This window comes from Vibrio crassostreae (genome assembly GCF_041439375.1).
Lineage (GTDB): Bacteria > Pseudomonadota > Gammaproteobacteria > Enterobacterales > Vibrionaceae > Vibrio > Vibrio crassostreae_D.
On the sequence record NZ_JBGONY010000005.1, the window covers coordinates 1 to 57,671 of the forward strand.

General features: G+C 43.8%; 44 protein-coding genes and 1 tRNA gene (1 of these 45 running past the window's edge). 10 read left to right on the top strand and 35 right to left on the bottom strand.

The window, feature by feature from the left end; genetic code table 11:
- The coding region (locus ACED45_RS03715) for a glycoside hydrolase family 3 protein (RefSeq protein WP_371713331.1) at positions 1 to 1,025 on the bottom strand (1,025 nt) is incomplete at its 3' end.
- Between the two features lie 142 nt (positions 1,026 to 1,167).
- Between ACED45_RS03715 and ACED45_RS03720 the strand changes: the two genes are divergently transcribed.
- Positions 1,168 to 2,046 (top strand): helix-turn-helix domain-containing protein, encoded by an 879-nt coding sequence (locus ACED45_RS03720; RefSeq protein ID WP_048664698.1) that lies wholly within the window; start codon positions 1,168 to 1,170, stop codon positions 2,044 to 2,046.
- Between the two features lie 287 nt (positions 2,047 to 2,333).
- On the opposite strand, the gene ACED45_RS03725 is transcribed toward ACED45_RS03720, so the two are convergent.
- The gene (locus ACED45_RS03725) at positions 2,334 to 3,665 is read right to left on the bottom strand and encodes a carbohydrate porin (RefSeq protein ID WP_371713332.1); all 1,332 of its coding nucleotides are present in this window, start codon (positions 3,663 to 3,665) and stop codon (positions 2,334 to 2,336) included.
- Positions 3,666 to 4,121: 456 nt separating this feature from the next.
- The gene (locus ACED45_RS03730) at positions 4,122 to 5,720 is read right to left on the bottom strand and encodes a glycoside hydrolase family 16 protein (protein WP_371713333.1); all 1,599 of its coding nucleotides are present in this window, start codon (positions 5,718 to 5,720) and stop codon (positions 4,122 to 4,124) included.
- Positions 5,721 to 6,267: 547 nt separating this feature from the next.
- Here ACED45_RS03730 and ACED45_RS03735 point away from each other — a divergent pair.
- Positions 6,268 to 7,263: a LacI family DNA-binding transcriptional regulator gene (locus ACED45_RS03735; RefSeq protein ID WP_019821076.1), complete on the top strand. Its 996-nt coding sequence runs from the start codon at positions 6,268 to 6,270 to the stop codon at positions 7,261 to 7,263.
- A 90-nt stretch (positions 7,264 to 7,353) separates the two neighbouring features.
- On the opposite strand, the gene ACED45_RS03740 is transcribed toward ACED45_RS03735, so the two are convergent.
- From ACED45_RS03740 to ACED45_RS03765, 6 genes are all read right to left on the bottom strand, one after another.
- Positions 7,354 to 10,797 carry a hypothetical protein gene (locus tag ACED45_RS03740; RefSeq protein WP_146492162.1) on the bottom strand — a complete coding sequence of 1,148 codons (3,444 nt, stop codon included), beginning with the start codon at positions 10,795 to 10,797 and terminating at the stop codon, positions 7,354 to 7,356.
- Positions 10,798 to 10,870: 73 nt separating this feature from the next.
- Positions 10,871 to 11,860, bottom strand: a complete 990-nt coding sequence (locus ACED45_RS03745; protein WP_017071889.1) for an ABC transporter ATP-binding protein — start codon at positions 11,858 to 11,860, stop codon at positions 10,871 to 10,873.
- A gap of 10 nt (positions 11,861 to 11,870) precedes the next feature.
- Positions 11,871 to 12,824, bottom strand: coding sequence for an ABC transporter ATP-binding protein (locus ACED45_RS03750; RefSeq protein ID WP_019821072.1), 954 nt, complete (start codon positions 12,822 to 12,824; stop codon positions 11,871 to 11,873).
- Entirely contained in the window at positions 12,824 to 13,801 is a 978-nt protein-coding gene (locus tag ACED45_RS03755) for an ABC transporter permease (RefSeq protein WP_019821070.1), read from the bottom strand. The genes ACED45_RS03750 and ACED45_RS03755 overlap by 1 nt, the downstream gene beginning before the upstream one ends.
- 20 nt (positions 13,802 to 13,821) lie before the next feature.
- A complete protein-coding gene (locus ACED45_RS03760; protein WP_017071753.1) occupies positions 13,822 to 14,796 on the bottom strand; it encodes an ABC transporter permease in 975 nt (324 codons plus the stop codon).
- Positions 14,797 to 14,851: 55 nt separating this feature from the next.
- Positions 14,852 to 16,486 (bottom strand): ABC transporter substrate-binding protein, encoded by a 1,635-nt coding sequence (locus ACED45_RS03765; RefSeq protein ID WP_371713334.1) that lies wholly within the window; start codon positions 16,484 to 16,486, stop codon positions 14,852 to 14,854.
- A 499-nt stretch (positions 16,487 to 16,985) separates the two neighbouring features.
- Here ACED45_RS03765 and ACED45_RS03770 point away from each other — a divergent pair, with 499 nt between their 5' ends.
- Positions 16,986 to 17,765 (top strand): amino acid ABC transporter substrate-binding protein, encoded by a 780-nt coding sequence (locus ACED45_RS03770; RefSeq protein ID WP_146492163.1) that lies wholly within the window; start codon positions 16,986 to 16,988, stop codon positions 17,763 to 17,765.
- A gap of 117 nt (positions 17,766 to 17,882) precedes the next feature.
- On the opposite strand, the gene ACED45_RS03775 is transcribed toward ACED45_RS03770, so the two are convergent.
- From ACED45_RS03775 to ACED45_RS03800, 6 genes are all read right to left on the bottom strand, one after another.
- Positions 17,883 to 19,136 (bottom strand): D-amino acid dehydrogenase, encoded by a 1,254-nt coding sequence (locus ACED45_RS03775; RefSeq protein ID WP_371713335.1) that lies wholly within the window; start codon positions 19,134 to 19,136, stop codon positions 17,883 to 17,885.
- A gap of 225 nt (positions 19,137 to 19,361) precedes the next feature.
- On the bottom strand, positions 19,362 to 20,288 hold the full coding sequence (locus ACED45_RS03780; RefSeq protein ID WP_371713336.1) for a LysR family transcriptional regulator: 927 nt from the start codon (positions 20,286 to 20,288) through the stop codon (positions 19,362 to 19,364).
- Between the two features lie 252 nt (positions 20,289 to 20,540).
- Positions 20,541 to 21,755, bottom strand: coding sequence for a sodium/glutamate symporter (gene gltS, locus ACED45_RS03785; protein ID WP_146492166.1), 1,215 nt, complete (start codon positions 21,753 to 21,755; stop codon positions 20,541 to 20,543).
- 254 nt (positions 21,756 to 22,009) lie between these two features.
- A tRNA-Ser gene (locus ACED45_RS03790) sits at positions 22,010 to 22,100 on the bottom strand.
- Positions 22,101 to 22,280: 180 nt separating this feature from the next.
- On the bottom strand, positions 22,281 to 22,730 hold the full coding sequence (locus tag ACED45_RS03795; protein ID WP_048616306.1) for an L-alanine exporter AlaE: 450 nt from the start codon (positions 22,728 to 22,730) through the stop codon (positions 22,281 to 22,283).
- Between the two features lie 248 nt (positions 22,731 to 22,978).
- Positions 22,979 to 25,465, bottom strand: a complete 2,487-nt coding sequence (locus ACED45_RS03800) for an ATP-binding protein (RefSeq protein ID WP_442806831.1) — start codon at positions 25,463 to 25,465, stop codon at positions 22,979 to 22,981.
- Between the two features lie 137 nt (positions 25,466 to 25,602).
- Here ACED45_RS03800 and ACED45_RS03805 point away from each other — a divergent pair, with 137 nt between their 5' ends.
- Complete coding sequence (locus ACED45_RS03805) at positions 25,603 to 26,172, top strand: UPF0149 family protein (RefSeq protein WP_017062064.1); 570 nt, start codon at positions 25,603 to 25,605, stop codon at positions 26,170 to 26,172.
- A 76-nt stretch (positions 26,173 to 26,248) separates the two neighbouring features.
- Here the strand turns inward: ACED45_RS03805 and ACED45_RS03810 are convergent, their stop codons facing one another.
- The 18 genes from ACED45_RS03810 to aspS all read right to left on the bottom strand — a co-directional run bounded on the left by ACED45_RS03810 (position 26,249) and on the right by aspS (position 44,043).
- Positions 26,249 to 27,280 (bottom strand): potassium channel protein, encoded by a 1,032-nt coding sequence (locus tag ACED45_RS03810; RefSeq protein WP_371713338.1) that lies wholly within the window; start codon positions 27,278 to 27,280, stop codon positions 26,249 to 26,251.
- Positions 27,281 to 27,455: 175 nt separating this feature from the next.
- Positions 27,456 to 28,517: a quinolinate synthase NadA gene (gene nadA / locus ACED45_RS03815; RefSeq protein ID WP_017062067.1), complete on the bottom strand. Its 1,062-nt coding sequence runs from the start codon at positions 28,515 to 28,517 to the stop codon at positions 27,456 to 27,458.
- A gap of 210 nt (positions 28,518 to 28,727) precedes the next feature.
- Positions 28,728 to 29,510, bottom strand: coding sequence for a tol-pal system protein YbgF (ybgF, locus tag ACED45_RS03820; RefSeq protein ID WP_146492168.1), 783 nt, complete (start codon positions 29,508 to 29,510; stop codon positions 28,728 to 28,730).
- Positions 29,511 to 29,543: 33 nt separating this feature from the next.
- Positions 29,544 to 30,086 (bottom strand): peptidoglycan-associated lipoprotein Pal, encoded by a 543-nt coding sequence (gene pal, locus ACED45_RS03825; RefSeq protein WP_017062069.1) that lies wholly within the window; start codon positions 30,084 to 30,086, stop codon positions 29,544 to 29,546.
- Between the two features lie 111 nt (positions 30,087 to 30,197).
- Positions 30,198 to 31,550 carry a Tol-Pal system beta propeller repeat protein TolB gene (gene tolB / locus ACED45_RS03830; RefSeq protein ID WP_060982374.1) on the bottom strand — a complete coding sequence of 451 codons (1,353 nt, stop codon included), beginning with the start codon at positions 31,548 to 31,550 and terminating at the stop codon, positions 30,198 to 30,200.
- Positions 31,551 to 31,562: 12 nt separating this feature from the next.
- Positions 31,563 to 32,630, bottom strand: coding sequence for a cell envelope integrity protein TolA (tolA, locus tag ACED45_RS03835; protein WP_146492170.1), 1,068 nt, complete (start codon positions 32,628 to 32,630; stop codon positions 31,563 to 31,565).
- Positions 32,631 to 32,643: 13 nt separating this feature from the next.
- The gene (gene tolR, locus ACED45_RS03840; RefSeq protein WP_017062072.1) at positions 32,644 to 33,087 is read right to left on the bottom strand and encodes a protein TolR; all 444 of its coding nucleotides are present in this window, start codon (positions 33,085 to 33,087) and stop codon (positions 32,644 to 32,646) included.
- A gap of 3 nt (positions 33,088 to 33,090) precedes the next feature.
- Positions 33,091 to 33,774, bottom strand: a complete 684-nt coding sequence (gene tolQ, locus ACED45_RS03845) for a protein TolQ (RefSeq protein WP_010437896.1) — start codon at positions 33,772 to 33,774, stop codon at positions 33,091 to 33,093.
- Positions 33,764 to 34,201 carry a tol-pal system-associated acyl-CoA thioesterase gene (gene ybgC / locus ACED45_RS03850; RefSeq protein WP_017067533.1) on the bottom strand — a complete coding sequence of 146 codons (438 nt, stop codon included), beginning with the start codon at positions 34,199 to 34,201 and terminating at the stop codon, positions 33,764 to 33,766. The genes tolQ and ybgC overlap by 11 nt, the downstream gene beginning before the upstream one ends.
- Positions 34,202 to 34,373: 172 nt before the next feature.
- Positions 34,374 to 34,676, bottom strand: coding sequence for a cyd operon protein YbgE (gene ybgE, locus ACED45_RS03855; RefSeq protein ID WP_371713339.1), 303 nt, complete (start codon positions 34,674 to 34,676; stop codon positions 34,374 to 34,376).
- Positions 34,669 to 34,776, bottom strand: coding sequence for a cytochrome bd-I oxidase subunit CydX (cydX, locus tag ACED45_RS03860; protein WP_000270284.1), 108 nt, complete (start codon positions 34,774 to 34,776; stop codon positions 34,669 to 34,671). Before cydX ends, ybgE begins: the two co-directional genes overlap by 8 nt.
- 31 nt (positions 34,777 to 34,807) lie before the next feature.
- Positions 34,808 to 35,944 carry a cytochrome d ubiquinol oxidase subunit II gene (gene cydB, locus ACED45_RS03865; RefSeq protein WP_171732038.1) on the bottom strand — a complete coding sequence of 379 codons (1,137 nt, stop codon included), beginning with the start codon at positions 35,942 to 35,944 and terminating at the stop codon, positions 34,808 to 34,810.
- 14 nt (positions 35,945 to 35,958) lie between these two features.
- Positions 35,959 to 37,545 carry a cytochrome ubiquinol oxidase subunit I gene (gene cydA, locus ACED45_RS03870; RefSeq protein WP_017630634.1) on the bottom strand — a complete coding sequence of 529 codons (1,587 nt, stop codon included), beginning with the start codon at positions 37,543 to 37,545 and terminating at the stop codon, positions 35,959 to 35,961.
- Positions 37,546 to 38,096: 551 nt separating this feature from the next.
- Positions 38,097 to 39,113, bottom strand: a complete 1,017-nt coding sequence (gene ruvB / locus ACED45_RS03875; RefSeq protein ID WP_017062078.1) for a Holliday junction branch migration DNA helicase RuvB — start codon at positions 39,111 to 39,113, stop codon at positions 38,097 to 38,099.
- A 103-nt stretch (positions 39,114 to 39,216) separates the two neighbouring features.
- The gene (ruvA, locus tag ACED45_RS03880) at positions 39,217 to 39,828 is read right to left on the bottom strand and encodes a Holliday junction branch migration protein RuvA (protein ID WP_371713340.1); all 612 of its coding nucleotides are present in this window, start codon (positions 39,826 to 39,828) and stop codon (positions 39,217 to 39,219) included.
- A gap of 92 nt (positions 39,829 to 39,920) precedes the next feature.
- A complete protein-coding gene (locus ACED45_RS03885) occupies positions 39,921 to 41,381 on the bottom strand; it encodes a methyl-accepting chemotaxis protein (protein ID WP_371713341.1) in 1,461 nt (486 codons plus the stop codon).
- A 191-nt stretch (positions 41,382 to 41,572) separates the two neighbouring features.
- Positions 41,573 to 42,094, bottom strand: coding sequence for a crossover junction endodeoxyribonuclease RuvC (gene ruvC / locus ACED45_RS03890; protein WP_146492173.1), 522 nt, complete (start codon positions 42,092 to 42,094; stop codon positions 41,573 to 41,575).
- Positions 42,095 to 42,264: 170 nt separating this feature from the next.
- Positions 42,265 to 44,043: an aspartate--tRNA ligase gene (gene aspS / locus ACED45_RS03895; RefSeq protein WP_017062081.1), complete on the bottom strand. Its 1,779-nt coding sequence runs from the start codon at positions 44,041 to 44,043 to the stop codon at positions 42,265 to 42,267.
- A 314-nt stretch (positions 44,044 to 44,357) separates the two neighbouring features.
- On the opposite strand from aspS, the gene ACED45_RS03900 reads away from it, so the two are divergent.
- From ACED45_RS03900 to ACED45_RS03925, 6 genes are all read left to right on the top strand, one after another.
- On the top strand, positions 44,358 to 45,263 hold the full coding sequence (locus tag ACED45_RS03900; RefSeq protein WP_371713342.1) for a DUF72 domain-containing protein: 906 nt from the start codon (positions 44,358 to 44,360) through the stop codon (positions 45,261 to 45,263).
- A 139-nt stretch (positions 45,264 to 45,402) separates the two neighbouring features.
- Entirely contained in the window at positions 45,403 to 46,131 is a 729-nt protein-coding gene (gene cmoA / locus ACED45_RS03905) for a carboxy-S-adenosyl-L-methionine synthase CmoA (RefSeq protein ID WP_017062083.1), read from the top strand.
- A gap of 186 nt (positions 46,132 to 46,317) precedes the next feature.
- The gene (cmoB, locus tag ACED45_RS03910; RefSeq protein WP_371713343.1) at positions 46,318 to 47,289 is read left to right on the top strand and encodes a tRNA 5-methoxyuridine(34)/uridine 5-oxyacetic acid(34) synthase CmoB; all 972 of its coding nucleotides are present in this window, start codon (positions 46,318 to 46,320) and stop codon (positions 47,287 to 47,289) included.
- A 315-nt stretch (positions 47,290 to 47,604) separates the two neighbouring features.
- Entirely contained in the window at positions 47,605 to 48,345 is a 741-nt protein-coding gene (locus ACED45_RS03915) for an ATP-dependent zinc protease family protein (RefSeq protein ID WP_146492177.1), read from the top strand.
- A 17-nt stretch (positions 48,346 to 48,362) separates the two neighbouring features.
- A complete protein-coding gene (locus ACED45_RS03920; RefSeq protein ID WP_146492178.1) occupies positions 48,363 to 49,868 on the top strand; it encodes an inactive transglutaminase family protein in 1,506 nt (501 codons plus the stop codon).
- A 3-nt stretch (positions 49,869 to 49,871) separates the two neighbouring features.
- The gene (locus ACED45_RS03925; RefSeq protein ID WP_371713344.1) at positions 49,872 to 50,852 is read left to right on the top strand and encodes an alpha-L-glutamate ligase-like protein; all 981 of its coding nucleotides are present in this window, start codon (positions 49,872 to 49,874) and stop codon (positions 50,850 to 50,852) included.
- Between the two features lie 110 nt (positions 50,853 to 50,962).
- On the opposite strand, the gene fdhF is transcribed toward ACED45_RS03925, so the two are convergent.
- Positions 50,963 to 55,192, bottom strand: coding sequence for a formate dehydrogenase subunit alpha (gene fdhF, locus ACED45_RS03930; RefSeq protein WP_371713345.1), 4,230 nt, complete (start codon positions 55,190 to 55,192; stop codon positions 50,963 to 50,965).
- Between the two features lie 319 nt (positions 55,193 to 55,511).
- Positions 55,512 to 57,671, bottom strand: the end of a protein-coding gene (gene mukB / locus ACED45_RS03935) for a chromosome partition protein MukB (RefSeq protein WP_371713346.1). It continues 2,301 nt past the right edge of the window; the window shows 2,160 of its 4,461 coding nt (coding positions 2,302-4,461); its start codon lies beyond the right edge, outside the window — the gene reads right to left on this strand; its stop codon occupies positions 55,512 to 55,514.

Genomic DNA, 57,671 nt, shown 5'->3' on the forward strand with positions numbered 1-57,671 from the left:
TAATAATCACCCATACTGGCCGTTTCTATCTGAGATCCAATTAGGAAACAAAGCCCATCCTTGCCACTGTATTTCTCACCTATGTTTTTAACTTCAATGTCAAATACCAACTCTTGTTCAGAGCCAGAACCAAGAATCGTTAGCGCATTTAATTGATTGGAAAAGCGGGTGTAGGACAGCCCAAAACCAAACTCAAATTGGACAGCTTTAGGATTGAAAGTTTCAAAATACCGATACCCGACATAGATATCTTCTTGGTACAGATTACGCTCTTTATTTCCGAAGCTAGCGCTGGAAGGATAATCAGATAAAGAGTGCGCAATAGTGTCGGTCAAACGTCCACTCGGGCTAACATCACCTGATAAAACATCAGCTAAAGCATGCCCACCTTCCATACCTGCGGCCCAACTATACAGAACAGCCTTAATCGCAGCAGAACCTTTAAGTGAACTTGTCCATGACATATCGATTATGTTGGTCACGTTCAGTATCACAATGACATCATCAAAATATTCTGTCACTTTCTCCAACATTTGTATTTCTAGCGCGGTTAAATTGTAACTGCCTTGCTGCTGTGCATTATCTTGATCTTCACCCGCCGTTCGACCGATAAAAATAACGGCTTTGTTAGATTTGGCGGCGGCATCCATCGCAACAGAAGTTGAAAGAGGCATTTCATCTTGAAACCAAGGTTCAGTTGCCCAACCACCACCGCCGTCATTGAACGGGTTGTCCTTGATCCAACGTTGGTATACCTCCACCAAACTGAGATTAAGATTGATGTTTGGATTCTCATACAAGCCCTGTAATGCATTAACGGAATAAGGGACATTCACAGCTCCACCAGATCCAGTGCCACTTCGGTAGGTATCAATCTGACAGCGACCAAAAAGAGACACCGTATCACTAGCCTGCAATGGCAATATTGAATCACTATTTTTTAGTAGCACAATGCCCTCAGTAGCCGCTTGTCGACTTATGGGTGCAAGCTGCTTCTGTGCTTCGAGAATTTCCACAGTATTCATTTAAAGTCCTACTATTTTTTTACTTAGAGCAAAAATTTGACCTCTCGCTCTAAAAGTTAATATTGTCTTTGTTCAAAAAATAGTAATCTTAACCACGGCGTGTAACTACCAAATAAGCGACAGAAATAGGTAAAATAGCGACATGAAAACCAAGTTTAGACTCCAAAGTCATCAGAGATATCCTCAGATAAAATTTGCCTATGTCGATGGTCATCACGATTTCGACTTTGACGTACATAGCCATGACTTTTCTGAACTTTTCTTAGTTGTGAGTGGTAGTGGAAAGCATACGGTAGCTAGCCACACTTACCCTTTAAGTACAGGAGATGTATTTGTTATTAATGGGGATATTGAACATGGATTTTGTGAAGTAAATAAACTGAAGATTGTAAACTTGATGTTTGATACGGCATTGCCTTTTTTTGAGGTCCCTTCAATGCGTCAAATGCCAGGTTATCAAGCGCTTTTCAAGGTAGAACCAATTGCTCGACAAGCATCTGAATATCAAGCAAAGCTTACGTTATCACTTTCTCAGTTGAAACGAATCAATGGACTTCTACAACAAATCAAATCGGAATACGACAACGCAGAACAGGGGTTTGAAATCATATTGACGAGCACAATGCAGCAACTTGCGATAGAACTTGCTCGGCGATATCAAGAACAGACCCATAGCTTACCAAAAACAACCCTGGCATTGAGCCGTGCTCTCGCACATATTGACCGTCATTACAAAGAAGTAGGATTAGATACAGAAACCATTGCGCAAGCGGCCTATATCAGCAAGCGGCAACTAGAAAGGTTATTCAGGCAGTTTTTAAATACATCCCCAAACCAATACGTCAAAGACCTTCAAATTCGACACTCGGCATCCTTATTATTAAACGACAACAAAAGCATCCAACACATTGCTGAGTCTTGCGGCTTTTCTGACAGCAACTATTTCTCCAAATGTTTTAAGGCCCAAAATGGATGCAGCCCTCGCGAATTTAGAAAGCAACATTCTTCCCATAACTCATAACCCTTTCCCCCTTTCCCCCTTAAGCCTTAAAAGATTAGATATGTCACACATAAAAAAACCGCTCCTTTCGAAGCGGTCGATGAGTATCTTTGGCAAGAACACATTTGAAACGAAACTCAAATATGGAAGACTCATAGCAATAAAAATGAAACTCTTTGTGCTGCTAGGAAAGAGCTCAACTATTGCAATAAATAGGATATCGAGAACCTTGCCCGCCCTAAAGGCAAGGCCGTCATACCACTCCCCCGGTATGCTCGATATCACTTAAGACCCGAAGGTAAAAAATTCTACCACCACATGTCAGCTTGAATACCTACAACAAAGTCGCCCTCTTTACCCGTACCATCTTGCATTTCACCATCAAGGTAAGATGCCATGAAGCGAATTTCTGGAGATGGACCGAAGCCAGAGTGCACAACTAGAGTCGGTGCTACTGTTAGCTTGTAATCATAAGAATTCTTTGACTCACCATTACGGTCTTCGTAGTTGTACATGTAACCAGCTTCGGTAGCGATAAAGAAGTTTTCTGAAATTGGGAACGTTGGTCGCACCATTGCTGATACCCAGCCGTCTGTGTCACCATTGTCAAAATCGTTGTACTGGGTTTGAAGAGAGTGGAAAATATTCACACCATTTTCAAAAAAGTACCCACCCCATGCTAAAGCACGTAGCGATACATCGTTTTCATCAACAGCCTTCAAACAAGACGTACCACAGCCCGTGCCTGTCGTTAACCAACTTTGATAGTCGCTACCAGGCTTGTACGTGTTGTAAGTCGTAAGAGTACCGCCTAAAAGGTTACCTGAACCTAAGCCTTTACCAGCCTGCGCGATGTATTTTGTAAAACCTTTATCTGACAACCCAAAGACAGACTCAGTGTGAACAATTGCCGTCATTTCATAGCCATTCTCAGCGAATGCTTCTGGGCCATTACCAAAACCTAAATCGACCATATTGTCTGGCATATACTTAGCCATAGCGTGAAGCTCAACACTGCCAAAGTTCACGCCAGCATGAAGTGCATGCATGATGTTGTTGCTGTCACCCCAGAAACTTGTATCGCCAGAGTCATCGCTTGCAATATAAGCAAAGTCCCACTTATTACCACCTAGCTCAACACCTTCAATACCAACACCAGTACCTGACATATCCGTGTAGAAAAAGTCGGTCATAAAGATGTAATTATCTTTACCATAAAAGCGCTTACCACCCCATACAACACCGGTTTCAGATACACCTTCAAACTCGACAAAAGTTTCTGCCATACCAATTTCGCTGTTGGTTGCATCGGCATTGGCACCAAGTTGGTTGGTTGCATATTCCGCATTGTTGGCTGCTGCTCGTGTTTTGATTCGAATTTTCTGACCACCGTCATTCTCAAAATTTTTCTGCAGTGCAACTTCAAAGTGGCTATCCGACTCAACACCCAATCGACCTAAACGCTCTTTAGATGCTGGGAACTTTGCTCGTTTAAAATCATCATTTTCACTGAATAGAACACCAGCACGGAAATAACCGTGAAATTCAAATCCATCCGATTTTTCGGCATGTACAGCAGGTGCAGTAGACAAGCCAGCTGTAGCGACTAAACAAGCAAAGGTAAGCTTAGAAAGTTTCATAATAACTCCATGTTCCAAATTATACTTTCACAAAGAAAGCGCTTTCTTTATTTTTCTTAAAAAAACCAATCGAACAGATTTAAAGAAGATCAAATCTAAGCCCACATTCACTATGCACTCTTAACCTTATTGGCTTTAACCGCTCAGTTGGTATGGAAAGAGTATAAATCGATCTCGTGAATATAAACCGTGATCAACCCCACCAAAGAAAGCGCTTTCTTATGCGTAAGTCACAAAAATAGAGATGTTAAGTATTTTGTTTGAACAATCATGGAACCAAGTAAAATATCACTGTTCACATATTAAGGACGAATTGCTCCGTTCAAACACTCAGAACCTGTTTCGAATGACACCGTCGGTTGTCTTCCTCAAATAATCGTCGAAATAAAAAAGGGAACATACATTGTATGTTCCCTTTATATTCAGAATTTTATTCAAACCCTTTTGTTAAAACGCTTACTTTTCAAATCGAATATTGTCTAGTTTAAAACGCATTTCTCCTTGAGGCTCAAACACTAAAAGGTTAGTGATCATTTTTGGATCAGCTTGATTCCCACCAGCAAAACGGTTGTCTCTCTTTAAAATGTCAGCGATTGGAATACGTACCGTCTTCCATTCATTCATTGCTGATAACGGCACGGTATAGTCACTTGTTTTCGGCCAGCCGCTGTCCATCTTAACCAATAGTTCAACCCCATCAGCCATACTCTCAACTTTCAAATCAAAGACCAGTTCACCCGTTTCTTGCCAATGTGTCACATCTGTTACAGGAGAACGAAAATAGATATTTCCTGATCCTTCTTTCTTATTCACTTGTAGCACTGTTCCACGATCTGGTTCGGTCACTTCTTGATAGTCAACAATATCCAATGGATCATAGCTTGCATAAGCCAAGCTTGCGTTAAGAGTTTCGGTAAAAATCTCCAACGTTGGTCCATCAGCATAACTATCATCGGTTGCTAAGATCTCTGGAGCTTCGTGCCCTATCACTTGTATTGCATGTTCAGAGCGACTTGCACACCCTTTTCCTTTCCAACGATCAACCTTACAACGGTATACCTTGACCGAATCAACTAGCATTGTTTTCGGAAACAAACCTTCGTCGATGCCTTTATCATTTGCGTTCGCTGACCACGCCCCACCGACAGCCAAGTTCAATAACAAATGAAACTTTTCATCAAACGGAGCTGCTCCACTCGCATTAATGAGTTTCCCTTCTTCCGCTTCATATTGGCTGTACCAGCCCTCTTGAGTTTGAGTCGCGTAATGAATATTGTCTACATACCAACGAATTTCACCTTCTTCCCACTCAATCGCGTATGTATGGAAGCCCTCAGTAGGGTTCACACCATTTGGCAATGTCGCGGCTTGCCCTTTATAAACATTGTCTGGCCAATTTCGTCCGTAATGTAACGTCCCGTAGATGCGGCTCTCTAGATCATCATTTTTCGCTCCCGCCGCATCTGAAAGTGTGTTTAGGTTAACCGCTTCCATAATATCGATTTCGCCAGAAGCAGCCCATGTACCATATTTATTGTCGGTTGGCAGCATCCAAATTGCGGGCCATGAACCTTGTCCACCAGGTAACTTTGCTTTGATTTCATAACGGCCATATTTGGTGTCACGCTTGTCTTTTGTGCTCAGTCTCGCAGAAGTATAAGGGAGTGTTTTAGTTGCTCCGCCAATCGTACCTTCGGCATTGTCAGGCCCAGTATGACTTTGCTTCAGCGCGACAATGTGTAAAAAGCCATCTTTAACAAATGCGTTATTAGAATCATCCGTGTAGCACTGTTGTTCATTGTTCCCTCCTCCCCAACAGTTCACTTCTAATGACCAATTACGTTTATTTAATTGCTCGCCTTCAAACTGGTCTTCCCACACCAATTGCCAGTCTGGACTTAAAGTAACTGGAGCATGGGATAGCACGATCGGTTTTTCAGTTTGAGCTAAGTCAGCACTTTCGGATACCGGCAGCTCTATCACCGTGCAGCCAGACATCAAAGCGGCAGAAATAAAAGACGTTAATATCTTTACCTGATTGGTTAGATCTTGCATTACAACTCCTTGTATCACGACTTTCTAAGCAGGCGACACGTAATATCGGAGCCCATAACAGAAAGTCGATAAATGAATAACTCCGCGAGCATGGACCCAATATGCCATGCACGACTGTTTCAAAATGAGTATATAAAAGTGCATAGTTCAAAAAAGAGACAATGCTCACTTTAAGAAAGCGCTTTCTTGTTTAATTTCACATTTTGCTAAAATTCGTTGTGGTTTGTGTAGATTCCCAAGAGTTTTTATGACCTGATTATCAGCATAACACCCTAGAACCCCTTTGTTCTCAGGCTTCTATTTTTTATAGCTTACAACGAAGTTCAGAAAAACAGATTCACTTTCACCACAACACAAAGAAAGCGCTTGCTTGATATTTAGTCGAGTATATGGAAATATTCGTGACCTTACTTTGCATGCTTAACCTTCAAATTTAGCGTTAAGCAGTTCAGAGTTTTTAAATATTAATCATTGGATTACTAGGCTCTTATTGATCACGAAGGTAATATAGCTTAGTTCACTCCTTGTAGAGATAAGGCCACTACCATTGATCACCATTAAAGAAGTATCTGAACTTGCTCAAGTTTCTCAATCCACCGTCTCACGAGCATTAAATGGTCACCCTACGGTAAAGGAAGCCAATCGCGAAAAAGTATTTAAAGCTATTGAGCAACTGGGCTACAAGCCTAATGCGTTTGCACAAGCTCTAGCCTCCAGTCGTTCAAATAGCATTGGCATGCTAGTTGGTTCGCTTGATGGGCCTTTCTATGGACCATTAATGCATACAGCTGAAGATACCGTTCGCCAAAATAATATTCACTTAATCGTTACAAGTGGCCAGGAATCACGAACCAAAGAGCTCGATTCTATCCAGTTTTTGCAATCTAAACTTGTGGATGGCCTCATTGTTCACTCAGACAAGCTCAGTGATGACGAACTGATCAAAATAGCGAAAGACAGTGAAACAATGATTGTTCTCAACCGTTTTATTCCTGAGATTTCTGATCGCTGTATTTACATTGATAATGAGCTTGGTGGCTACCTTGCAACGAAGCACTTACTTGAGAACGGCCATAAAAAAGTCGCTTGTATCACAGGCCAGTTGAGTAAAGTTGATAGTAGAGATCGCTTTCAAGGGTATCGAAATGCCTTGCTAGAGTTCGGTATCGAATACGACGCAGGGCTGTTTGTAGAGGGGCGCTTTGATCATCAAGGTAACCATGAAGCTGCGCGACGCTTGTTAGACCGAGACCCTGAGATCACCGCGATTTTCTGTCAAAATGACAACATAGCGCTTGCTGTATATGACGTAGCAGCAGAGAGAAACCTCATTATTGGGCGAGACCTTTCGGTCGTAGGCTTCGATAACGATACTCACAGCCAGCATATTCGTCCTCGCTTATCGACGGTCGATTTTCCTGTCCATGAAATGGGAGAAGAAGCTGCAAAAGGTGTTTTATCGTTAATTAATAAACGCGACTACCCATTGAAACACAAACTAACACCGACATTGATTGTGAGAGAGTCCGTGGCTAAGCTTTGATTTTTGTATATCAAACACCCTATTTTTTACACTTAAAAGAAAGGCTCTAAGTATTCACTTAGAGCCTTTTTATTTCACTTCAAATTAGAATTAGAGTAACTGGTGCTTTGAGAACACGACAACGACTTTCTCAATGAGACCACTACGAGAAAAGAGCTGTGAAGCCATTTCATGATTTAGCGTTAACGATGCAAATGCCTCACTTGTTCCGTCTTTAAACTGAACTTCAATACCCTGTGTTGGCTCATCATTGAGTTGGTAAATAAATGGTACCTGACAGTAAGTAAAAGCCAGTTGCCCAGCCTGAACAATAAAGCTCTGCATTTGTCCTTCAATATTTTGGCAGTCAAAAGTCGCCGCTTTTTGTAAGAACTCTTTAGGACTAAGAAGTGAAGGGTTAATTACAATTGTTCCATCAACGACCTCTAGACCTAGCTCGCCAAAACGGGTAATCACTTCTTCCTTAACTTGTCCTGTCATCCCTGGCTGCTGTGCTCCAGAGTGCTTTGGCGTATGAGAATACGGATCCGTCGGAAACGCACCGTAGTTTTCCGGCGTTTTGTTGAAACCAATACCAGCTCTCACTTTGTAATAGTAATCCGCTAATTTAAGAGTTTCCTGGCTATTAGAATCCATACTCCAAGCATGCTGATAGTTTTCTTGCACAGCTAGCAGCAACTTAGAAACCATATGCCAATAGATACAACCTAAACCTTCATAACCAAACATGGTTCCCGAACGCCCAGTAAAGGCTTTATGGTTGAATACACGCTCATACAAACTAGATACATGACAAAATTCATCATCACTAATTGACGGGTAATCGGCTTTAATTTCATCAATCGCAGCCTGAAGGAAACCTTTGTTTTCAAAACTTGAATTGAAGTGGTAAGAACCTTTGCTGTCTTGGTTTACTAATCGGTTATCTTTGGCAACAACCATCATGCTTAACAATTTGCTCTGATCAATGTCTTTAGCGTCTAAACAGTTTTTATCCATAAAAGAAGCCAGCTCACGGTCAGGGTAAAGCATGAAGCTGTTTTGATCAGCACGATACATGTCACTGGCAAACAATTTATCCAACAACTCAACCGCTTGTTTAGGTGATAATAGACCCGAACTTAATACTGCAACTTGCCCTTCTAGCATCGGGTAAAGCTCTTCAACCATTAAGCTCTCACCAGAACAACTCAAGATGTTATACGCATTGTACAAACCATCTTCACGCAAGTTGTTTGTAATCGTAGAATCTAGGACTTTTAAGCTCGCGCCCATCAATTGAACAATCGCTTCTTTCTCAACTTTCGTTTTCCCTGAGAATCCATTTACTCGGTACACGCGCTCACGATAATTAGCAGCGGATTTAGCCAGCTTAGTCAGCATTGCTTTACGAGTTTGACGAGTTACCGTATCTTGACGAATCTCTGTATTTGCCTCTGAAACGATCTGTGTAACAGAAGACATCCACTCAAACACTTCTTTGGAAATACTGTATGAAGATGGTGACTTCTCTAACAAACGCAGCATAAAGGCAACATAGCGACGCATGTAGTACAAGGTTACCATTGAGAGGCCGTTGCCAACGATAGCGTTGTTTGCATCATTCCATTCTGGACGTTGTGTATTGAGCCAAATACCACCATCAAGCACTAAGTTACTCAATTTCGCCAACAAAGGGACGAGTATCTTCTCCATTAAGTTGACCATATAAACTTCTTGGTCACCCGTCATCAACAAGCGACCGTCACTGCCTAAGCTCTTGACACGTTGCTCTGTCAATTCCTGCAGAACTTGGTTGAACTCTACGGTATCTTTAGGGTTGTCAAAGAGACCTTGAACTCCACAAAGCTCGTAAGGCACATTGGCATAACTAAAAATGTCACTTTCTAGTAATTCGATAAGGTCGCCTTGCTCAAATTTGTCTGCCAACTCAAGGAATTTTAATAGATAGATGATTTGATGATCGCCCCAGTAACCAATATTACTCCAAGGATCATCCGCCTCTAACAGTTCCCAATCTACACCATCTTTAGTAATTCGATACGGATTGTAGCCATCTACCGTTGAAGCATTAACAAACTTAGAGATGAATGATTTGATGAACCCTGGATAACTAAGAGCCATCGCTTCCCAGTTTTGGAAAATATCACGCCAGTTGCCTTGATAAGAAAGTAAGCGTTCGCCATTTTCATCTTTGAGCTTAATCTCATAGTGGTTCCAAGGGCGACTAGGGTCACCATGACGACGTCCAAAAGTAAGCGGTAGATACTCGTAGCTCAATCGAACTAATTGAGAATCTCCTGTCGCTTTAGCGCGCGAAACTAATTCGGAATGGCTGAAAACATCCCCTAACTGATCAAAAAAGTCTTGATGGCGGCCTGCTACCTGAGAGTTGGCCTTTTCCATAGTTTTAACTACGTCAGCCTTTTCTAACATATAGCCGTTTTCAAACACGCCACCACGCATGTTATTGAACAACACATTGGCATAATGGTGAACGCTGGTATTTTCTTCGGCTGTTATTTGCCACGCATCCGCACCAGACATTAATGTGATTAATTCATTTTGATTATCTGCAATGCTCTTTTCTAAAGCTAGTGCTAGGTTAGCAGGAACAGAGAGCTCAGATTGAAGCTGACAGATATCGGAATGAGTCTTGTCTATATCAGCGACAATCGACCAAACTTTGGTTTGATGTGCTCGCAGCGTCAGAGACTTATGAACTAAATAACTTCCTCTAATCCCTTTCGTTAAAGGTTCACTTTTAACCGCTCGACCTTTTCTGAACGCATTAACTTGAGCACTCGTCAATAAAATTTGGCTGCTTTCCGTTTCTAAGCTGAAGACTGTCGTCGCTAGCAAAGATTCAGCAGGGTCGGCTCTATCACTCAATTTCGCATACATGCTGAACAGAGCCAATGAACTACCATCAACTTGTTCATTCCACTTGTACGCATCAACTAATGCACTTCTTGTTTGAAGAGCTGATAACGGAGCACCTGAAGGAAGTATATTTTGTAAGCCATCTAGTGCTTCGACTTTACGCTCGAAGCTCGCTAGATTGGTCAGTTTTGAACGACGAATAAATCCGTATTTTTCACTCGTATTCCAGCTGTATTGGAACTGTAGTTGCAAAGTATGGTTTATCTCTTCAAATACGATTTTGTCTCCAATCGTATTTTTATAAAGATTGCGTTCAACATCAAAAATACCATCATGGAATGTATTAAACGGTTCCCAAAGTACAACCTTGTCGCCATGTTCAATACGGAAGATGGATTTTGAGCCGGTGTTTTCCGCATTTTCATGAATATGGTCAACAGACTTGTAAGGAAAAAGCGCATTTTCCGGACGAATGCGTCCAGCTGAAAGGCTGCCTGTTGATGAAATAAATAACCAGTGATCGCTCGACGATACAACGCTAATAAAGAATGGCGTCATTTGGTCAACATTAGAGATTTGGTAGTAACGCTCACCATCTAAATCAACGAACTTGCCATCGACCTCTGGTGTTAAGTTGTAGTCTTGTTTCATATCAAAATTCCAAAAATTCTTACACTTAAATTTTGAAAGCGCTTTCTTTTGCGTTTCAAAAAGGATTTAAAGTTTACAGATGATGACAACGAGCAAAATGCTCTTCTGCAATTTGAGTCGGTTCTGGTATTGATTGCGTGCAAAGTTTGTCAGCTTTCATACAACGGCTTGCGAACGGGCAACCTACGCTACTTGGCTTCCAAGAAGGGATATCGCCTTTTTTCACGTTCATGTCACGCTTGCCCGATTTACCGACTTCTGGCACAGCTGACAACAACAACTGAGAATACGGATGTTGCGGGTTCTGAGTGACGTTGTCGCTATTGCCCCATTCGACCATATGTCCTACATACATCACCGCCGTTTTCTCAGCAAAATAACGCGCCGTCGCAATGTCATGAGTGATGTACATGAACGAAATACCATGCTTATCTTTCAAGTCAGCCATTAGGTTTAGGATTCCTAATCGCACAGACACATCAAGCATAGAGATAGGTTCATCAGCTAGGATAACTTCCGGGCTAACAGCAATTGCACGTGCAATTGCGACACGCTGTCGTTGTCCACCACTTAGTTCATGCGGGTACTTCTCTGCGGTCTCTTTAACTGGTGTTAGCCCAACCATTTCAAGCAATTCATAAACAAGGTTCGGAATCGCTTCTTTTTCTGCTCGTTTATGGATAAGTAAAGGTCGCGCAATATGGTGGTAAATCGTGTGTACAGGATTCAGCGAGCCAAACGGGTCTTGAAAAATCATTTGCACTTGGCGTGCATATTCAAGCTCACCATATTTTTCAATATAGTCAGACAGAGGCTCACCTTTGAATTCGATATCTCCAGCCGTCTTATCGTAAATTCGGGTAAGAATTCGAGCTCCTGTGCTTTTCCCTGAGCCAGATTCACCAACAATCGCTAATGCTTCTCCTTTACGTAGATCAAATGAAACATCATTTACGGCTCGCATCATATTGCTTTTGACTGACTGGCCAAGTGGGAAATCTTTTACCAAATTCTTAACTGATAAGATAACTTCGCTTTTATCAACGTTCTTTAAAGTATTCATAATCTTTCGCTCAAACTAGGTGACAAGATACGTGATGCCCGGTCGCAATAGCGCCCAAACGAGGCTCACTTTTAATGCACATTGAAATGCATTCGCCACATCGCTCTTGGAAGTTACATCCTTGAGGTGTATCCAAAAGGTTGACAGGATTCCCAGGGATCCCGTAGAGACGTTCTTTTGGCCCATGAATAGTCGGAAATGAAGAGATAAGCCCTTTTGTATAAGGATGCTTAGGTTCACTAAATACCGTTTTCGCATCACCTAATTCGATAAGGTTACCCGCATACATCACGCCAATTCGATCAGCAATTTCGCCCATTAGGCTTAAGTCGTGACTAATAAACAGAATAGAGAATCCAAACTTACTCTTCAGCTCATACAGTTCATTCAAGATTTCACGTTCGACCACCACATCAAGTGCCGTTGTTGGCTCATCCATGATGATCAATTTAGGTTCCAGCGCCAAAGCAATAGCAATAACAACTCGCTGACGCATCCCTCCACTCAGTTGATGAGGAAAGCTCGACATTCTATCGCCATGAATCCCAACAGTTCCTAACAGCTCGACCGCACGATCGTGAGCCTGTTTATAAGGTATTTTTTTGTGCGCTAGAATAACGTCCGTTAGCTGCTCACCGATGGTAATAACGGGATTAAGTGAATTCATTGCGCTTTGAAAAACAATAGAAACGTCATTCCAACGGAAGTCACGTAGCTGCTTGTTATTCATCTTTAAAACATCCTGCCCTTTGTAGAGTATTTCACCCTCAGAGATAAGCGCTGGTGCTTTATGTAAGCGTGATATAGCAAAAGCCAATGTACTTTTACCGCAACCAGATTCACCGGCAATACCGAGCGTTTCACCGGGCGCAATGGAAATACTAACGTCATTAACGGCTCTTGCTACGCCATTAGGAGAAACGTAATCAACACACAGGTTATTAATTTCTAATAGATTGCTCATTATAGGCCTCGGCGTTTATCTGCTTCTTTTTTAAGTTTGTGCCACAGTTTGATGTGTGGGCCCGTACGTAATTTAGGGTTGCTCACTTGGTCAATAGACATGTTAATCAATGCGAGTCCACCACCAGTAATCGCTAACGCTAGTGCAGGCACCAGCATTTCCCACCATGCACCGGTATATAACGATGAAGAGGTCTGTGCCCAATACAACATAGAGCCCCAACTCACCTCTGTTGCATCACCTAAACCTAAAATACCTAGACCAGCTTCGGAGCCCATTGCGTAGATAACCGTGCCTAGGAAGCCACCAAAAACAATCGAAACTAAGTTTGGTAAGATCTCGACTAAAATAATGCGGATTTTTGACTCCCCCATCACCTCGGCAGAAATGATGAACTCTTTGCTTCTAATTGCCATGGTCTGTGCACGAATCACCCTAGCCCCCCAAGGCCAGGAGGTTATTCCTAACAACACGGTAATAACCAGCGAACCGACCTGCCCTAAGAATGCGGCGAGAACAATCAGCAAGGGTAATTGTGGAAACACAAGAAATACGTTAGTAATGAAGTTCAAGCGTTCATCGACTTTTCCACCAAAGTAACCAGATGAAACCCCAACTAGCACTGCTATTGTCATGGCTATTACGCCCGCAGAGATCGCAACAGTAAGCGACTTTCTTGCTCCAAATAGAACCTGGCTATATACATCACGTCCGCTACGAGTCGTGCCCATAATATGCTCAGAGCTTGGTGCAACATGTGGACGTGCTACGCGCTTTTCTGGGTTATGAGTCGATAATACAGGTGCAAATAACGCCCCGGCTAAGACAATCGTAAGTAAAAAAGTACCTATAATGGCCGGGGGGTTACCGTAGAAAAATGCGTAAGCTTTACCGAGAGTTTTCTTTACGTTTTTCCACGACCATTTTGGCTCACGTACTGGCATATTCGGCTGGTTAGCGGTTTTTTGAGTGTCCATTAAATTATCCATCATGCGCCTCAATTCGAGATTCTAGGGTCAAGCCAGACATATAGGAGGTCGGCAATAAAGTTAGCGGTTAGTACCGCTGTCACCAAGATAAGAAGAATGGCTTGGATAAGTGGGTAATCACGAGCAACGATGCCTTTAAGAAGGATGTTCCCCAAGCCTTGGTAGTTAAAAACCACTTCGGTCATGATTGAACCTGCGAATGAGAATCCGATTGCCATTGCAATAGCGGTCGCAACAGGAAGGATGGCATTTCGACCAGCATAGCGAGACATAACACGATAACTACTCAAGCCTTTGGCCTCTGCCATCGTTACGTAATCCTCACCCAACACGTTGATCATCGCATTACGCATATTGAAGACCCATGTTGCGATACCAACCAAGACCATTGAGCCCATAGGCAACACAGCGTGTTTGGCCACACTGGAAATAAACTCCCATGTAAAACCTGGCTCTAACGATGGGTCATAGGTGTATGCCAAAGGCAATAGTTCAAGTTTTAAACCGAAGAAATAGAACAACAGTAACGCGGTCACGATGTACGGGAAATTACTAATAAATGCCAAAACTGGCGGAACAATTTGTCCAAATAGCCCTTCACGTCGATACGATGCATACGTACCAATACTGACACCAATGATGAGAGCGACAATCAACGAACCAAGCGCGAGAAACATAGTCCACGGCAGTGCCATAGCAAGGACATCTGAGACACTTACAGGAAACATAAGTACTGATGGCCCCAAATCCAGAGTAAATACGCTTTTCATATAAGCGAAGTACTGTTCGAAAACATTGCCATCAACAAAACCGTACATTTCTCGAACAGCATCCATTTGAGCAGGATCCATTCGACCTTGAGCTGCAGCGAAAAGAGCATCAACAGGATCACCTGGCATTAGGCGAGGCAACATGAAATTAAACGAGATAGCGATTAAGAAAGCGGTAAAATAGAAGCCAAATCGGCGAATTAAAAACGACATAAAAATCTTTTAACCTAGGGGCTACAACCTAAGCTGTAGCCCTCTCAAAAATAACTTACTTAAGGTGTAGATTGTTGAGAATAATTACTCTCTTACCACCGTCGTACCATACTGGCTGTACGTATGGGTCTTTTTCACTTGGCCAACCAACAATACGTTTAGTACTGTATTGGAACCAAGTTGGGTTAGAAAATAGAGGGATAAAGGGAAGGTTTTCAGCGGTAAACTCCTGAAGTTCACTCAACACTTTCTCTTGCTGCTCTGCATCACCAATTTTGCCGAAGCTGTCGATCAATGCGTCGATTTCTGGTGAATTAACACCGTGACCAGCATGCCAAGTTTTTCCGATTCGAGACGTTGAGAAGTACTCTTGGTACGCCAAGATTGGATTTGTCGCTACCATTGACCAGTTAATTGACATGGTATATTTGCTTTCTTTCAAATTGCTGTCATATACCGCCCAATCCACGGTCTTAACGTTTGCTTTCACACCCACTTCTTCAAAGTATTCAGATACCATCTGAACCACTTGGATCCAGTCGGTCCAACCGTTTACAACCTCAATATCAAACTCAACCGTTTCCCCGTTTGCTTTGTCGCGGAATCCATCACCGTTTTTGTCAACTAAGCCCGCTTCATCAAGTAAAGCGTTTGCTCTTTCAACATCGTACTTAGTTAGATAGCCATATTTCTTAGATATATTTTTATCAATGTGCGTTTCGTATAGCTCACCGATGCCACCAGCATTGAAGTTTGCAGTCGGATAACCGTAGGCAGCAATATCAACGATGGTTTCACGATCAAGTGCCATAGAAAGTGCTTGTCGTACTCTTAGGTCATCAAATGGCGCTTCTTTGGTATTTACGTAAAGGTGGATCGCATCATTCGCTGGATACCAAAAATGGTTATTTTCTTTATCCATATCGACAAATGTTGACTCAACGTCAGCAATAAAATTTGAACCCCAATCAATCTCACCTTTGATTAAGGCAGGTTGGATCTGAGAGTTGTCATTGTAAGAACGGAAGTTGATGCAATCTAAATAAGGTCTATTTTCTAAATAGTAATTTGGGTTTCGGCACAGCTCCATCTGTTGCGGTTTAATGTATTTAACCGTCGTCATTGGGCCACTACCTACCGGGTTAAGGTTGGTAAACGTTGTCAGCTCTTCAACTTTCGACCAAATATACTTTGGTACAATATGGTAGCGCTCTAAGTTCCAAGCAAATGTAGAATCCGCTTCCGTCAGCTCAAACACGACAGTTCGCGCGTCAATAGATTTGATTTCTTTTAAGTTACCTGAAGACCAAATACCTTTCTGGTCAAAAGCTGGTGCCTCTTTAGTCAACATAAAGCTAAAAACAACGTCGTCTGCAGTTAACTTTGAACCATCAGACCACTTCAAATTCTCTCGTAACTTAAGCGTCAATGTTTTCAGGTCAGTTGAATACTCAACCGACTCAGCCAGGCGATAATCAACATCACCTGTCATGTTGTTGAATACGACCAATGGCTCAAACATTACCCCATGCAGTAAGTCTTTAGTTGTATAAGGGTTAAAGTTTTCAACAAAGCCAGTATTGATAATTGGCACCGTTAGTGTACCACCCAGCTTAACTTCATCTGCTTGTACAGAGGCTCCGAATAAAGCTCCAATGGCGAGCGAAGCAATCAATGTCTTTTTGTGCATCACGTTGTCCTTTTAATGATAATAACCAGAAAGAAAGCACTTTCTTTTAACTTTAAAAAAAGGGGGTGTTTTCGTATTCACTATCGGCTACTTGCATCAAGAAACCGCTTTCTTTAGGTGGATAATAAGCCGATAGAATGATTCTTCAACTTACATTTCGGTGAAACGAACCATAGATCACAAATTTAGAATAGATTGAGAATAGAAATACACAACAGTGCCATTCGTCACATTAATTGTTTACTAACACGAAAAATAAATTAAAAACAATAAGTTAAAATCCACCAATGGTACTCCATCGTCTTCCCTAATCATCGAATCTCTCACCCATCAATAAACTTATGTGCTTTCTTTAAAATAGCCTTTCCATCACGATTCTCAACATTCATAAACTGTATCTATATATGGTTCTCTCAAAAACAAAAGAAAGCGCTTTCTTGAGTGCCGAACCTATGTCAGCATACCAGTCATGAAATGTAAGTTACCCCTTAGGACAACTATGTTTAACTTTTGGAATGGCAATAAATCAGGTAAAAGACAGCACTATGAGTTGGAGCTAATTCATAGCTTGTTGAATTGGGATCCGAACGAACCTATTGTCGTTCACAGCGATAATACTGACTTTCCAAGGGCTGAGGATGAAGGAAATATATTCCGCAAGAATTATGATGTACTCGTCACGGTGGCGGGAAACCGTAAATTTGCGGATAAGCCTACAATCAAACTCAACTCTCCAATTTGTAAAGGCTTACTAGGGCACCGTATCCTAATAATTAGGGAACAAGATCAACCCACATTCCATAATATCAACAGCAATAAACTGAAATCACTTATCGCTGGAATTCCTGCCACATGGGCTGATGCTGAGCTGTTTAGAGCAAATGGATATCGAGTACTAGAGCAAGGAACGTTACCAGAGACTCTTAAACTTCTCTCAGATAAAAAATGTGATTATGTGTCACTCGGTGCCAATGAAGTAGAAAGCATATACCAAGAACACACCAATTCTCTGAATGGGTTAGTCATAGAAAAAAGTATTGTGCTTTATTACCCTCTTCCACTGGTCTTCTATGTCCACCCAGACAAAGCACAACTAGCTCAATTACTGGATGACAAACTGCAAGAACACATGCTCAGCGGTAAGTTTGATTCACTATTTAACCAACATTTTGGGGACGTAGTGAGATCCATTGGATTAGAACATCGTAAAGCTATTAACCTGGTAAATAAGGAGCTACCGCCAGAGCTAAGATCATTTAAGTCTCAATTCATCTCGTGATTATAAATAGAAGAAACTTAAAACCATGCACCTAGATTTACAACATTAGGAGCATCCTATTTATGCTCCTAATGTCGCTATCATCAAGCCATAGGCAAGATAGCTAACGGCTTGCTTTTACATATAGCGATGGATACTTAAGTCATCAGTTTTAATATCACTGGCAGAGCCACTGACCACGCTTGCCAAGATCTTTCCTGAGCCACATGCCATTGTCCAACCTAATGTTCCATGGCCTGTATTGGTAAATAGATTCTTGATAGGCGTTTCGCCGATTATAGGCGTACCATCTGGTGTCATTGGCCTTAACCCTGTCCAGTATTCTGCCTTAGAGAAATCCCCCGCCTGTGGGAAAAGATCTTTTATCACCATATCAATCGTGGCTTTGCGTTTTTCTGGAATCAGGTAGTTGAAACCTGCAAGTTCTGCCGTCCCTGCAATGCGAATACGATCATCAAATCGCGTCATCGCTACCTTGTAGGTTTCATCCATAACAGTCGAGGTTGGTGACTTATCTGCATTCACGATCGGTAGTGTTAGTGAATAACCTTTAACTGGATAAACCGGGATCGACAAGTCGACTTGTCTCAACAGACCTCGAGAATAACTGCCTGATGCAACTACGTAAGCGTCCGCTTTGAATACACCTTGAGTCGTTGTAATACTCTCGATGTTTTGATTCTGATGATTCAAACTTACCACTTCAGTATCAAACACGAACCTAACACCAAGTTGCTTGGCCTTCTCAGTCAGCGCTAAACAGAACTGATGACAATCACCGGTTTCATCATGAGGTAAATATAAGCCGCCCACCAGTTTGTCTTTAACGTCCGCTAAACCCGACTCCACTGATAGACACTGTTCAACATCAAACAGCGAGTGTTTGATTCCACTCTCTGTTAATAGCTTCATATCCTGCTGAATCGCATCGAGTTGCTTCTCGCTTCGGAATACTTGCAAGGTGCCTTTCTGCCTGCCCTCATAAGCCAAATCTTCACTGGTTCTTAGATGAGTGAGACACTCTCGACTGAAGTTTGCCACTCTTAACATGCGTGACTTATTCACGGCGTACTTGGCTTCATTACAGTTGGCCAGCATCTTACTCGCCCAAGTAACTAATTCCGGAGAAAGTGACGGTTTCACTTTTAACGGAGCGTGCTCTTGGGTAAGCCATTTCATTGCTTTCAACGGAATCCCAGGCGCCGCCCATGGTGAAGAATAGCCGTAAGAAATCTGCCCTGCATTCGCAAAGCTGGTTTCCTTGCCACTACTATCTTGACGATCAATAACCGTCACCGAGTGGCCCTCTTTCGCCAGATACCAAGCACTGGTCAAGCCAATAACACCGCTGCCAATCACAATTACTTCCATTCTCTTCCCCTAATGTCCGACAAGGCCAAAATCTGCCGAACACAGCTGTCAGTCTAAAACTCGTTTCGTTAATGATTTGTAACTTATTCCGCACATGTTGACTTAACAATAGAGATGGTGTTGATAAAATGTCAATTCTACTTAAAAACTAATTCGGCAGTTTGAAACTGTGATATTGGCGGTATTTGGGAGCTTAGGAGGCGTCGCTAAATAAATCGATTAAGCCTAGATATTGTAAGCGTCATGACTCAAGAAAGTAGCATTTTCAAGTAAGAAATCTAACAAGGTTTCGGCCTGTAGCGTGAGAGCGCGACCTTTCAAAGATTGAACTTTCACCGTCGCCTTCGATAGCATCTCCAACTCGGTCGCAACCACTTCAATCTGTCCTGACTTGATCTCATCGATCACAGTGAGCTTAGGCATAAAAGTTACGCCTAATCCAGCTGAAACAAAGTTAGTCAGTGCGGTCACCGAATTGGTTTGAAGCTTTGGCTGCAAGGTAAGGTGGGAGATTTGTTCGGCCTGCTTTACCAGCCTCCCCATACCGGTCGAGTTATCGATCAAGGCGAGAGAAGCATCTTGAATATCTTGCATGACCACAGGCGCTTCTTTCATCGTAAGAAAGTGCCCCTTCGGAGCAATCAATTCGAGCGGATGACTGCGTTCAACGTGGGAGTATAGTTTAGGGTGAGGTGCAGACGCATAGGTGATCGCGAAATCGATTTGTTGATCTTCCAACATCTTGACTGCATCCAATGCACCAGCAATCTCAATAGAAAGGTTGATATCAGGGTATCGAGCCATGAAGGTTTGCATAGGCTTTGACACCAAGTTGGTAATAAATCCTTCACCGATGGCAATACTGACATTGCCGCCCTTGAGGTTTTTCAACTTAGTTAGACGAGCCAGTACCGCCGTTTCACTACGAACAATAGAACGGTAGTAATTCAACAGTTCGTTGCCCGCCTCAGTCAGCAGTGATTGACGATTGTTGCGTTCCCATACTTTGATTTCCGCTTGCGCTTCAAGCTGTGTCAACATTCTACTCATTGCCGCGGGGTCAACATTCATCATCTTAGATGCCTTACGTAACGACCCATATTTCGATAAAGCATTAAGGTATTCCAGCGCGCGGATATTAAAGTGGTGCATTCAACTTCCTTGTGATTTAACTAACACTTAATCAAGCGTCTCACAAATTGAGCAGCAACATGTATCCCAATTTATCAAGATCGTAATTGCTCTTACTAACTTGTGCACCGAGTCACTTCAAGACATCACATCAAAGGCTGATATAGGTGTTTTAGCTTGCTGTCGATAAAACAAAGGCGACAACTTTCGTCATCGCCTTTATGGTCATGAATCAGGTGCTAGTCTCAAGCAGTTAACAACCCGTCACTTCACTTACAGACCAACAAAGAAACTAATCACTAGCGCGTTGATCAGATCGACAAAGAAACCACACACTAATGGCACCACAATAAATGCTTGTGGGCTTGCGCCATAGCGGTGAGTTACGGCTGTCATGTTAACAATTGCTGTCGCAGTCGAGCCTAAAGTGATACCACCGAAGCCTGAGCATATCACCACAGAGTCGTAGTTTCGTCCCATCAAGTAATAAACGACGAATATCGTAAACAGAAGTGAAAGCAAGATCTGGATACTCATGACCACAGAGATATAGCCAAACAACCCATCAAGATCCCAGATACGCAGTCCCATCAAGGCCATGGTCAAGAACATACCCAAACAGATGTCAGAGATCATCGCTAAGCCTTTGCGGCCTTGAGCGATTTTCTCTTGTGTACGACGCTTCTTAAACAGTGCGCGACCGACGTTTCCGATTAAGATACCTGCGATCAAACAGCTAACGAATAACGGCAGTTTCAACCCCATTGAGTCAATAACTTCACTTAAGCTATAACCCAGCATAAGTGTCAGGTTTAGAATCAACCATGCCCACAGAACGCCATAGTGGCTTAGCTCTGTTTTTGTCTCACTCTCTTGGTATGCACCAACCGTCACCTCTTCTTCATTAGAAGGGCTCACTTTGTGTTTATTGAGTAGGTAGTTGGCAATCGGACCACCAATCACACACGCTGCAATCAAACCAACCGTGTTGGAAGCCACACCGAGCTCTAGCGCGTTAGCAATACCAAACTCTTCCACAAACATTGGCGCCCACGCTAGTGTCGTACCAACACCGCCAATTAGACTGATAGATCCTGACAACAAACCCGCTTTCGCGTCCATACCAAAACCCGACGCGACAGCCATGCCAACAACGTTTTGAAGGACAATAAAAGTCGAAGCGAGACAAAGCAGGATAAACAACGGCCGCCCGCCCTTAACTAAAGTCTTAATATCCGCTTGAAGTCCAATACCAGCAAAAAAGTAAAGCAGCAAAAAGTCTCTGACATCTAGACTAAAGGTGATTTGGATTTCAAAAATATAGTAAAGCGCTGCTACGGTCGCTGCGCAGACAAAGCCACCAATCACAGGCTCTGGCAGTGAATACTTTCTTAATACTTCAGATCGCTCAATCAAACCTTTACCGATAAACAGTAACGAAATCGCGATCGTAAAAGAGAGCATTGGAGAAACTAGGGTTTCTGTCATGGGACTATGGATTCCTAATAGTTAGATTATTCATAATATTGCGTACTATTAATAATCTAGATTCATGTCAAAAAATCAAGCGATTATCGATGATAAAAACACCTAATATGGTTGATTCTGCGACGGTATTAATAGAGGTAATAACTATAAAGAAATGATTAAAGGAACGGATACTAGGGAGATATACAGGTGAGGTGGAATATAGGGGCTCTAAAACGAGAAAACCCCAGCATTTCTGCTAGGGTTTTGAATAGTGGTGGAAGGATGGGGATTTGAACCCCAGATACGCTATAAACGTATACTCGCTTTCCAGGCGAGCGCCTTAAGCCACTCAGCCATCCTTCCACAAATTGTGTGTTGAGCATGTCACTCAACGAGGCGCTACTTTATTGATTCTGCTTGCTTTGGTCAAGGGGCATTCTCAAAAAAAGTGCCTTTTTCGGTTTGTTCGATTACAAATTAACTCATTAGATCAAAAACAAACCAAATTTCATTCTTTCACTACACTTACGCTTGTTGCTTTTCTTAAGCTTGTTGATAGTAGCCTGGAACTCGAAACCATTTACGACACATATCTAGGAAGTAGCCGTAAAGTACGCCCATACCGCACGAGATAACTGCATTACTGGTTACAGCCGTCACGATCTGGTCGCCTGAAGCACCTACTGCCAACAAAATACCTGCATACACAGGAGACTGGAATAACACGTATGCCATCAAATCAGACAAATTTTTCATCAATGAGCTTTGTGAAAGTTTAGCACCATTGCGCAAGAACCAATCACGAAAAACGCCATAAGGCCAAGCGATAGCAATGTTTACCGGAATAGATAACGTTCGAGAAGCAAGAGATTGCTCAAACGTCATACCAGAAATAAACACTTCTACGATCATGCCTGAAATAAAACAGAAAACGACCATAGCAAATGTATCCGCAGCTGCGTTTCGAATACAAAATGGACCACGAGACTTCATTGACGCCAAACCTAAAATATATCACTGCCTATTGAGTGAATTAGTAACATATAAACAAGGTGTATTTACACCCTACCAGATAATGTCGCTATTAAATCATAAGATTAGCAGTCATACATTCCAAATTAAAAATCAAGTTGTAAATTAACAACCAAAAACCTCTTCAAAAGCAGCATCTTCCACCAAAAAATCAAACCAAGGTCAAATATTGGACGATTCGTCATTTACTTACCGTAATTAAACAACATTTAAGCCATCGGTAGATTTACAGTAATGATATTAATGACATCTTGTGTAGGTGGTGCTCCTAAAGAAACCTGCTCTAACGCTTTATCGACTTGATAAGTAAGTTCAGCGTTGTTCATAGGTTCAACGTGGACACGTAGACTCTCTAGTGCAAATTGAATCAGTTCTAGGTTGTTGTCTTCTAGCGCCACATACAGCGTCACTAATAGCTCTTCAGTGTTATCTTTGTTGCGAAGATCAGGTTTAGGCAATGACTCGCTTGTACTTTTTGAATCGTGTTGTTTTACGTCTTGGCTTTCGAGCTCATCCGCTTTTACGTCATGGTATTGGTAAAGCTTATTTGAATAGCGGAACAAGGCATCATCCAGTTCACGCTCATCAATCGGCTTAGCGATAATATAATCCACACCCGCCCCCAGCATACGCTCGCGAGTCTCTTTAAAGACATCAGCCGTACAACCAAACACCAATACCGATGACACATCACCTATCAAAGCACGAATAGCAGTGGTTGATTCAACACCATCCATCACTGGCATATGGTTATCCATGAGTATCAAATCAAAGCGCTCAGCAACCGCGGCTTGTATCGCTAACTCACCATTCTCGACGCTCTTACAAATGAATCCTTTACTGCTCATGAAAGTTTCAATGATCACCGTGTTAGTTCGGTTGTCCTCGACAATCAATACTTTTAAGCCGGAGTAGTCCAGTTTCTTGTGTGGCAAGCTCTCTATTTCACCAGGCTGACATGGCTGAATCTTCAAGCGAACATCAAAGCTAGTGCCTATCCCCTCTTCACTGGTAACGGTGATACTGCCATCCATCAGCTGGGCAATTTTCTTCACAATCGCTAAGCCAAGACCAGTACCGCCAAAACGCCTTGTAGTGGAAGACTCCGCTTGTTCAAACGGTTTAAAAATACGCTTTTGAGCTTCTTTAGAGATACCAATCCCTGTATCACGAACTCGAATACTAAGATAAGTGTCACTCCCGTCTACGACTTCTTTAAGGTACACCTCAACAAAGCCTCTGGAGGTAAACTTCACTGCGTTGTTCAATAAATTAAACAAAATTTGGCGAAGGCGGGCTTTATCTGAGAAGTACCAACGACCAGAAGGCACCTCAGAGTACACTTTGAATTGAAGCCCTTTCTCGGAAGACAATGTGTAGTAAACACTGTTAATACTGCCGATGATCGAATCAAGCGGGAAACGCGTTTCATCAAGATCCAATCTACCCTGCTCGATCTTCGAGAAGTCTAAGATCTCGTTGAGTAGGGTCATCATATGATCGCCGGACTCATACAAACTCTTGAGATGCTTCTCTTGCTCAGAATTTAGAGGCGTTTTTAATAGGATCTGAGCAGTACCCAATACACCATTCATAGGGGTACGAATTTCATGTGACAGTGTCGCTAGGAAAGCGGTTTTAGCATTGGTAGATGCTTGTGCTTTCACTTTTTCAGCTTCGAGATACACCGTCTTCTCATTGAAGGTTTTAATCAGGTGGCCGATCTCATCGTGGCTTGAATAATCAACGTCAATCACTTCACCGGCCTTCGAACTGTTTACTTGAGTGGCAATGTTGGTGATTGGACTGATTAAGTAACGGTTAAGTAAGTAATAACCCGCCATCACACAGAGTAGTAACAAGGGTACAATACCGCCCTCAATACTCATTACCTGACGAAACACCTCGTCCGCTACCCGTGACTTGGAGTTCACCACATCCACTTGCCAACCGAAGTCACCAAATTGATTGCTACTGATGTAGATCCCTTCAACGAGATTGAAGTTATGGGACACCAACACTTGATTGAGTTTATCTCTGAGCATAATACCAAGATTGTACTCTTCGGCGTGGTTCTTGATGAAGCCAAGCAGCTCTTCAAGCGAGAGATCCACCGTCGCAACGCCGGAAAAAACGCCTGCATAGTAGTAAGGGGATGAAGCAGTGATCATCCGTACGTGCGTGTAGGGATCAATATACACGTCGCTCCAAGAGATCGTTCCTTGTTTTTTATTGGCTACAGAGGTGTACCAATACTCTTCTTGATACGGGGTATTTTTAGGATTGTTGTAAGAAAACAACTGGTCAATCTTGCCATCGTCTGCTTTATTGAAAAAATGACCATTAAGGAGCTTTTTAGAATCAAGCGCATAAGGCTCTGGCCAAATACCTGCGCTAACGATCGTATCATCGCTCGCTGCAAGCATTGACTTCAGTAGCAGAGTGACGTCATCACCGTTACGATGCGCTTGTGCAAATCCCACTAAACTATCAACAAAGCCTTGAGAGCTGCTGAGTGGCTCTGTAATCAATGCGGATAATAGTTGCGTACGTAAGTCGAGGTTTTGTTGTAATTTGGCGCGCACAGGGGATTCTACGACGTAATACGTCACACTACCGACAATGGCAATAAACATCGCAAGGTATAATCCAAGCGCTACCATGCTTTTTTTCTTTAAAGACGACCGTATCTGCATAATTCTTTTATTGTTTTCTTTTCTGTTAAACCTAGTGTTTATCATCCATGACATCAAGCCTTTTTAGATTGAAGCTTGATTGGCACAAGTTCATTGGTACTATAAGCGCAAATATGTTCCCTTTACGGTACCTCACTTTGACTTTACAAGATATTCTTGCGCTTCCAGAGTTGGAAGGAAAGCTAATCACAGAACACAAAACAATGGGTTTTGTCACTGCAATGGCAGCGGCACCGAATGTGTTAACCCCGCATGAGTGGCTACCGTTCTTATGGGGTGGCGAAGAAGTCGCGCCTTTTACGGATGGTGAACAGCTAGAAAGCTACATTGAAGTTATCATCGAGCTTTGGAATAAAACTCGCCCAGAACTGATTGAAGGTACTTGGGTTTGGCCTGAAGCTTGTCAATTAGACGACGAAGAAGTGGTTAACACTGCCGCTCGTGATTTTTGTGAAGGCTTGCTTCAAGGCTGGCAGATTGCTCGTGATGATTGGGAAACGCTAATGCCTGAAGAGAGCGAAGACAACGCGCTTGTTGGTGGCGTATTACTTTCACTGAGTATGCTTTACGATCCAGAAACTTCAATTGCTACGCTTGCAGAGCAAGGCATCGAAGGCCTAGAGCAGTTCGAAGAGATCTTTAACGCTGTTCCTGTCATGCTTTGCGGTCTAACTCAACGTGGTATTGCACTGGCTGAAGCTCAATAACAGTGAGTTTTATACTGCCAAAAAGGCTTCATTATGAGGCCTTTTTTAGTTTTCAGACGAAGTGAAAATAGTGGCTTTAGAAGCCTTTCCAATCAAAATTATCAATCCGCTCATCGGCAATGTAGAACAACTTAGTACCGCTGCTGACAACTTGGTCGAGTTCTGGGTTGAGCTCAATGCCACTTCCCGTATCAATCGCAATCAAAGTGGCTTGATACTTCTCTTTAAACACAGAGAAAATCGGCGCAACCGTCACTGGCTCAGAATTCTCTGGGTAATAGGTCGAATACTGTGTCATGCCCCTTGTTGAACTCAATAGCTCTTGGTGAAGCGCACTTGAACCCGGGTCAACCGCGGCCTTAGCCAACATTTCTGCACCCACCGCTGGAATACATTCTGAGTTAGGACAATGCTTGTGTAGCAAATCGCTCAATGCTTCGTCTTTAAAGTAAACAAGAAGATGAGCTTTAGGGTTACGGTTCGCACAGTAAAGCGCCGCAGATAAAGTAATATCATCTTCAGGATTATCAATGAGGATACAACTGGCAGACTCGATGCCCGTTTTTTCCATCTCTTTGCCATCTGTATAGCTGTTTACTTTAACGAAATTGATTTCGCCGGGTAACGGGTTCTCGATATCTGAACGAGTACATAACACGATTGGTCGCTTGCCCGTTTCTTCATGCTGTAACATACGAATGAGGTGAATGGTTCTTTGCTCATTCCATCCAAGCATCAAAATGTGGTTGTCCACTCTAACTCTCCTTTTTCCTAGCAAGCCCGCTCGCCAATATTCAACACCTTCTGTCGCCACTTTACCCAGTAATGCGGCGAAAAGGCTCAACCCACCGGGAATCACAAATAGAATAACAATCCACTGCCCCGCTACCGTGGTCGGTGATAAATCACCATAACCAACTGTAGAAGCCGTTACCACCAAGTAGTAAGCGAATACGGTGACCGAACTGGTTAAATCTGTTTCACCCGCCAAATACAGCATCAGCCACGATAGAGCGATGTAGCCAAGAAAAGTGAACAGTAAGTTTTTGCCATTCAAAACAAAGATGTTTGCTTTGATCCAGCGTTTGAGTTGTAACCAGATTATCATTCGAGCCTCTAATCCATTTCTCTTAGTTACATGCTAGAAAAAATACGCGATATCAACAAGATGTATCATAAGAAAAAGATACATGACCACAAAATTGATATTAGCGGCCTATACTCAGGCACAAAAAAACCAGCACTATTGGCTGGTTTTTTTATTGATTAGATAAAAGAACGACTTACGCGTTACCTTTTACCTGCACATTTAACTGCTCTGCGAAATCTAGCATGCGGTTCAATGGGATAAGAGACTTTACACGTAGCTCGTCAGAAACGAAGATTTCGTGTTGCTCACCACCATTCTCAAGTGCGTTTTCAATCGCTTCAAGGCCGTTCATTGCCATCCAAGGACAGTGTGCACAGCTACGACACGTTGCACCAGCACCCGCTGTCGGCGCTTCAATCAGCTCTTTTTCAGGAACCAATTGCTGCATCTTGAAGAAGATACCTTTGTCTGTCGCCACAATCATCTGTGGATGAGGCAGCTCTTTTGCTTTCTTGATCAGCTGGCTTGTTGAGCCTACAGCATCAGCCAGTTCAACCACGCTTGCTGGTGATTCTGGGTGTACCAAAATAGCCGCTTCTGGGTATACCGATTTCATTTTTTTCAAAGCATCAGCTGAGAACTCATCATGAACGATACACTCACCTTGCCAAAGCAACATGTCAGCGCCGGTTTGATTTGCGATGTAAGAACCTAGGTGACGGTCTGGGCCCCAAATAATAGGTTTGCCTTCAGCGTCTAGGCTTTCAACGATTTCTAAAGCGATGCTCGACGTAACCACCCAGTCTGCACGAGCTTTAACAGCCGCAGAGGTGTTCGCGTATACAACCACGGTGTGGTCAGGGTGAGCATCACAAAATTCTGTGAATTTGTCAGCCGGACAACCAAGATCAAGCGAACATTCAGCTTCGAGTGTTGGCATTAGAATGCGTTTTTCAGGAGTAAGAATCTTTGCAGACTCACCCATGAAACGAACACCAGCGATGATCAAAGTGCTTGCTGAGTGACGGTTACCGAATTTAGCCATTTCTAATGAATCGCCAACGAAACCACCAGTTTCTTCTGCCAGAGCCTGAATTTCAGGATCGGTGTAGTAGTGTGCAATTAGAACTGCATCTTTTTCTTGAAGTAGTTTTTTGATGTTTGCGATGTGGGCCTGTTTCTGAGCATCGCTCAATGGAACTGGCTTAGGCGGAAACGGGTAAACTGTATCGATTTTATCTAGTATATGACTCATTGCTCTTGCTCTACGCAACTTCTTCCGAGAATTAGAGTATTCTACACAGGACAGCGATTGGGATCAAAAAGGATTGGTTGCAAGCGGTGGCTAGCTAATGCTTAAAACGCATAAACAAGGCGACGTGTTGGCACCACAAAGAAGATAAGTAAACATCAAACGGAAGTAATCAGGTATAAAAAAGAGGCGCCTAAGCACCCCTATTTTGTTTTACAAGTGGGTTTTGGCCACTTTAGCCGAAGCACTGTTTGGGTACTCGGTTACGACTTGTTGGTAATATTTCTTAGCTTGCGTCGCGTTGTTGTTGCGCGCAGCTATGTCACCAAGCTTAACCAGTGCATCTGCTCGCTTGTTTGAGTCTTTGTAAGACACAACAGCAGCGAAGCTCTTCACAGCTTCTTTATCTTGCTTCTTAGCGAAATAAAGCTGGCCTAACCAGTAATGTGAGTTAGGTGTGAAGGTTGAATCTGGGAAGTCTTTTTGAAACTTTTGGAATGCTGCGATAGCACCCGTGTAATCTCGTTGCTTTAGAATCATATCTACAGCATTTTGATAAGCGGTTTGCTCATCCACATCAGTACTAAACGTACCAGAAGCGTCTTTAGAGCCTTCGCCCACCGCCACTGCTACCGTTGCTGTTCCTGCTGCTTTCACCTCGCCTCTCACGCGATCCAGTTCAATGAACAATTCACGCTGACGCTCTAGCATTTGCTTCATATCGTAACTATTTCGTTCCAGCTCACCGCGAAGTTCACTGATCTCCAGTGCCATATCGTCGATTTGCTGTTGCATTTGAAGTTGGACGAGGTTGCGATTTTGAAGCAGACGCTCTAAACGCTCAATATCTGATTCGTTAGATGCTGATCGAGAGGAAGATGATGAATTGGTTGCGGTGCTATTGAGATCGGATACTGGAGCTGGTGCAGCGAACGTGGTGTTCGCTGCACTTGCCAGTAACGAAAGCAAAATGACTCGCTTTGTGTTACTGAACATGAGGCAATTCCTCAATTATATAGTCTACTAAAATTAGTAAACTAGTACTGCGCGACGGTTTTTAGCGTACACATCTTCAGATTGACCTAGAAGAAGTGGCTTCTCTTCACCGTAGCTTACGATAGAGATTTGGTCTGCTTGAACACCTAGAGCTTGTAGGTATTTCGCTACAGCTTGTGCACGGCGCTCGCCAAGTGCGATGTTGTACTCAGGAGTACCGCGCTCGTCAGCGTGACCTTCGATAGTAACGTTCATGTCAACGTTTTTAACTAGGTAAGCTGCGTGAGCTGCTAGCATTTCTTCGTAATCGCCAGCGATAGTAGAGTTATCGAATGCGAAGTAGATTGTTTGAGTTTCACGTAGCGCTTGCTCTTTAAGCTCTTGCTCAGACAGTTGACCGTTAGCGTCAATTGGCGTTACAACAGTTGTGTCTACGTTGCCTTCTGAACCTGAAGTTGTTTGGTTGCTTTCTGTACCAGATGTTGCAGATGTTGCTTCATCAGTTGAGCTACATGCCGTTACTGCCATCACTGGTAGTGCAATCATCAAGCCTTTAAGAACTTTGTTAAGTTGCATCTTTTTTTCCTTACGTTATCAAACTTAGTTTCTACAGCGACTAAGTGCTATAGATAGTTAATTGCCACAATAGTTAACACTATCAATAGCTAAAAGAATGTATCAAATTAACTAGAGAAACGGTGACCACGCTGGCGCTCTTACGCGTCCGTTGGTTGCCGGTAATCTAGCTTTAAAACGGCCATCGATAGAAACCATCGATAGTACGTTAGTTTTGTTGTAAATAGAGCTATAGATAACCATACCTCCATTCGGTGCAATACTTGGAGATTCATCTAACAATGTTTTTGTTAGTACCTGAACCGCACCTGTTTCCAAATCTTGCTTAGCCAAGTTAAAACCTGAGTTACTGCGATTCACCATGATCAGGAATCGACCATCAGGGGTGATCTGGCCACCTAAGTTTTGGCTACCTTGCCAAGTAATACGAGATGTCGAATTATTTGACAAATTTACATTATAAATCTGTGGTTTACCACCACGATCCGATGTGAAAATAAGAGACTTGCCATCTGGGTGCCAGAATGGTTCCGTATTATTAGAACGGCCACGGGTAATTTGTGTCAGCTTACGGCTAGCAAGGTCAAGTGTGTACACCTGAAGGCTACCTGTTTTCGACAATACCAATGCCAATGTTTTACCATCTGGTGAGAATCTTGGCGCACCATTGTGACGAGGGTATGACGTCACTTTCTCACGCTCACCCGTGTAAATATTCATGATGAATATTTCCGCTTGGCCATTTTGGAAACTCACATAAGCAAGTTTCTTACCGTCTGGTGACCATGCTGGTGACATGAGCGGTTGCTTAGAACGAAGAACTAAACGCTCGTTAAAGCCATCGTAGTCAGCAACACGAAGTTGGTACGGGTATTTATCTTTGTCGTTAACGACCACGTAAGAGATACGAGTTAAGAACGCCCCTTTTTCGCCGGTGAGTTCTTCATACACTAAGTCAGAGATGCGGTGTGCATACTCTCGCAAGCGTTTACCAGGCACTGTCGCTTTTTTGTTGAACAACACGTGGTCTTTAGAAAGTACCAATTGGCCTTCATCGCTTAGTGCGCGGCTTTGTCCTTTAGTCAATTGACCACGAACAATGTCGATCAGTTGGTAGTTCACCACATACTGCCCTTCGGCATTTTTAGTGATACTACCTGTTAGCAATGAATCAACGCCTAGGTTAGTCCAAGCATCAAAGTTGACCTCAGATTCGCTATAAGGCGTTTGAGGCATTTTGCTTGTTGCAACCGGGCTGAATTTACCACTGCGTTGTAAGTCAGAAGCGATAACGGCTGATACATCGTGTGGCAATGGTCCCGCGCCTTCCCAACGGAAAGGGACAATAGCGATAGGTCGTGCAGAGTTAATACCGTCTGTAATAACCAACTCCAGTGCCGCATGTGCGAACTGGCTGCTTGTCGCTATTAAGAAAACAAAACTCAGTAATAGTTTCTTTAACACAAGTTCGTCCTTTTACTCTGGTGATACAGTTAAGTTAATGTCTTTCAGTGAGTTCACAATGTCTGGGTCTTTAGGCAATGGATAAGATTGCACTTGTGCCACAGCACGTTTGGTTGCTGCACATAGACGGCTATCACCATCTAAGATACTCAAACTACCCAATATCGCGTTAGAACCGGTTGGAATTAGCTTAAGGTTCACTCGGCACGAACGCCCTCGATAGCTGTCTTCTAACAACAGGTTCTGTTGAATCAGTTGGGTATAGATAGCACCGTAACGTTGAGCTTCATCACTGATAAATTGTTGCCTTGCTGAAGAGTTTTGAGTCGCTTCAGTTTCAAGACCAGCAAAGATATCGTTCAATGCTGCTTCTTGCTGTTTACGCTCTTTTTCTGCTTTTGCTGCAGCTTCTTTTGCCTTACGGGCTTTCTCTGCTGCGGCTGCCGCTTCTTTCTCTTTCGCTATGCGTTGCTTTTCAGCGCGTTCAGCAGCTTCTTTCTCTTTACGAGCTTTGTCTGCTGCCTCTTTCGCGGCTTTCTCTTTTGCCACGCGTTCTTGTTCCGCTTTTGCAATCGCCGCTTCTTTGGCTTTACGCTCGTTCTCGGCTTTCACTAACGCAGCTTCTTTTAGCTTGCGATCAGCTTCGGCTTTAGCGGCTTTCTTTTTCTCTTGCTGTAAACGCGCTTCTTCAACTTTGCGTTGTTTTTCTTTCTCAACTCGGCGCTTTTCCGCTTCTCGAGCCGCTTTAGCTTCCTTAGCTTGCTTTTCTTTCAGCTTACGAATATTTTCTTCTTCAGCTTTACGATTCTTTTCAAGTCGTTCGCTTTCACGTCTTAGTTTGTCTAAACGCTCTTGCTCTTTCTTACTCGCCGCTTCTCTTTGTTGACGAATCTGTTGAGCTTGCTGGCGAACCAACTGAGGATCAATCACCACAGCTTGAACCATCTGCCCTGTAGGCTTTGGCTCTGACATCGTGAAATCCGCTCCCCAAATGAGCGCAACGAATAAAATGACGTGCAGCCCAAGAGAAATAAGAAGCGGTGATCTGAAATTATTGGATTTTTTATTATTCGCTTTCATGAATGCTACGGAGCTATTCCCTTATATCCGTTAAAAGGCCAACCTTTGGCACACCTGCACGGCTTAATTCATCAAGTAATAAAACCACTTCAGCGTATGGCGTTGCGGCATCACCACCTACCGCCACTGGAGAGTTTGGCTTCAAAGACAACTCAGCTTTCACTCGGACGATAATATCTTCCATGGATAAGCCACGTTGTACTTCTTCGTCATTAACACTCAAGCCAAGCTCACCGTCTTTGTTCACTTCAACGATGATGAAACTCGCGTTGTCGTCACCCAATAGATCTTGTGCCGACTTAGCCGTTGAAGCCTGAGGCAACTCAACGTCAACGCCCTGAGTAACAAACGGTGAAGTCACCATAAAAATGATCAACAAAACAAGCATAACGTCGATGTAAGGTACAACGTTAATCTCTGCTGTCATTTTGCGTTTTTTAGGTTGGTATCCAGCCATCTATTATTCCCTGCCAGCCATCGCTTGACGGTGAAGAATACTGTGGAACTCTTCAGAGAAAGTCGCGTAGTTGTGCTCTAGCTTGCCTACTCGGCTACTGAAGCGGTTGTACGCCATTACTGCTGGAATTGCAGCGAATAGACCCATTGCTGTTGCGATCAGTGCTTCTGCAATACCAGGGGCAACCATTGCGAGCGTAGCTTGCTTCACTTCACCTAATGCGATGAATGAGTGCATGATGCCCCAAACCGTACCAAATAGGCCGATGTATGGACTGATAGAGCCAACGGTCGCCAAGAAAGGTAAGTTAGTTTCTAGTTCATCGACTTCACGAGCAACAGCAACGCGCATCGCACGGCCTGTGCCTTCCATAATGAAGTCAGGTGAAGTTGCATTCGATTTACGAAGGCGAGCAAACTCAGTAAAGCCTGCGTAGAAAATTTCTTCAGTACCAGAAAGCTCGTCTTTGCGTTTATTGCTCTCTTGGTACAATTTTGCAAGATCAACGCCTGACCAAAATTTATCTTCAAACACTTCTGTTTGTTTCGAAGCTTGAGATAATACTTTACTTCTTTTGATGATCATCGCCCAAGAAACAACAGACATGCCCATAAGAACTAGCATGACCATTTTAACTAATAAACTAGCTTCTAAAATTAGGCCTAAGATTGAGATTTCAGCAGTCACTATTCGTTAGCTCCGTAAGAATAAATGTTGGCATTGCCTTTGGTTTCATTTTTTGATTGTCGATACATGCTACCTTAACCATTGCTTTACACAATGCTTTGCCATCAGGATTTACGATCTCTTGACAGAAGACCAAGGTAGCTCGCTTCAACTCGTAAATATTTGTAATGACTTGTAAAGAATCATCAAGACGCGCGCCTTGAATAAAATCAATGTCCATATGTCGGACTACAAAACCGATGTTTTGTTCTAACAATACTTGCTGAGAAACGCCAATTGAGCGCAGCATCTCAGTTCGAGCGCGTTCGAAAAACTTAAGATAGTTTGAATGGTATACAACACCACCAGCATCGGTGTCTTCGTAATACACTGTTACTGGCCACGTAAATGGCTTAGATAATCCCTGCAATTTGATACCACAATCCAAAACGATAAAGATCTCACTATAACCTAACTCCTTATCATTAATAGTATATCGCTGTGAATTTTTTGATTTAACAGACGAAAAAAAAGGCCATCTGTATAAGATGACCTCTTTTTGGCTAAAAACCCAACAAGTATAAAGATTCACGTTGTAATGAACCTAAATCCTTTGCCTTTTATAAAAGGCGCAGCACCGTTAGGTAGAGCAAAATTGTGAGTGAAACGTATGGGCTAAACAATAGCTGCCATATCCAAGCTCTTGGCTTAAATCCGATACCGTAAACCATGCTTGAGCATACTGCCCAGATAAACATTGGCCCGATGATCGCGTTAAAGCCACCGATGCTTGTCGCATACGCTTCAGGATCCCACATCACTAAACCCACATGCATAAAACCCAATACTAGGGATAAAGCTCTTAACAAAGTCTTATCCATTGGTTGATGCAGCTTAGCAACTTGCTCTGCGAGATTACTCACTGTCTTTGTCCATCATTTCTGAATGCTCTAGCCATAGAGCATTAATGATGCCGAATGCACATGCTAGAAGTACACCCAAAATCCATGCGAAATACCACATAAAATTTCTCCTAAGTTATTTCACTTCTAGCTTAGTAAGCTGAAACGTCGTTATCTTCGATGTGTTTCTTATCTAGACGACCGAACATTTTGTAGTATGTCCAAGTTGTGTAGCCAAGAATCACAGGAACCATTACCGCCGCAACTGCGGTCATAAGACCAAGCGTTAGCTCACTAGCTGTTGAATCCCACATAGTCAAACTATGGCTAGGGTTCAGGCTAGATGGCATTACAAATGGGAACATTGCAAAACCAGCCGTTAAAATAACACCAGCGTTAGATAGACTTGAGAACAAGAATGCGAAACCACCACGCTCAAAGCGAGATGCAATCACAGCAAGCAGTGGCATTGCTACACCAAGGATCGGCGCCGCCCACATTGCAGGATACGTTTCGAAGTTTGTCATCCAAGCACCCACTTGAAGTGAGACTTCTTTGTTTAGTGGGTTTGAGTCTGCAAACGTATCGATAGTGCTCGTGATTACATAGCCTTCGATAGATTGAACCCAGAAGCCCCCAATAACGAACAGAACAATTGCAATTAGACCAGTGATCTGAGCAACGTTACGAGCTCGGCGATGCAGATCTTCTGTTGTCTTCATTTGAAGCCATGTTGCACCTTGCATTACGAACAACATTAGAGCCAACACGCCACATAGTAATGCAAACGGGTTCAACAGAGCGAAGAACGTACCGTGGTACTTTGACATCATTAGACTGTTCAGATCAAATGGTACACCTTGTAATAGGTTACCAAATGCAACACCAAAAATGATTGGGGGTACTGTGCCACTAAAGCAAAGTGCGTAGTCCCAAGTTTTGCGCCATTTTGGGTCTTCAATCTTAGAACGGTAGTCAAGTGCAAGTGGTCGTAACCAAAGCGCAGCTAACGTCGCGTACATTGCGAAGTAGAAGCCAGAAAACGACGTTGCGTAAACCAGCGGCCATGCAGCAAATAATGCACCACCAGCAGTGATCAACCAAACTTGGTTGCCATCCCAGTGAGGGGCAATAGTATTGAGCATAATACGACGTTCAGTGTCGCTCTTACCGATAACAGGAGAAAGAGCGGCAACACCCATATCGAAGCCATCAGTTACGGCGAAACCAACCAGTAGAACACCGATCAATACCCACCAAATGAGTCGTAAGCTTTCGTAATCAAACATTAATATTCCCTCACTTATACTTCAACTGAACGGCTAACTTTGTCTTCAACAGAGTTATCGTTTTGTTCGAAGTGGTAACGGCCTGTCTTCAAGCTACTTGGACCTTTACGTGCGAATTTCAGCATTAGGTAAACTTCAGCAATCAAGAACACTGTGTACAATGCCAGGATAGCGAATAGAGAAGTCCAAAGCTGTTCAATAGTTAGTGCTGATGCAGCAACGTTAACCGGTAGGATTTCACCAACCGCCCATGGTTGACGACCAAACTCAGCAACGAACCAACCTGCTTCAATCGCAATCCAAGGCAGTGGGATTGAGAATAGCGCAGCTTTAAGTACCCATGGTTTCTGTTCGATTTTCTGACGACACGTTTGAACAAACGCAGCACCGAATACAAACAGCATGATGAAGCCACAAGCAACCATCAGACGGAATGACCAGAATAGAGGCCAAACTGTTGGGATTGAATCATCCGCAGCCATTTGGATTTGGTCTTCTGTTGCATCAACAACGTCATCTGTGTAGCGCTTAAGAAGTAGACCGTAACCTAGGTCACCTTTCACTTCATCGAACGCTGCCATGTTTTCTTCAGACTTATCGCCCGCACGTAGTTTCTCAAGTAGTTCGTATGCGTACATACCTGTACGGATGCGATCAACGTGGTCATCACGTAGGTCACGTAGACCCGTTACTTCTTTATCAAGAGAACGCGTTGCAATAATACCCATTACGTAAGGGATCTTAATTGCGTAGTCAGTATCCATTGTTTCTTGGTTAGGAATACCAAAAACAGTAAATGCTGCTGGTGCTTCTTCCGTGTGCCACTCTGCTTCTACAGCAGCTAGCTTCACTTTCTGAACTTCACCAAGCTCGTAACCAGATTCATCACCTAGTACGATTACTGACAGGATCGCCGCCATACCGAAAGATGCTGCAATCGCGAAAGAACGACGAGCAAAGGCAAGGTCACGACCTTTAAGAATGTAGTATGAGCTGATACCAAGGATGAACATCGCACCCGTTGTGTAACCAGACGCTACTGTGTGTACGAATTTAACCTGTGCTACTGGGTTTAGTACAACTTCAGCGAAGCTCACCATTTCCATACGCATAGTTTCAAAGTTAAATTCCGCACCCACTGGGTTTTGCATCCAGCCGTTAGCTACCAAGATCCAAAGCGCAGAAAAGTTAGAGCCAAGTGCTACTAACCATGTTACCGCTAAGTGTTGACGCTTCGACAATCTGTCCCAACCGAAGAAGAAAAGACCAACAAAAGTAGACTCTAGGAAGAATGCAACAAGCGCTTCGATAGCCAGCGGAGCACCAAAGATGTCGCCAACATAGTGAGAATAGTAAGACCAGTTAGTACCGAACTGGAACTCCATGGTTAAGCCTGTCGCTACACCAAGAGCAAAGTTAATACCAAACAATTTACCCCAGAACTTAGTCATGTCCTTGTAAATTTGCTTGCCAGTCATTACATAAACTGACTCCATAATGGCAAGTAGAAATGCCATACCTAGTGTCAGTGGAACAAATAGGAAGTGATACATCGCTGTAAATGCAAATTGCAATCGCGACAGATCAACAACATCAATCATGGTAACTCCTTTGTGTCGGCTGAATGACACTTGTGTGATTATTCACCGCAAAAATCCATGTTAAAACAATTTATATGATTGTTATTACAAATTGAAATTTGTAGCAAAAACGTACCGTTATAGTTAGATTATTGTTAAGCATGAGCTAATATAGCTGGCGCTAATATTACTGGTAAAATCAGTATGTTTCAAAAGATTTATAGGAGAAGCCTGCGTTGATTTGTATCAATTTTATTCACGCAAATTAGAGGTATTTTTGAACAATCATGACTAAAATCACACCAATTTGAGCTCTGTTAATAACAGCGCATGATATCTGTGACAAAAGCTCAGCACCGCCTCAACATACAAATTACAACTACCCATAAAGTATTAACAAAATTTATGACAACTTATTTCAACTTTTGTTAGTCAAATCAAACCTGAAATCAAAGTTTTCATTTTTGAAGGCTCTATTCGGCATTTTTATCGATTCGCGCAAAGAGTTGTTATTCAGTAAAATGCAAAAAATCCCAGCGCTTATGCAACTGGGATCTTTAAAAATGAATAATTTAACGATTAGACGGCTTATCTATACCGAAGTGTAAATAGGCTCTGTCAGTTGCGATTCGACCTCTTGGTGTTCTTTGTAGATAACCTTGCTGAATCAAGTAAGGCTCTAACACATCTTCAATGGTGTCTCTCTCTTCACCAATCGCAGCAGCCATGTTGTCGATACCAACCGGACCACCGCCAAACTTCTCCATGATCGCAAGCAGAAGTTTTCTGTCCATGTAGTCAAAACCCTTAGCATCGACATCCAACATGTTTAGCGCTTTATCAGCAACCTCTGGGCAAATATGTCCGTCGCCTTTCACTTCCGCATAATCGCGAACACGGCGCAGTAGACGGTTAGCAATACGTGGCGTACCACGAGCTCGGCGAGCAACTTCTAACGCCCCTTCGGACTCCATAGAAAGACCAAGGCAATCAGCACTGCGCTGAACAATGTTTTGTAGGTCTTCAACCTTGTAGTACTCAAGACGCTGAGTAATACCGAAGCGGTCACGTAACGGCGATGTCAGTGAGCCAGCACGAGTGGTTGCGCCAATCAAAGTAAAAGGAGGAAGATCGATCTTGATAGAACGCGCCGCTGGGCCTTCGCCAATCATAATGTCTAATTGGTAGTCTTCCATTGCTGGATACAACACCTCTTCAACCACAGGGCTTAAACGGTGAATCTCATCAATGAAAAGGACATCATTTTCTTCAAGATTGGTCAGCAGCGCCGCTAGGTCACCCGCTTTTTCTAGAACAGGGCCTGAAGTGGTACGAATGTTGACATCCATCTCATTGGCAACAATGTTCGCCAACGTGGTTTTACCCAAACCTGGAGGACCAAATATCAACAGATGATCGAGCGCCTCATTACGCAGTTGTGCCGCTTTGATGAAAATCTCCATCTGGCCACGAACGTGATCCTGGCCTTGATAGTCGGCAAGTGCTTTAGGGCGTATTGCACGATCAATGACATCTTCATCTTTGAATACTGGGTTATCCGGTGCAATAAGGCGATCGGCTTCAATCATAAATTCTGCTATTCCTAACTATACTCTTGTTGACTCTGCGCTTCTTGACTCTGTGTAAAGGCAAAGTGAATGAGTCTATTTTGTCGAACAAGTATATCGGGTATTAAACCATCGATTTCAGAGCTTCGCGAATCAACTGTTCGCTGGTCATGCCATCTTTAGCCACTTGAGTAACCACCTTAGAAGCTTGAGTCGGCTTGTAGCCTAATGCAAGTAGTGCACTTACAGCTTCTTCTTCCGCGTCGTGAACGGTTGGCATAGAATCAATAGGAGCAGCATCCGTCGCTGGAGTAAACAGATCTCCCGCGCCCCACCCTTTCAGTCGGTCTTTCATTTCAACAACCAGACGTTCTGCGGTTTTCTTACCCACACCCGGAAGTTTAACCAGCGTAGAGATATCTTCACGCTCAACACTCTGCACAAACTGGCTCGCAGTCATGCCTGAGAGGATGCCAAGGCCGAGCTTAGGACCAACACCATTTGCTTTGATGACTTCACGAAACAGCGCACGTTCTTTAACTGTGTTGAATCCGTAAAGCAGTTGTGCATCTTCACGAACAACAAAGTGAGTGTAGATAATTGCCTCTTCGCCAACATTTGGTAATTCATAAAAACAGCTCATTGGCATTTGAACTTCATAGCCAACACCACTCACTTCGATTAGTAATTCTGGTGGCTGTTTTTCTATTAATGTACCGCGTAGACGTCCGATCACAATTCACTCTCTTGATGGAATATAATTTGAGGGACAGAATATAAAAGAACTGGATGCTTATCCAGTTCTTTGTGTTTGTTAGGATGATTTATTTAAGCTTGCTTTGCTTGGGAGACCACGCGATTCAGGCTTTCAACCAATTCCTTGACTGATGTAACATGCCCAGTCAATTCTGAGCCGTAAGTGGCCACTAAGCCTGAAACGGATTTGGTTTCTGCAACACTCTGTGCTACTTCTGAACTCGCAATATCGAGTTCTTTCAATGAGCTCATCTGCATCGCCATAATATTGGTCAGTTGGTTTACATCAGTAGAAATGGTTTGCACCTCAGAGATAATGCCGTTCATTTCATTGGCCGTAGTTTCAATGATCGCTCTACCATGTTCCACTTCTTCTTTACTTCGGTCTAATAAGGTTCGAATTTCTATCGCGGAGTGACTGCTTTTCGCCGATAACTCTCTCACTTGGTCTGCAACTACCGCAAAACCTCGTCCTTGCTCACCAGCGCGTGCCGCCTCTATTGCTGCATTAAGTGCTAATAGATTGGTTTGCTCAGCAACCGAGGTAATCAAATCAGCGACTTTCATGATCTCTTGATTACTTTGAATGATCTGGCTGATTGCACTGGTTGAAGCTTCTAGTGATTCTGAGCTCTTCTGCGCTTTCGTTCCCACGGCTTCGCTACGCTCTTTTAGCTCACCCACAAATGAGTTTGATTCTTCGATACCTTGAGTCATTTGATGCAATTGTTGGCTCATCTGTTCTGCTGCACTCGCCTGAGATTCGCAATTGATGTTCAGCACCTCAACTTGAGCATGCAGATCTTGCGACTGCTGGTCCAAGTGAGCAGATACGCCCTTTAAGCTTTCAGAGTTTGAGTTAGCTTGCTCAAGGACAATCGAAAGTCGTCCTTCGCTTTGCGTCGCTTGATTGGCAACGTGTTGGCTTTCTGAAATCGCATCTTCTGCCATTTCAATCGCCACCTCTTTTTGCTTAGCGGTAAACGCTTGAGCAATACAGATCACCACCAGCGGCATGATTACACCAGACCAGGTTTCAACGACCACGGCTTCCGGAGTAAGTACTAACTGCGGAAATTCAAAGCCATCAAGGTGAGCCGACGTCATCATCAATGACACGCCAATCACTAGCCCACTCCATACCAAGGCGATAATGCGTGTTCCCGATAAGAAAAAAGCGACCACTAACAAAGGAACCCAATAAGTCTGAGTCGATGCCACCACACCACCGCTTTGGTAAATGATATTCAGCGCGTGCACTGCCATGCCGACAAAGCCAAAGTTCAATGCCAAGCTAGGCTTTCGGGTAATGCGTAATAGAAGTGCAGAGACTAATTCAAAGGCGATAAGAAATACGGAAGTGGCAACCAGCAGCTGCTCTTCATGCTTGGCCCACTTGATGAGGCTGTAGACACCCACAAAGAAGGCGATAAAAGTGAAGAGTAATAAGATATCGGCTTGCCTGACTTCGTTGTTACTCCACCCATTATTTTTGGGTAGAAATAGCGCGCGCCACAGCTTGATTGGGTTCATCAGTGATCATCCTTGATTGACTTGTAAGACCTCCGACCAATGTTAATAACATGTTAAATGATACGCAATGTTATTATTTGGTTTGTGTTCGAAAGATCTCATTTCATCAAGGATTTAAGAGCGTCTTGCTTTGAGCTAAACGAGGCGTAGGCTCATGGAATGCAAGCTTTTAGAAAGCAGAGGGATGGGACTTAACGGTAACGCCCTTTTCTCGCGCCTGTCGCCTTACCTGCCAGTGCTATCAAGGTTTTATTAGTGTTGGCGTGAGTGATCGCTACGCCTAGAGCATCAGCAGCATCGGCCTGTGGTTTAGCCGGTAACTTAAGCATGCTCATCACCATGTTTTGAACCATCGACTTATCAGCACCACCATTGCCTGTCACCGCTTGTTTTATTAAACGAGCCGCATACTCATGGACGGGCAGCTCAGCATTCACCGCAGCCACTATCGCACTGCCACGAGCTTGTCCAAGTTTAAGTGCAGAATCCGCATTCTTCGCCATGAAGACCTGCTCAATAGCGAACACATCCGGCTGAAACTGAGTGATGATTTCGCTCACACCGGCGTAGATTTGTTTGAGTCGACCCGGCAGTTCTTTTTCAGAGGTGCGAATACAACCGCTACCTAAGTAATATAGATGACGACCATTTTGACGAATCACGCCATAGCCGGTAATACGAGAGCCAGGGTCAATCCCTAAGATAATAGACATAATTTCAAATACTGATTATTTATACATGCTTTATGAGCTTAGTATATCGAACGCAAAAAAAAATGCCCGTCAAATTAACGGGCATTTTCTAATTACTGACAGGTCTGGCTAATGAATTAAGAGCTCTCTATCAACTAGGATCTCTTCATCAACAAGAAAAGATAACAGGCTTACGCTTGCTCTTTTTTCTCTGCCAATTTAACTGCGATTGCTAGCTCTTCCAGCGATGCTGGGTTCGCTAGGCTTGGCGCGTCTGTTAGTAGACATGCTGCTGCTGTTGTTTTCGGGAATGCGATAACGTCACGGATGTTCTCTGTACCACAAAGCAGCATTGCTAGACGGTCAAGACCGAATGCTAGACCAGCGTGTGGTGGCGTACCGTACTTAAGCGCTTCAAGTAGGAAGCCGAACTTCTCTTGTTGCTCTTGTGCTTCGATACCTAGGATACCGAATACCGCTGTTTGCATTTCTGCGTTGTGAATACGTACAGAACCGCCGCCTACTTCGTAGCCGTTGATTACCATGTCGTATGCATCTGAATTTGCTGCTGCTGGGTTCGCTTTAAGCTCTTCCGCGTTCACACCTAGTGGTGATGTGAATGGGTGGTGCATTGCGTGTAGGTTACCTTCGCCGTCTTCTTCGAACATTGGGAAGTCAACAACCCACAGTGGAGCCCATGCTGATGTGTCTGTTAGCTCTAGATCCGTACCTAGTTTAAGACGAAGTGCGCCCATTGCTTCAGCAACGATGCCCGCTTTGTCTGCACCGAACAGAATGATATCGCCAGATTCAGCTTGAGTGCGATCTAGAATACCGTTGATTACGTCTTCGCTTAGGAACTTAGCAACTGGAGATTGAATACCTTCCATGCCTGCAGCACGGTCGTTAACCTTCATCCAAGCTAGGCCTTTCGCGCCGTAGATGTTTACGTGTTCAGCGTAACCGTCGATTTGCTTACGAGTTAGCTTAGCACCACCTGGAACACGAATAACCGCTACGCGACCTTTTTCATCGTTAGCTGGGCCAGAAAATACTTTGAACTCAACATCTTTAACCAAGTCAGCAACGTCAACTAGCTCTAGTGGGTTACGTAGATCTGGCTTATCAGAACCGAAACGACGAATCGCTTCAGAGAAAGGCATTACTGGGAATTGGCCTAGTTCAACATCTAGAAGTTCTTTCCACATATCGTGAACAAGCTTCTCAGTCACGTTACGTACTTCTTGAGAAGTCATGAAAGATGTTTCGATATCGATTTGAGTAAATTCAGGCTGACGGTCAGCACGTAAATCTTCATCACGGAAACATTTAACGATTTGGTAGTAACGGTCAAAACCAGACATCATCAGCAGTTGCTTGAACAGCTGAGGAGATTGAGGAAGTGCGTAGAAGCTACCTTTGTGAACACGGCTTGGTACTAGGTAGTCACGAGCACCTTCTGGTGTCGCTTTCGTTAGTACTGGCGTTTCGATGTCTAGGAACAGGTTCTCATCAAGGAAACGACGAACGAAGCTAGAAGCACGTGCACGAAGCTTGATACGGTCGCTCATTTCTGGACGACGAAGATCAATGTAACGGTACTTTAGACGCTGCTCTTCAGAGTTCGTTTGGTTGAAGTCTAGTGGAAGCGCTTCTGAACGGTTGATGATCTCTAGACCGGTCGCGTAAAGTTCTACTTCACCAGTAGCCATGTCTTTATTTACTTGGCTGTCCGGGCGAACACGTACTTCACCAGTAAACTTGATACAGAATTCATTACGCAGTTGGTTAGCGATCGGGAAGATATCTTTCATATCTGGATCGACAACAACCTGAACGATGCCTTCACGATCACGCATATCAATAAAGATAAGACCGCCTAAATCACGGCGACGGTTTACCCAGCCGCACAATTCTACAGTTTGTCCCGCCAGGGACTTGTTCAGGTTACCACAGTAATGGGTACGCATAATGAATTTCCCAATCTCTTAATTATTTACTAGTTTCCAAGCTGTCTGTGGTCATTCCACACAACAGAGCAAAGGAACATTTATACGCGGAAACTCGCTTAAAATCGACCTTCCACATTCGAATTTATTGTGTTTTATCTGGCTTTGCTGCTTTTTAGCCCATCAAGTGCGCAAAGATTCATCAAAACCGAAAAAATTGCGATAATTATATCTCGAAAGTACCTTAATCAGCAAAACTCTCGTAAAGTAGATTTTCGTTTAAACCCAAAAACTTTTTGTAATGTCTGATGGCGTGATGAATAACGGTGTAATAGATGGATGATCGTGTAATAACAGCAGAAACTTTACCTCTAAGACTTGGATTAACCATGTGGTCTCATTCTGAGTGGCAAAGTCAGTTCTACGGAAAAGGAACAAAGCCTGCTGAACGCTTAGAGAAATACACACAAGTTTTTCATACTGTGGAAGGCAACACGACCTTTTACGCTACGCCGAGTATGTCGACCGTTCATAACTGGAAAGCCGCCAGTCATGATGATTTCAGGTTCACTTTCAAGCTACCTAAATTCATCACCCACCAGCAGCAACTCAGGCACTGCCAAGCAGAGCTCAAAGAGTTCTTGATGACTATGTCGCCACTCCACGACCGCATTGGTCAATGGACGATTCAACTGCCACACAGCTTTGAGCCCAGCATGCTCCCTGCCCTACAAAAGTTTTGCACCTTGTTCCCAAAAGATATGCAGCTTGGTGTCGAAGTTCGACACTTGGGTTTCTTTGATAAAGGCGATGCTGAAAAACGCTTTAATCAATGGCTGGTCGAAGAAGGTATTAATCGCATCATTATGGATAGCCGCCCCGTGTTTTCCGCGCCACCAACCACAGAAGCGGTGTTCGATGCACATCAGAAAAAACCGCGTGTCCCCGTTCATGCGATTGCGACCGCCAATAACCCGATGATTCGATTTATTGGCCACCCAGACCAAGAACCTAACATTGAGTTTTTTAAGCCTTGGTTTACCAAAATTCCAAACTGGCTAAGCGAAGGGAAACAACCGTATTTAATGATTCACACCCCAGACAATAATCATGCGCCTGAACTTGCCATCGCTATTTACGAGCTGTTGCAAAAGCAAGTGTCTGAAAATAAGTCATTATTATTGCCTGACCTGGCTCAGTTTCCTGCTCAGAAAGGCAATAACCAAATCTCGATGTTTTAGCCCCTCACCTATAAGTAACTTCGAACCTTGAGCTAAATCTCAGTTTTCGTGACAGCCGCGCTTTTTTTACGTAAAATACGCCCCCTTTTATTTGGTACGAATTTTGTGCCAATTACGCTGACTGTCGAGAGAAAATGCCATGAGCAACACAGACAATATCTTTTCCGCTCCTATTGATAAAATTGGAGACTTCACCTTTGATGCAAGGGTTGCTGAAGTATTTCCGGATATGATTCAACGCTCGGTGCCTGGCTATAGCAATATCATCTCTGCAATCGGCATGCTGGCTGAGCGCTTTGTAAAGCCACATTCAAATATTTACGACCTTGGCTGCTCGCTTGGTGCGGCGACACTTTCTATGCGTCGTCACATTCAGCAAGAAGGCTGCACGATTTTCGCTATCGATAACTCAGAAGCCATGGTTGAACGCTGCAAATTGCACGTTAATGCTTATCGCAGTGACACACCAGTAGAAGTGATTGAAGCCGACATTCGCGAAGTCGAAATCAAAGACGCTTCTGTTGTGGTGCTTAACTTTACGCTGCAATTTCTGTCTCCGGACGATCGATACGCTCTGCTTGAAAAAATTCATGCAGGCTTGCGCCCGGGCGGGATCTTAATCTTGTCTGAAAAATACGTATTCGAAGACGAAAGCTCAAATGAACTGCTTATCGACCTGCACCATGATTTCAAACGTGCTAACGGATACAGCGAGCTAGAAGTAAGCCAGAAACGCAGCGCAATTGAAAACGTGATGCGTCCGGATTCGATCCCTGTTCACAGAGAACGATTTGATAAGATTGGCTTCTCAAGCAGCGAAGTCTGGTTCCAATGTTTCAACTTTGGTTCAATGTTCGCGATAAAGTAAACATTTTCGGTTACGTAACAGTCGCGACACCTTTAGCACGTACTAAAAGGTCATCCTCAAGAGCGAGGAACGAGCGAGTTGGGGATCTCTTATCAAACATGATAAACGAGATTCCCTAGCATGTTTGTCCACACTCTTAATCGAGTGACAAATTTAATTTCTACACCACCAACTCAGTGAAAACCTATGTTTAATTTTGCCAATTTTTATCAACTTATTGCCCAAGATACTCGCCTTCAGCCGTGGCTCAATGTTCTGCCACAGCAACTGACAAATTGGCAAAATGCAGAGCACGGTGACTTCGACCGTTGGTTACGTGCACTAAACAAGATCCCACAAGGTGTACCAGACCAAGTTGATCTGAAGAACTCAGTGACGATTGGCAGCTCAACACCATTTCACACAGGTGAGCTTAAAAAGCTAGAAAGCCTATTAAAGACGTTCCACCCATGGAGAAAAGGCCCTTACACCGTTCACGATATTCATATCGATACTGAGTGGCGTAGTGACTGGAAATGGGACCGTGTGCTTCCACATATATCCCCATTGAAAAACCGTTCGGTTCTCGATGTAGGTTGTGGTAATGGTTACCACATGTGGCGTATGCTGGGTGAAGGTGCTCGCTTAACGGTTGGTATCGATCCTTCTCATCTATTCTTGGTTCAGTTTGAAGCGATTCGTAAGTTGATGGGCGATGACCAACGTGCACACCTATTACCTCTAGGTATTGAGCAACTGCCAAAGCTAGAAGCCTACGACACTGTTTTCAGCATGGGTGTTCTGTACCACCGTCGTTCGCCACTTGATCACTTGATTCAACTAAAAGACCAATTGGTATCTGGCGGCGAGTTGGTGCTTGAAACCCTAGTAATTGAAGGCGATGAAAATGCGGTACTGGTCCCTGTTGACCGTTACGCACAGATGAGAAACGTGTACTTCTTCCCTTCAGCTCGAGCACTGAAACGCTGGCTTGAACAAGTTGGCTTTGAAGACGTACGTATCGTTGATGAAAATGTCACGACAATTGGTGAACAACGCACAACAGAATGGATGACACACAACTCTCTACCAGATTATCTAGATCCGAACGATCCAAGCAAAACGGTTGAAGGTCACCCAGCGCCAAGACGTGCGATTTTGGTAGCAACAAAGCCATAGATTCTCTGCCCACAAAGCAGTGGCATATTGAGTAAATAAAACACGAGCCTATATAAGGCAGCAAAACAACGGCTTGCCATGGTCAAAAAGTCACCGTTGATTTCGCGGTGAACATTTGCTTCCTGAGCTCACGAATTGAACAAAAATTGACTTGCGTTTAATAAGTGAGCTATTTCAAATAGCAATAATTGGCGTAGCGCTCACATTGCGATTCAATATGACCAGACTCTTACAATAGGATGCTTCACGCATCCTTTTTTGTGGGCTAAACTTCTAAATAGTCTGAACTATTCTCTAATTCTCAAAGGTTTTTTTATGTTTAAGCGATTATCGCCGATTGTGGCGGTTGGTTTGCTCTCTGGCTGTACTCTGACAAACGGTGCAGCCTATCACCAAGAAACTCTCGACGCTATTTCCCGCTCAGAGACAAACATCGCAAATAAAGTTCAAAATCTTGAACTGCAACTAAGCAATCAAAGTGATTATATTGAAAGCTTAGAAGACGAAATCACTCTCCTTTCTAGTCAATTAGATGTCCATCTAACCAATATGGAACACAAAGTTATTGAAGAACTAGAGGAAGAAGAACCTGTCGTCGTTGCAGCCGCTCCTGTCGCTCCTACGTTACAACCAACCATCCTTGGCGGCATCGAAAAAGTGTCTATCGACTCAATCAAGCAAAGCTTCGATGCTCGTGTGGATACAGGTGCAACCACCTCTTCTCTAAATGCTGTCGATATCAAAGAGTTCGAACGTAACGGTAAGAACTGGGTTAAATTCCACCTAGACGACAAAGCACAAGCTGAAAAAGACCAGAAATGGATTGAAGCGCCTGTTTTACGTTATGTGAAAATCCGTCAATCAACGAATGATCAGACTGAACGTCGAGCTGTGATCGAATTATGGGTGAAAGTTGGAAAAATCCATGAAAAAGCGCAATTTACATTGGCGGATCGCTCTCAAATGAGTCACCCTGTATTACTAGGGCGCGAATTTATCAAAGACATAGCGCTAGTGGATGTAAGTAAAAAGTACGTACAAACGGAAGTTAAATAACAATAGTAGGGTAAGCTATGACGTCAAGAATTCCATTTTATATCTCTATATTCCTGCTTATCGTTGCAGGTATAACACTGAGTATGTTCAGACATACCACCTACGGTGTACCTTGGACTCCTGGGGAAACCAGACAGGTTTGGGACATTGAAGCTCGTATCGAGTTCAATGCGGTTGGTAAAGAAGCAAAAGTTTCACTAGCAGCTCCTCACACTCAGTCTAATTACACACTTATTGGTGAATCAGCTTCGTCACCAGGTTACGGTATCTCTTACTTGAACACAGAATCAGGTCGCCGTGCAGAGTGGTCTATTCGCCATGCTGATGGCCCTCAAACTATCTACTATAAGACTCAATTCCTAGTCGATAACCAAGCGAAAGTTGATGCTATACCACCAGAAGGCGAAATCACACAACCAAGCTTTGATGGTCCTGAAGAAGCTGCTGCGTTGGCATTGATTGACAGAGCAACTAAACGCTCAGCAGACAACATCACTTTCACTCGCGAACTTATCAAAACGCTTAATGACCCAGACAGCCAAAACTCAGCGCTGATTCTGAATAACATGAGCAAAGTTGAAGCGACACATAAGCTACTTTCAGCAGCAAACATCCACAATAAAGTCGTTGGCGTTATCGAGCTAGAAGATGGACGTCGTCGTCAATCTATTCAGCAAATGAACCAGATCTGGGATCACGACCAATGGGTTCTATTCTCTCCAGAATCAAGTGAACAACAAGTTCAGCCAAATCTGCTTATTTGGGATGAATCAAACGTTTCTCTACTGGATGTGGTTGGCGGTCAGAACAGTAAAGTTCACTTCTCTATGATTGCGCAGGAGGTTACTCCTACTGAAGCAACTAATAGCAAAGTCTCTGCTGATCAACTGTTAAACCTTTCAATTCACAGCCTACCGCTAGAAGAGCAAGCGATGTTCAAAACCATCATGCTGATTCCTATCGGTGCTCTGATTGTTGTATTCCTGCGTGTCATCATTGGTTTAAAAACGTCTGGTACCTTCATGCCAGTACTGATTGCAGTAGCCTTTGTACAAACACAATTGGTAACGGGCATTGTCGGCTTCCTACTGATTGTTGGTACGGGTCTTATTATTCGAAGCTACTTGTCCAAACTTAATTTGCTACTGGTCGCCAGGATATCCGCCGTAATCATCACGGTAATCATGATTATCTCTGTGTTTACTGTAGTCGCATTTAAAGTGGGTCTAACAGAAGGTCTGTCTATTACGTTCTTCCCAATGATTATCCTATCTTGGACTATCGAACGTATGTCTATCCTATGGGAAGAAGAAGGCGCGAAAGAAGTAATGCTACAAGGTGGTGGTTCTCTATTCACTGCGGTTCTTGTTTACTTAGGCATGACTAACCCGTTCATTCAGCACTTAACGTTTAACTTTATTGGTTTACAGCTTGTTATTCTAGCGACCATTTTGCTACTAGGTAACTACACAGGCTACCGTCTAACAGAGCTTCGTCGCTTTAAACCGCTAGCGGAGGACTAAGTTATGTTTGATCAATTTACTTCACCGTTTAAGTTGAAAGACAAAGGCATAATGGGAATGAACAAGCGTAACCATAGTTATATTGGTCGCTACAATGATCGTTCCAAGTATCCACTCGTTGATGACAAGCTTAAGACTAAGATCATTGCTGAACAGGCTGGCGCTACTGTGCCAAAACTAATTGGCGTTATTGGTCATCAAGCTGAAGTAAAAACAATCCACAAGATGGTAAAAGAGTGGCCGGGTTTCGTAATCAAGCCGGCTCAAGGTAGTGGTGGTAAAGGTATCCTTGTTGTGACTTCTCACAAGGACGGCGTTTACACTAAGCCATCGGGTTCTACTATCAATGAAGAAGACGTAGAGCGTCACATAAGTAACGCTCTTGCCGGTCTTTTCTCACTTGGTGGTAAGAACGATGTTGCGGTAGTTGAAAACCTCATCAAGTTTGATGAGTGTTTTGATGGCTTCAGTTACGAAGGTGTGCCAGATGTACGAATCATCGTATTCAAGGGCTACCCTGTGATGGCGATGATGCGTTTATCTACTTCGGCTTCCGACGGTAAGGCTAACTTACACCAAGGCGCTGTAGGTGTAGGTATTTGTATTGCGACGGGTAAAGCCGTTCGTGCGGTTCAATTTGACCACCCAGTAACTCACCACCCAGATACGGGTAAAGAGTTGGCGCTACTTCAGGTACCACACTGGGAAAAACTGCTAACACTAGCTTCAAGCGCTTGGGAAATGACAGGTCTTGGTTACATGGGTACTGACATGGTTCTAGACCAAGAAGAAGGCCCAATGGTACTTGAGCTTAACGCACGTCCAGGTTTGGCTATCCAAATCGCGAACGGAGCAGGTTTATTGCCTCGATTGCACCATATTGAGAACCTTGGTACACCGGCTGAATACCCGAAACCAGCAGAGCGCGTTGCATACGCTGCCAAGCAATTCGGTGTTCACGGTAACGAGATTGTTCCAAACTAAGCGATTTGCTGACTAGGTCACTTGATACCTAATAGAGCTTATAAAAAAGGCCGCATAACTCTGAGAGTTACGCGGCTTTTTAGTATCTGCGGTTAAATTAGCGGATTAGGTTAAGTCTCTGTAGATTCAATTACAGGCTCTCGAATTGGATCAATCCGCACCGCCGCCACCTTAAACTCAGGGATCTTAGCGTGTGGATCGGTCGCTGTGGTCGTCAAACGGTTAACCGGCGATTCAACAAAATGGAATGGAATGAACACCACACCCTTTTGCATTCGCTTAGTCACAAACGCCGCGATTTCTATTTCACCACGACGTGTCGACACCTTGAGCATCTGACCATTCGAGATTCCTAACGCTTCAGCATCGTGAACACTGACCATTGCACGTGGCCCCGCTAAGTTATCCAACCCTTTTGTTTTACGTGTCATGGTTCCAGTATGGAACTGTTCTAAAATGCGGCCTGTCGTTAATACTAGCGGGTATTCCGCGTCCGGTAACTCAGCAGCGTATCTAAACGGAATCGCCTCCATTTGACCACGCCCACGCGTAAATTGGGTCTGGTGCATGATACGAGTGCCATCAGGGTTATTCTTATTACTTGGCCATTGCACGCCGTTCACCGTAATATTCTCCCAACGTAAACCACCATACTGTGGCGTTACACGTGCTATCTCATTGGTGATATCGGCAACGGTTTTATAGTCCCAACCACCGCCCATTGCGTTGGCTAGCATTTGGATAATCACCCAATCTTCTTTCGCTTCACCTGGAGGTAATACCGCCGGGTTAATGCGCTGAACACGACGCTCGGTATTAGTAAAGTGACCAGACTTCTCAGCGAACGAGCAAGACGGCAGAACCACATCGGCATACTGGGCGGTTTCAGTTAAGAAAATATCTTGAACCACTAGGAAATCTAACGCTTCAAGCCCTTCAATCACATGTGCTTGATTCGGGTCACTCAGCACTGGGTTCTCGCCCATAACGTACAGACCACGCACATCTCGATGACACGCGCCATCAATAATCTCGGTCAGTGTTAAGCCCGTTTCAGCTGGTAAATCAGTAACGCCCCACTCCATCGCGAATTTTTGACGAACCATTGGGTTATACACTTTTTGGTAGCCAGGAAGGTTGTTTGGCAATGCGCCCATGTCACACGCGCCTTGTACATTAGATTGACCACGTAATGGGTTTATACCACCGCCTTCAATACCAATGTTGCCGCACAAGAGTTGAAGGTTTGCGATAGAGCGAACATTATCGTGACCAGTAGTGTGCTGCGTAATACCCATCGAGTAGTACACCGCGGTACGCTCTGCAGTACCGATCAAGCGCGCCATAGCGAAGATGTCTTCCGCTTTAACGCCTGTCACCAATTCCACTTTGTCTAAGGAGTAGCTTGGTGACATGACCTCTTGTAACAAGGTATCAAAGCCGTCCACACGATCTTCGATATACTCTTGGTCATACCAACCGTGTTTGATGATCTGCTGCATCACGCCATTAATCAGCATCACGTCTGTACCCGGTCGGTGAGCTAGGTAAAGTTCAGCATGGTCGGCAATATCGATTCTCTTAGGATCAGCGACGATCAAGCGAGCACCGTTATGTCTTACCGCCTGTTTGATGTGTGAGCCGATAATTGGATGTGCCGATGTGGTGTCCGAACCAATAATAAAGATCACATCAGAGTGCTTGATACTTGGAATATCATTGGTCATCGCTCCACTGCCTAGCGAAGCTTCAAGCCCAGTCACCGTTGAGGCATGACAAAGACGTGCACAGTGATCGACGTTATTGGTACCTAGTTCACGACGAATGAATTTTTGGAACGCATAGTTATCTTCGTTGGTGGTTTTCGCCGACGAGAACCCCGCCAAAGCGTTACTGCCAAAGCCTTGCTTAATCGCTGTAAACTTTTCGGCAACGAGCTTAATCGCTTCATCCCAACTTGCAGGTTGTAACCAGCCATCTTTACGAATTAATGGTGTGGTTAAACGCGCATCGCTGCCAACGAAATCGAAACCAAATCGCCCCTTAACACACAACATGCCTTCATTAACCGGAGAGTCCCCACCTTCGATATAACGGATTTTATTTTTGTGCTCATCGATATGCATGGTTAGTTTACAGCCCACACCACAATAGGTGCAGATGGTATCGACTTTCTTGAGTACGTCTGTGTCTCCTTGCTTTCTATCACGAGCATCCACCATCGCACCGGTTGGACACGCCTGAATGCAAGAGCCACATTGAACACAGTTTGAGTCGCCCATTAATGTTTTGTCCGACCCAAAGTTAGGGCGACATTCAGGCCTTGATGCTGGCTTACCATCGGCTTGGCTCATGAAGCTAAGAACGCCATGAACATTATGCTCGCGACATGCTTGGATACACTGACCGCAACTGATACAGCGGTTAGCATCAAAGATTATGAATTCAGAGCTGTCATCAACGGCAAATTTTTGTCTTGTTAAACCGACCTTCGCTTCTTCTGCGCGAATCGCCTGCCAACTTTCATTTGAAGCCACATCGATTTTGTATTCTGGATATGTTTGAGTGGCTTTGTATTCGGTCGAATAGTCTCTTAAGTCGCAGTTTGTATTAGCTTGGCAGCCGCATTCTAAACATCTTGCTGCTTCCGCGATTGCATCTGCATTATCAAAGCCTGTTTCTACTTCCTCAAAACTTTGCTCGCGCTGCTCGGGGGTTAGCTCTGGCATAATCTTGCGCGCCATTCGCTGAATGGACTTGTACTGCTCAGGATCCACCGCTTTGAGCTGCTTGTGCTTTCTTGAGTTAAACGGTTTGACCGGAATGTTATCCATGTCGCCGTGAAAGAAACGATCGATCGCTTGCGCTGCAATACGTCCATCGCCAACGGCTTCGACAGCCGTCGCAGGGCCGCGTCGAAAATCACCAATACTAAAGATATTGCCAGTACCGGTATGCATGGTTTGCGGATCAGCATCAGCGGTATTCCAACGAGTCAGTGGAATATCAATCGATTCGTTGTCCATAAAGCTCAGATCAGGCTTTTGCGACACCGCAGCGATAACCGTATCGAACGCTTCAACAAAGAACTCACCCGTTGGTTTTGGGCTACGACGACCAGAAGCATCCGCAGGACCAAGTGCCATGCGTTCTAATCGTATTTCTGTTACATGACCGTTTTCATCGGCTATGTTTTCTGCCGGGTTAGTTAAGAAGTGGAACTTCACACCTTCATGCTCAGCTTCTTCAATTTCGTAATCTTCTGCAGGCATCTCATCTCGAGTTCGACGATAAATCAACGTGGTATCCGCACCATCACGCACCGCAGTTCGAGCACAGTCAATCGCGGTGTTACCGCCACCGATCACTGCAACCTTTTTACCTGTGACATACTGCTGATCGGTCACGTAATCTTTAAGGTAATCGACGCCTAGGTAACAACCGCTAAGCTCGCTACCCGGATAGTTCATTTCAACCGCTTGCGATGCACCAACCGCTAAACAAACAGCATCAAAATCGTTACTCAAATCAGACAGTGTAAAATCAACACCAAGTTTTTTTTCACACTCTACCGACATCCCGTTACGACACATCAGCTCGATTTCTTTATCCAAAATCGACTTCGGTAAGCGATACTCTGGGATACCGTAACGCAGCCAACCACCAGCTTTAGGCATCGACTCATAAACAACTACATCATAGCCTTCGTTGGATAGATAATAACCTGCAGTAAGACCACCGGGGCCACTACCAACAATCGCTATACTCTTACCTTTATTTGGTTTCTGAACTGGTATATAGCTTTCTTGCGCCGCTAAATCTGCATCGGCTGCGTGTCGCTTGAGTTGGCGTATCGCAATGGATTCATCAACCAAGTTTCGACGGCATTCAGTTTCACAAAATGCAGGACATACACGACCAATCGAAAGCGGCATTGGTAATGTCTTTTTGATCACCTCAATCGCTTTGATGTGATCATTTTGAGCAATATGATGCAGATAAGATTGAATATCGACCCCTGCAGGACACGCAGTTTGGCATGGTGCCTCACAATCTGCGTAATGGTCTGTCATTATGCGGTTCAACGCTTCTTGTCGATGGTTGGTCAACGGCTTTGACTGAGTCGTAATATTCAACCCATTAGACACTTCAAGCTCGCACGAGCGCTTCATACCTAAGCCATCAACCTCGACGACACATAAATCGCATGGAATCTTATCTGTTGTTTTGTTCAAACCACATAGAGATGGGATCTCTAAACCACATGTTTTTGCCGCTTCAAGTACGGTTTGTCCTTGTTCGACGATTCGAAATTTCCCATCAATAACGATTTGAATCATATTGAGTCCTGCCTTCCAGTTTGCGTAATAGCCACGCTCAAAAATATTAATTAGTCGTTCAGTCGTGTGTAGACACTACTGCCATACCATTACCATACATTAATTGTGGTTTTGTGCGTGTGACTTCAAACAAGTTCTATTGAGATTAGCCCTAATGTATGAGTGGTCATATCAGTAGTTCAAAGGGGGTAAGTTACGAGGCATATGAAGCGGATCAGGCCAAAGGGGGTTAGAACAATTGCAGAACGCTAGATTTAGGTACTAAAAAGCCCCTAATGATTAGGGGCTATGAATCAGTATCGTTGAATCGCTATCGAGCTTATTGCTCAGTTTCTTCGATAAGCTCTTGTACTGGAGATGCTGGCTTGTTTTGAGCAAAACCGCGCAAACCAACAACGTGTACATGTTCGTGGTCTTTAAATACCTTACGAACCAGTTTGTAAGTTGTGCCTTTCTCTGGACTTATGTTCTCTGGCGCCGCGATCAGAAGTTGCATTCCTAAACGGTCACACAGTTCAAATAGCGTTGAAATAGATTTCGCATCCAGACGTGCCGCTTCATCAAGGAACAACAAACGACATGGAACGATGTCTTTACTACGAAGTCGACGTGACTCTTCTTCCCAGCTCTGAACAACCATCAGTAGGATAGACTGACCGGTACCGATCGCTTCACCCGTAGACAATGCGCCAGATTCCGCTTGTAACCAACCGTCTGAACCACGGTTAACTTCAACACTGAGTTCTAGGTAGTTACGATAATCCAGTAGCTCTTCACCCAGAACTTGCGGAGAACGTTGACCCATATCGATATGTGGGTTCACACGTTGGAACAATTTCGCCATTGCTTCTGAGAAGGTGAAGCGCGTTGATTCAAACAAGTCTTTGTGCTGCTCTTGCTGAGTCGCTAAGCCTGACAGCAAGATTTCGTGGCTTTCACGGATCTTAACGTTCAGACGCACGCCCTTAACCTGACCAAAGTAAATATTAGACAAGCCTTGGTTCAGCATTCGAATACGGTTCTGCTCGCGCTGAATCGTTTTCTTGATAATGCTTGCTACCGACTCAGAGCTAATCGCCAAGCGGTTTTCACGCTGTGTCAATTCTTCTGTTAGTCGAGCGAGCTCAACTTCCATCTCTTCGATTGCTTCAACCGGATCATCCGTATGAATGATGTCTTGGCGAATACGCTCGCGAAGATGTTGGTAAACCGCAATGTAGAACAGAACTTTACGCTCTGGATGTGCGTTGTCTTCCGATAGACGCAGCGAATCACGTAAGTCGTCATTGTCAGCTACAGCCAGACGTAGCGCACCCAATGATTTATCCGACATTGAGCGAAGTTCTCCCGCCGTTAGGTAAGCCAGTTCACGCTTGTGTAGACGACGTTCAACATCATTTTCACGAGCTAAACGAAGTACTGAGCACCAACCTGCTTTTGCTGCAACCACGAAGGTACGAAGTTCTGTGTACTCTTTCTGTACTTTCTTAAGACGCTTAGCCAAGGCTTTCATCTCAAGTTCTGTTGACGTAATCGTACGCTCGTATTCGCTCTTGCGGCTGCGAGATGTGTGTAAACGCTCTTGAAGCTCGTCACGACGACGTACAGCACGCTCTTCAGCGCCTTCATCAGCGTTTACGCCAAACTCTTGTAGCTCTTGTTTGAACTCTTGAACCGTCTCTTGCTTCGCTTGATGTGAGCTCTTCAGTGCCGCCAATACTTGGTTATATTGGTTCATCTGTTCACGAGCTTGCTTCAAGCCATCACGGCCTTTGGTTCTTGCTTGCTCTGCTTGAACCAATTTCGCTTTTAATTGCTCGCTCAGTTCACTGCTCTTGTTTAGCAAATCAACAGAGTCCGCGTAAGCAAAGTAGTGACGACGCTCAATCAAATCAGACAGCGCGAACACTTTGCCTTTTAGGGTTTGTAGTGCGTAATCGGCTTGACGATATTCGGCTTCCAAGGCTTCGAACTGCTCTGGGTCAGCATCTAGTGCAGATACGATTTGCTCTAGAGAAGTAAGCGCTTTGCCATGACTATTCAAGTAAGACTTAGCTTCACTTAAACGCTCTAGTTGTGCTTCTAATTCAGCTAAGCGCTCAGCCAATGTTTCGTCTTCAAGAATACGAACCATTGGCGCTAATTTATCTAATGCACCAAGTGCCTGCTTGCTTTGTAGAAGCTGGCTACGTTGCTGCTGCTCTTTAGAGTTAAGCTCAGCCAGAGAACGAACAATTTGATTGCGCTTATCACGAATCGCAGTAAGTGCTTGTTCTGGGTCTGCGTTAAACGCAACGTGTAGGTGCTTCGCAACAAAGCTGTTGAATGCTTGGTATAAGCGATTCAGTTTTTGAGAGTCAAACGCTGCTTTCGCGTGGTTCTCAACCACAACATCACGCTCTTCGCGCAATTTCTCTAGGCGCTGTTCACGAGCCGCACGGCCAAACAGTGGGATCTCAGGGAAACGAGAGTAACGCAT

Coding starts and splice junctions, on each gene's coding strand:
- ACED45_RS03720 (WP_048664698.1), top strand. CDS start 1,168: ATGAAAACCAAGTTTAGACTCCAAAGTCATCAGAGATATCCTCAGATA.
- ACED45_RS03725 (WP_371713332.1), bottom strand. CDS start 3,665: ATGAAACTTTCTAAGCTTACCTTTGCTTGTTTAGTCGCTACAGCTGGC.
- ACED45_RS03730 (WP_371713333.1), bottom strand. CDS start 5,720: ATGCAAGATCTAACCAATCAGGTAAAGATATTAACGTCTTTTATTTCT.
- ACED45_RS03740 (WP_146492162.1), bottom strand. CDS start 10,797: ATGAAACAAGACTACAACTTAACACCAGAGGTCGATGGCAAGTTCGTT.
- ACED45_RS03745 (WP_017071889.1), bottom strand. CDS start 11,860: ATGAATACTTTAAAGAACGTTGATAAAAGCGAAGTTATCTTATCAGTT.
- ACED45_RS03750 (WP_019821072.1), bottom strand. CDS start 12,824: ATGAGCAATCTATTAGAAATTAATAACCTGTGTGTTGATTACGTTTCT.
- ACED45_RS03755 (WP_019821070.1), bottom strand. CDS start 13,801: ATGGACACTCAAAAAACCGCTAACCAGCCGAATATGCCAGTACGTGAG.
- ACED45_RS03760 (WP_017071753.1), bottom strand. CDS start 14,796: ATGTCGTTTTTAATTCGCCGATTTGGCTTCTATTTTACCGCTTTCTTA.
- ACED45_RS03765 (WP_371713334.1), bottom strand. CDS start 16,486: ATGCACAAAAAGACATTGATTGCTTCGCTCGCCATTGGAGCTTTATTC.
- ACED45_RS03770 (WP_146492163.1), top strand. CDS start 16,986: ATGTTTAACTTTTGGAATGGCAATAAATCAGGTAAAAGACAGCACTAT.
- ACED45_RS03775 (WP_371713335.1), bottom strand. CDS start 19,136: ATGGAAGTAATTGTGATTGGCAGCGGTGTTATTGGCTTGACCAGTGCT.
- ACED45_RS03780 (WP_371713336.1), bottom strand. CDS start 20,288: ATGCACCACTTTAATATCCGCGCGCTGGAATACCTTAATGCTTTATCG.
- gltS (WP_146492166.1), bottom strand. CDS start 21,755: ATGACAGAAACCCTAGTTTCTCCAATGCTCTCTTTTACGATCGCGATT.
- ACED45_RS03795 (WP_048616306.1), bottom strand. CDS start 22,730: ATGAAGTCTCGTGGTCCATTTTGTATTCGAAACGCAGCTGCGGATACA.
- ACED45_RS03800 (WP_442806831.1), bottom strand. CDS start 25,465: ATGCAGATACGGTCGTCTTTAAAGAAAAAAAGCATGGTAGCGCTTGGA.
- ACED45_RS03810 (WP_371713338.1), bottom strand. CDS start 27,280: ATGATAATCTGGTTACAACTCAAACGCTGGATCAAAGCAAACATCTTT.
- nadA (WP_017062067.1), bottom strand. CDS start 28,517: ATGAGTCATATACTAGATAAAATCGATACAGTTTACCCGTTTCCGCCT.
- ybgF (WP_146492168.1), bottom strand. CDS start 29,510: ATGTTCAGTAACACAAAGCGAGTCATTTTGCTTTCGTTACTGGCAAGT.
- pal (WP_017062069.1), bottom strand. CDS start 30,086: ATGCAACTTAACAAAGTTCTTAAAGGCTTGATGATTGCACTACCAGTG.
- tolA (WP_146492170.1), bottom strand. CDS start 32,630: ATGAAAGCGAATAATAAAAAATCCAATAATTTCAGATCACCGCTTCTT.
- tolR (WP_017062072.1), bottom strand. CDS start 33,087: ATGGCTGGATACCAACCTAAAAAACGCAAAATGACAGCAGAGATTAAC.
- cydX (WP_000270284.1), bottom strand. CDS start 34,776: ATGTGGTATTTCGCATGGATTTTGGGTGTACTTCTAGCATGTGCATTC.
- cydB (WP_171732038.1), bottom strand. CDS start 35,944: ATGTTTGATTACGAAAGCTTACGACTCATTTGGTGGGTATTGATCGGT.
- cydA (WP_017630634.1), bottom strand. CDS start 37,545: ATGATTGATGTTGTTGATCTGTCGCGATTGCAATTTGCATTTACAGCG.
- ruvB (WP_017062078.1), bottom strand. CDS start 39,113: ATGATTGAAGCCGATCGCCTTATTGCACCGGATAACCCAGTATTCAAA.
- ACED45_RS03885 (WP_371713341.1), bottom strand. CDS start 41,381: ATGAACCCAATCAAGCTGTGGCGCGCGCTATTTCTACCCAAAAATAAT.
- ruvC (WP_146492173.1), bottom strand. CDS start 42,094: ATGTCTATTATCTTAGGGATTGACCCTGGCTCTCGTATTACCGGCTAT.
- aspS (WP_017062081.1), bottom strand. CDS start 44,043: ATGCGTACCCATTACTGTGGTAACCTGAACAAGTCCCTGGCGGGACAA.
- ACED45_RS03900 (WP_371713342.1), top strand. CDS start 44,358: ATGGATGATCGTGTAATAACAGCAGAAACTTTACCTCTAAGACTTGGA.
- cmoA (WP_017062083.1), top strand. CDS start 45,403: ATGAGCAACACAGACAATATCTTTTCCGCTCCTATTGATAAAATTGGA.
- cmoB (WP_371713343.1), top strand. CDS start 46,318: ATGTTTAATTTTGCCAATTTTTATCAACTTATTGCCCAAGATACTCGC.
- ACED45_RS03915 (WP_146492177.1), top strand. CDS start 47,605: ATGTTTAAGCGATTATCGCCGATTGTGGCGGTTGGTTTGCTCTCTGGC.
- ACED45_RS03920 (WP_146492178.1), top strand. CDS start 48,363: ATGACGTCAAGAATTCCATTTTATATCTCTATATTCCTGCTTATCGTT.
- ACED45_RS03925 (WP_371713344.1), top strand. CDS start 49,872: ATGTTTGATCAATTTACTTCACCGTTTAAGTTGAAAGACAAAGGCATA.
- fdhF (WP_371713345.1), bottom strand. CDS start 55,192: ATGATTCAAATCGTTATTGATGGGAAATTTCGAATCGTCGAACAAGGA.